Source organism: Micromonospora sp. NPDC047740, assembly GCF_043204735.1.
In the GTDB taxonomy this organism is placed as follows: Bacteria; Actinomycetota; Actinomycetes; order Mycobacteriales; family Micromonosporaceae; genus Micromonospora.
Map to the genome: position 1 here is coordinate 57,672 of NZ_JBIDCT010000024.1, position 52,630 is coordinate 110,301.

Annotated in this window: 40 protein-coding genes (1 of these 40 running past the window's edge); 28 read left to right on the top strand and 12 right to left on the bottom strand. The window is 68.4% G+C overall.

The features are described from left to right. From ACGF4F_RS32410 to ACGF4F_RS32445, 8 genes are all read left to right on the top strand, one after another. Positions 1-1,214: the 3' end of a glycoside hydrolase N-terminal domain-containing protein gene (locus tag ACGF4F_RS32410; protein ID WP_393083525.1), read on the top strand. The gene continues 1,975 nt to the left of window position 1, outside the view; only the last 1,214 of its 3,189 coding nucleotides appear in the window; its start codon lies beyond the left edge, outside the window; its stop codon occupies positions 1,212-1,214. A gap of 88 nt (positions 1,215-1,302) precedes the next feature. After that, entirely contained in the window at positions 1,303-4,704 is a 3,402-nt protein-coding gene (locus tag ACGF4F_RS32415; protein ID WP_393083528.1) for a glycoside hydrolase N-terminal domain-containing protein, read from the top strand. Between the two features lie 883 nt (positions 4,705-5,587). After that, positions 5,588-5,785, top strand: coding sequence for a hypothetical protein (locus ACGF4F_RS32420; RefSeq protein WP_393083531.1), 198 nt, complete (start codon positions 5,588-5,590; stop codon positions 5,783-5,785). Between the two features lie 49 nt (positions 5,786-5,834). After that, positions 5,835-7,490 (top strand): sugar ABC transporter ATP-binding protein, encoded by a 1,656-nt coding sequence (locus ACGF4F_RS32425; protein WP_393083534.1) that lies wholly within the window; start codon positions 5,835-5,837, stop codon positions 7,488-7,490. 47 nt (positions 7,491-7,537) lie between these two features. Next, a complete protein-coding gene (locus ACGF4F_RS32430; protein WP_357443836.1) occupies positions 7,538-8,521 on the top strand; it encodes an ABC transporter permease in 984 nt (327 codons plus the stop codon). A 57-nt stretch (positions 8,522-8,578) separates the two neighbouring features. Further along, on the top strand, positions 8,579-9,547 hold the full coding sequence (locus tag ACGF4F_RS32435) for an ABC transporter substrate-binding protein (protein ID WP_357443838.1): 969 nt from the start codon (positions 8,579-8,581) through the stop codon (positions 9,545-9,547). Positions 9,548-9,837: 290 nt separating this feature from the next. Then, positions 9,838-11,571, top strand: a complete 1,734-nt coding sequence (locus tag ACGF4F_RS32440) for a hypothetical protein (RefSeq protein WP_393083538.1) — start codon at positions 9,838-9,840, stop codon at positions 11,569-11,571. A gap of 86 nt (positions 11,572-11,657) precedes the next feature. Beyond that, positions 11,658-12,047 (top strand): HEAT repeat domain-containing protein, encoded by a 390-nt coding sequence (locus ACGF4F_RS32445; RefSeq protein ID WP_393083541.1) that lies wholly within the window; start codon positions 11,658-11,660, stop codon positions 12,045-12,047. Positions 12,048-12,308: 261 nt separating this feature from the next. Here ACGF4F_RS32445 and ACGF4F_RS32450 read toward each other — a convergent pair whose 3' ends face one another. The 4 genes from ACGF4F_RS32450 to ACGF4F_RS32465 all read right to left on the bottom strand — a co-directional run bounded on the left by ACGF4F_RS32450 (position 12,309) and on the right by ACGF4F_RS32465 (position 15,383). After that, positions 12,309-13,046, bottom strand: a complete 738-nt coding sequence (locus tag ACGF4F_RS32450) for a carbohydrate ABC transporter permease (RefSeq protein WP_357447126.1) — start codon at positions 13,044-13,046, stop codon at positions 12,309-12,311. Between the two features lie 86 nt (positions 13,047-13,132). Then, entirely contained in the window at positions 13,133-13,780 is a 648-nt protein-coding gene (locus tag ACGF4F_RS32455; protein ID WP_393083615.1) for a carbohydrate ABC transporter permease, read from the bottom strand. An 8-nt stretch (positions 13,781-13,788) separates the two neighbouring features. Continuing rightward, positions 13,789-13,866: a hypothetical protein gene (locus tag ACGF4F_RS32460; protein ID WP_393083618.1), complete on the bottom strand. Its 78-nt coding sequence runs from the start codon at positions 13,864-13,866 to the stop codon at positions 13,789-13,791. Between the two features lie 227 nt (positions 13,867-14,093). After that, the gene (locus ACGF4F_RS32465) at positions 14,094-15,383 is read right to left on the bottom strand and encodes an ABC transporter substrate-binding protein (protein ID WP_393083545.1); all 1,290 of its coding nucleotides are present in this window, start codon (positions 15,381-15,383) and stop codon (positions 14,094-14,096) included. A 278-nt stretch (positions 15,384-15,661) separates the two neighbouring features. Here ACGF4F_RS32465 and ACGF4F_RS32470 point away from each other — a divergent pair, with 278 nt between their 5' ends. The 6 genes from ACGF4F_RS32470 (at position 15,662) to ACGF4F_RS32495 (ending at position 26,747) form a co-directional block, all read left to right on the top strand. Beyond that, on the top strand, positions 15,662-16,690 hold the full coding sequence (locus ACGF4F_RS32470) for a LacI family DNA-binding transcriptional regulator (RefSeq protein WP_357447120.1): 1,029 nt from the start codon (positions 15,662-15,664) through the stop codon (positions 16,688-16,690). Continuing rightward, on the top strand, positions 16,687-18,855 hold the full coding sequence (locus tag ACGF4F_RS32475) for an alpha-galactosidase (protein WP_393083549.1): 2,169 nt from the start codon (positions 16,687-16,689) through the stop codon (positions 18,853-18,855). The genes ACGF4F_RS32470 and ACGF4F_RS32475 overlap by 4 nt, the downstream gene beginning before the upstream one ends. Before the next feature lie 165 nt (positions 18,856-19,020). After that, a complete protein-coding gene (locus tag ACGF4F_RS32480; RefSeq protein WP_393083552.1) occupies positions 19,021-23,532 on the top strand; it encodes an Ig-like domain-containing protein in 4,512 nt (1,503 codons plus the stop codon). A 269-nt stretch (positions 23,533-23,801) separates the two neighbouring features. Further along, positions 23,802-24,653: a fumarylacetoacetate hydrolase family protein gene (locus ACGF4F_RS32485; RefSeq protein WP_357447111.1), complete on the top strand. Its 852-nt coding sequence runs from the start codon at positions 23,802-23,804 to the stop codon at positions 24,651-24,653. Position 24,654: 1 nt separating this feature from the next. Beyond that, on the top strand, positions 24,655-25,992 hold the full coding sequence (locus tag ACGF4F_RS32490; protein WP_393083555.1) for an L-fuconate dehydratase: 1,338 nt from the start codon (positions 24,655-24,657) through the stop codon (positions 25,990-25,992). Then, entirely contained in the window at positions 25,989-26,747 is a 759-nt protein-coding gene (locus ACGF4F_RS32495; protein WP_393083558.1) for an SDR family NAD(P)-dependent oxidoreductase, read from the top strand. Before ACGF4F_RS32490 ends, ACGF4F_RS32495 begins: the two co-directional genes overlap by 4 nt. A gap of 84 nt (positions 26,748-26,831) precedes the next feature. Here the strand turns inward: ACGF4F_RS32495 and ACGF4F_RS32500 are convergent, their stop codons facing one another. Beyond that, positions 26,832-27,509 (bottom strand): FadR/GntR family transcriptional regulator, encoded by a 678-nt coding sequence (locus ACGF4F_RS32500; protein WP_357447102.1) that lies wholly within the window; start codon positions 27,507-27,509, stop codon positions 26,832-26,834. 326 nt (positions 27,510-27,835) lie between these two features. Here ACGF4F_RS32500 and ACGF4F_RS32505 point away from each other — a divergent pair, with 326 nt between their 5' ends. From ACGF4F_RS32505 to ACGF4F_RS32535, 7 genes are all read left to right on the top strand, one after another. After that, complete coding sequence (locus ACGF4F_RS32505; protein WP_357447099.1) at positions 27,836-28,147, top strand: L-rhamnose mutarotase; 312 nt, start codon at positions 27,836-27,838, stop codon at positions 28,145-28,147. Next, positions 28,144-29,112 carry an aldo/keto reductase gene (locus ACGF4F_RS32510; protein WP_393083561.1) on the top strand — a complete coding sequence of 323 codons (969 nt, stop codon included), beginning with the start codon at positions 28,144-28,146 and terminating at the stop codon, positions 29,110-29,112. Before ACGF4F_RS32505 ends, ACGF4F_RS32510 begins: the two co-directional genes overlap by 4 nt. After that, a complete protein-coding gene (locus ACGF4F_RS32515; RefSeq protein WP_393083564.1) occupies positions 29,109-29,939 on the top strand; it encodes an amidohydrolase family protein in 831 nt (276 codons plus the stop codon). Before ACGF4F_RS32510 ends, ACGF4F_RS32515 begins: the two co-directional genes overlap by 4 nt. Positions 29,940-30,026: 87 nt before the next feature. Then, the gene (locus ACGF4F_RS32520; RefSeq protein ID WP_393083567.1) at positions 30,027-30,761 is read left to right on the top strand and encodes a (Fe-S)-binding protein; all 735 of its coding nucleotides are present in this window, start codon (positions 30,027-30,029) and stop codon (positions 30,759-30,761) included. Beyond that, positions 30,758-32,212, top strand: a complete 1,455-nt coding sequence (locus tag ACGF4F_RS32525) for a LutB/LldF family L-lactate oxidation iron-sulfur protein (protein WP_393083570.1) — start codon at positions 30,758-30,760, stop codon at positions 32,210-32,212. Before ACGF4F_RS32520 ends, ACGF4F_RS32525 begins: the two co-directional genes overlap by 4 nt. Continuing rightward, positions 32,209-32,826 carry a lactate utilization protein C gene (locus ACGF4F_RS32530; RefSeq protein WP_393083573.1) on the top strand — a complete coding sequence of 206 codons (618 nt, stop codon included), beginning with the start codon at positions 32,209-32,211 and terminating at the stop codon, positions 32,824-32,826. The genes ACGF4F_RS32525 and ACGF4F_RS32530 overlap by 4 nt, the downstream gene beginning before the upstream one ends. Before the next feature lie 195 nt (positions 32,827-33,021). After that, entirely contained in the window at positions 33,022-33,930 is a 909-nt protein-coding gene (locus ACGF4F_RS32535; protein ID WP_393083576.1) for a methyltransferase domain-containing protein, read from the top strand. Between the two features lie 77 nt (positions 33,931-34,007). Here ACGF4F_RS32535 and ACGF4F_RS32540 read toward each other — a convergent pair whose 3' ends face one another. Then, complete coding sequence (locus ACGF4F_RS32540) at positions 34,008-34,337, bottom strand: hypothetical protein (RefSeq protein WP_393083579.1); 330 nt, start codon at positions 34,335-34,337, stop codon at positions 34,008-34,010. 286 nt (positions 34,338-34,623) lie between these two features. Here ACGF4F_RS32540 and ACGF4F_RS32545 point away from each other — a divergent pair, with 286 nt between their 5' ends. Continuing rightward, positions 34,624-36,918, top strand: a complete 2,295-nt coding sequence (locus tag ACGF4F_RS32545) for a TIM barrel protein (protein WP_393083581.1) — start codon at positions 34,624-34,626, stop codon at positions 36,916-36,918. Between the two features lie 295 nt (positions 36,919-37,213). Here ACGF4F_RS32545 and ACGF4F_RS32550 read toward each other — a convergent pair whose 3' ends face one another. Continuing rightward, the gene (locus ACGF4F_RS32550; RefSeq protein ID WP_393083584.1) at positions 37,214-38,803 is read right to left on the bottom strand and encodes a beta-1,3-glucanase family protein; all 1,590 of its coding nucleotides are present in this window, start codon (positions 38,801-38,803) and stop codon (positions 37,214-37,216) included. A 161-nt stretch (positions 38,804-38,964) separates the two neighbouring features. Continuing rightward, a complete protein-coding gene (locus ACGF4F_RS32555; protein ID WP_393083587.1) occupies positions 38,965-40,497 on the bottom strand; it encodes a ricin-type beta-trefoil lectin domain protein in 1,533 nt (510 codons plus the stop codon). 179 nt (positions 40,498-40,676) lie between these two features. Here ACGF4F_RS32555 and ACGF4F_RS32560 point away from each other — a divergent pair, with 179 nt between their 5' ends. Both ACGF4F_RS32560 and ACGF4F_RS32565 read left to right on the top strand, forming a co-directional pair. Next, the gene (locus ACGF4F_RS32560) at positions 40,677-40,895 is read left to right on the top strand and encodes a hypothetical protein (protein WP_393083590.1); all 219 of its coding nucleotides are present in this window, start codon (positions 40,677-40,679) and stop codon (positions 40,893-40,895) included. 305 nt (positions 40,896-41,200) lie between these two features. Continuing rightward, a complete protein-coding gene (locus tag ACGF4F_RS32565; RefSeq protein WP_393083593.1) occupies positions 41,201-42,595 on the top strand; it encodes an FAD-binding oxidoreductase in 1,395 nt (464 codons plus the stop codon). A gap of 39 nt (positions 42,596-42,634) precedes the next feature. Here the strand turns inward: ACGF4F_RS32565 and ACGF4F_RS32570 are convergent, their stop codons facing one another. The 3 genes from ACGF4F_RS32570 to ACGF4F_RS32580 all read right to left on the bottom strand — a co-directional run bounded on the left by ACGF4F_RS32570 (position 42,635) and on the right by ACGF4F_RS32580 (position 45,387). Next, positions 42,635-43,006: a hypothetical protein gene (locus ACGF4F_RS32570; RefSeq protein WP_393083596.1), complete on the bottom strand. Its 372-nt coding sequence runs from the start codon at positions 43,004-43,006 to the stop codon at positions 42,635-42,637. 314 nt (positions 43,007-43,320) lie between these two features. Further along, entirely contained in the window at positions 43,321-44,781 is a 1,461-nt protein-coding gene (locus ACGF4F_RS32575; protein ID WP_393083621.1) for an SDR family NAD(P)-dependent oxidoreductase, read from the bottom strand. Positions 44,782-45,141: 360 nt separating this feature from the next. Further along, a complete protein-coding gene (locus ACGF4F_RS32580) occupies positions 45,142-45,387 on the bottom strand; it encodes a hypothetical protein (RefSeq protein ID WP_393083599.1) in 246 nt (81 codons plus the stop codon). 553 nt (positions 45,388-45,940) lie between these two features. On the opposite strand from ACGF4F_RS32580, the gene ACGF4F_RS32585 reads away from it, so the two are divergent. From ACGF4F_RS32585 to ACGF4F_RS32595, 3 genes are all read left to right on the top strand, one after another. Then, positions 45,941-47,677 (top strand): sulfatase, encoded by a 1,737-nt coding sequence (locus tag ACGF4F_RS32585; RefSeq protein ID WP_393083624.1) that lies wholly within the window; start codon positions 45,941-45,943, stop codon positions 47,675-47,677. After that, the gene (locus ACGF4F_RS32590; protein WP_393083602.1) at positions 47,674-48,699 is read left to right on the top strand and encodes a formylglycine-generating enzyme family protein; all 1,026 of its coding nucleotides are present in this window, start codon (positions 47,674-47,676) and stop codon (positions 48,697-48,699) included. The genes ACGF4F_RS32585 and ACGF4F_RS32590 overlap by 4 nt, the downstream gene beginning before the upstream one ends. Positions 48,700-48,820: 121 nt before the next feature. Beyond that, on the top strand, positions 48,821-51,025 hold the full coding sequence (locus ACGF4F_RS32595) for a sulfatase-like hydrolase/transferase (RefSeq protein WP_393083605.1): 2,205 nt from the start codon (positions 48,821-48,823) through the stop codon (positions 51,023-51,025). 116 nt (positions 51,026-51,141) lie between these two features. Here the strand turns inward: ACGF4F_RS32595 and ACGF4F_RS32600 are convergent, their stop codons facing one another. Beyond that, on the bottom strand, positions 51,142-51,708 hold the full coding sequence (locus tag ACGF4F_RS32600) for a hypothetical protein (protein ID WP_357447713.1): 567 nt from the start codon (positions 51,706-51,708) through the stop codon (positions 51,142-51,144). A gap of 550 nt (positions 51,709-52,258) precedes the next feature. Between ACGF4F_RS32600 and ACGF4F_RS32605 the strand changes: the two genes are divergently transcribed. Then, positions 52,259-52,630: helix-turn-helix domain-containing protein (locus ACGF4F_RS32605; RefSeq protein WP_393083609.1), on the top strand; the 372-nt coding region annotated here is incomplete at its 3' end.

Genomic DNA, 52,630 nt, shown 5'->3' on the forward strand with positions numbered 1-52,630 from the left:
GGAGTAAAGCTTGGAAGATCAATTTCTGGGCCCGGCTGCTGGACGGGGATCGGGCTCACAAACTCCTCGCCGACCAGCTCAAGTCGAGCACGCTGCCCAATTTGTGGGACACCCACCCGCCGTTCCAGATCGACGGCAACTTCGGCGCGACCTCGGGGATCACCGAGATGCTGCTGCAGAGCCACCTGGGCACGATCGACGTGCTGCCCGCGCTTCCGAGCACGTGGCGCGATGGCCGGGTGGACGGGCTGCGTGCCCGCGGCGCCTTCACCCTCGGCACCACCTGGCGGTCGGGCATGCCGACCGAGATCCGGCTGACCTCGGACAAGGGCGGCCGTGCCACGCTGCGCAGCGACATGTTCCGGGGCAAGGTGTGGGTTTACAAAGCTGACGGCAAGCCCGCCGACTACCAGGTCGACGGCGACCTGCTGACGCTGCCGACCAGCGCGGGGGAGAGCTACCGCATCGCCGCGCAGGCGACGGTGGCGGTGGCGGCGTCCACGGATGCCCAGCGCCCGGGTGCCGAGTTGCCTGTCGCGGTGACGGTCGCGGCGTCCGACAGGCAGACGGTGCCCGCCACCCAGGCCCGCCTCGAACTGCCCGACGGCTGGTCGGCCACACCCGCCTCGGTGCGAAACCGGCCCATTCAGCCGGGCAACTCGGCGACTGCGGTGTTCACGGTGCGGATACCGAAGGCGGCAGCGGACGGCTCGTACCCCATCACCGCGATCGTTACCACCGACGAATGGAAGCTGACCGTGCCGGTACGGGTGACGGTGTCGCGGCCCAACCTGGCTCTGGGCAAGACCGCCACCCAGTCGAGCGTCAGCTCGGGCGGGATCCCGAGCCGGGCGGTGGACGGCAACACCAACGGGGTGTGGAGTGCCGGATCGGTCACCCACACCGCTGCCCAGCGCCAACCGTGGTGGCAGGTCGACCTCGGAGCGGTGCAGCAGATCGACGAGGTGGCGATCTGGAACCGGACGGACTGCTGCGCTGCCCGGCTGACCGACTACTACCTGCTGATCTCCGAGGAGCCGTTCCAGGCGGGATCGCTCGACGAGGCGCTCGCGCAACCCGGGGTGTGGGCCAACCACCATTCCGCGCAGGCAGGCTCACCCACAGTGACCGACGTTGGCCAAAAGGGGCGCTACGTGCGCATCCAACTCGCCGGCGAGAATCCCCTCTCCCTGGCCGAGGTCCAGGTCTTCTAGCCACCGCGCTGAGCTCGGCGCCGCCCCTGCCGAGCTCAGCGCGGACCACAAGTCGCGCACGTCACGCCTGACCAGCAAGGAGGACCGTGTGATTCACCGTGCTGACAACCGGCGGGCTGGCCTGGCCGGCCTGCTCGGCGCCGTCCTCTGCGCCGCGATCGGCCTAGCGGCCGTCCCGGCCAAGGCCGGCACCGCCGCGCTCGCCCCGGCAGCGCCCCAAGCGGCGCCGTCCCACTCCAACGGCATGACCCTCTGGTACGACAAGCCCGCGACCAACTGGGAGTCGCAGTCGCTGCCGATCGGCAACGGCGCCCTCGGCGCGGCCGTCTTCGGTGGTGTAGCCACCGAACAGCTGCAGTTCAACGAAAAGACACTGTGGACCGGAGGACCCGGATCCCAACAGGGCTACAACTACGGCAACTGGACCAGCCCCCGACCCGACGCCCTCGAGGAGGTGCAGCGGCGCATCGAGGCGGAGCAGCGGGTCAGCCCGTCGTGGGTGGCGAGCAAGCTCGGGCAGCCGAAGAGCGGCTTCGGCGCGTACCAGAGCTTCGGTGACGTACGCCTGTCGATGATCGACGCACCAACCAGCATCACCGGTTACCGCCGCTACCTCGACATCTCCGACGCCACCGCCGGGGTTACCTACACCGCCGGCGGCGTGCGCTACTCCCGGGAGTACTTCGCGTCCGCGGCGGACAGCGTGCTCGTCGCCCGGATCAGCGCCGACCAGCCCGGCGCGGTTGCCTTCACGACATCCGTGACTGCGCCAACCAACCGCTCGAAGAGCCTGTCCGCCAAGGACGGCCGGATCACCCTCTCGGGCCGGCTCAACGACAACGCGATGCGCTTCGAGTCGCAGCTCCAGGTCGTCAACATCGGCGGCCAGCGGGTGGACAACCCCGACGGCAGCATCACGGTGACCGGTGCCGACTCGGTGACCCTGATGCTGGCGGCGGGCACCGACTATGCCAACGCGTATCCGACATACCGTGGCCCGGATCCGCATGACGCCGTGACCGCGCGGGTGGACACCGCCGCGGCCAAGTCCTTCAGCGCCCTGCGCACGGCCCACGTGACCGACTACCGGGCGTTGTTCGACCGGGTCACGCTCGACGTCGGCCAGCAGATGCCGGCGATCCCGACCGACCAGCTGCTCAACAGCTACCGCGACGGCTCGGCAACCCCGGCCGCCCGCAAGGCCCTGGAGGTGTTGTTCTTCCAGTACGGCCGCTACCTGCTGGTCGCCTCGTCGCGCGGTGGCTCGCTGCCGGCAAACCTGCAGGGCGTCTGGAACAACTCCACCAGCCCACCCTGGTCGGCCGACTACCACGTCAACATCAACCTGCAGATGAACTACTGGCCGGCGGAGACGACGAACCTGGCGGAGACCACCGACCCGCTGTTCGACTACGTCGACGGCATGGTCGCACCGGGCCAGGTCACCGCCCGGGAGATGTTCGGCAACCGCGGCTGGGTGGTGCACAACGAGACCAACCCGTTCGGCTTCACCGGCGTACACGACTGGGCGACCGCGTTCTGGTTCCCGGAGGCAGCGGCCTGGCTGGCCCAGCACTACTACGAGCACTACCTGTTCACTCGGGACGAGGCATTCCTGCGTGACCGCGCGTACCCGGTCATGAAGCAGCTCGCGCAGTTCTGGATGGACGAGCTGGTCGTCGACCCACGCGACGGTAGGCTGGTGGTCAGCCCGAGCTATTCGCCGGAGCAGGGCGACTTCTCCGCCGGCGCCTCGATGTCCCAGCAGATCATCTGGGACCTGCTGACCAACGTATCCGAGGCCGCCGCTGCGCTCGGTGACGAGACGGACTTCCGCGCCGAGGTCGCGCAGACGCTTGATCGGCTCGACCCGGGCACCCGGATCGGCTCGTGGGGGCAGCTCCAGGAGTGGAAGGCGGACTGGGACGACCCGAAGAATGACCACCGACACGTGTCGCACCTGTTCGGGCTGCACCCGGGCCGGCAGATCTCGCCGCTGTCGACTCCGGAATACGCCAAGGCGGCGGCAGTCTCGCTGACCGCGCGTGGTGACGGCGGGACGGGCTGGAGCAAAGCGTGGAAGATCAACTTCTGGGCCCGGCTGCTCGACGGCAACCACTCGCACAAGATGCTCTCCGAGTTGCTGAAGAACAGCGTGCTGACGAACCTGTGGGATACCCACCCGCCGTTCCAGATCGACGGCAACTTCGGTGCCACCGCCGGTGTGGCGGAGATGCTGCTGCAGAGCCAGCACGGCGTGGTCGACGTGCTGCCGGCCGTACCCGACTTCTGGCCGGACGGCTCGGTCACCGGCCTGCGGGCCCGCGGTGACGTGACCGTCGACGCCGACTGGACCGGGGGAGCCGCGACCCGGATCGCGGTCCACGCGGGACAGGCCGGGCCGCTGCGGGTACGCAGCAGCCTCTTCAGCGGGCGCTTCCAGGTCGTTGACGCCACCACGGGAAAAAAGATCGACATCAACCGCGACGGCCAGGAAATCAGCTTCGACGCCGTAGCGGGCCACCGCTATGTCGCCGTATCCCTGGCCATCATGGATGTGCGGGCGCCGGCGAAGGTCGAGGACGGTCAGGAGTTCCCGGCCGACGTGACCGTGTCCGCGCCGGACAAGACCGTACCCGCCGGCGAACTGACGCTGCGGCTACCCGAGGGTTGGACCTACCAGCCGGCCCGGGTAAAGGTCCTGCCGATCCAGGCGGGCGAGTCGCGGACCTACACCTTCCAGGTCACCCCGATCGCTGGCAGCAGGACGAACGAGCCGGTGCGGGCCGTGCTGACCGGCGACGGATGGCAGGCGGCTGCCGTCACCCAGGTCGAGATCGACCTGCCGCCGCCCTGTGCGGTGCCCCCGGCGAACCAGCCGCTCGTCGCCTGGAACCCGACGTCCGGCTCTACCGTCGGCGACACGTCGACCTACCACCGCGACGCGACGGTCCAGGGCACGGCGACCTACGACAGCGCCGGCCCGACCGGCAGCGCGATGGTGTTCGACGGCAACACCTACTGGCGTACGTCGCCCACCTCGCTCGGATTCCTCAAGGAGGCGACGTTCGCCGCCGAGGTGAAGGTGACCACCTCCGGCTCCTACCGGCGGTTGTTCGACTTCCAGCCGTCCGGCAACCCGGGCACGGACGGGGTGCTGATCGACCTGACGCCGAGCAACCAGGTGCGGTTCATCGGGTCCGGCCGCAACGTGACGACGACCGCCACCGTGCCGACCGGGCGTTACCTGAACCTGGTGATCGTGATGGCCCGTACCGGCGTGATCACCGTGTACATCGACGGCGCGGTGGCCGGGTCCGCCCAGGTTCCCCAGGACGGCATCAACGGTTGCGCCACCCGGCAACTGCGCTTCGGCGCCGACCAGAACGGTGGCCAGCGACTGACCGGCGCGGTCGACCGAGCAGCGATCTTCCCCCGAGTCCTGACGGCGGACGAGGTCACCCGCTGGCAGGCGGGGGCCTTCGACTGATGCCCCCGCGGTCAAGGGAAACGGCCCAAGATGGTGCGGTGGTTCCACCAGGTGTTCGCCGCCGATCCAGGCAGGACTTTGGTCGCGGTGACCCTGCCGGTCCACACCAAGCTGCATGTTTTCGGGCTCAGCGTGGAGGCCCCCTGACGAGACGAGGCGGGTAGGGTGCCGAGCCGACGGCACCTACCCACCTCGCCCAACCGCCCTGTCGGCGGCCTACCCGTGACGTGGGGCGCATTCGCAGGCCGTGCAGGCCATCGTCGACGGCGAGGACTGTGCCGATGGTAGCTGCGGCCAGCGGGCTGGCCAGGTAGGCGATCGCGGCGGCGACCTCCCGACCCGTTGCCGTCCTTCACCGTAGCCCCGCGAAAATACATCCGATGTCTACCGGGCGCTCGCGCGAGGCAGAAGGCGGGCCGGCCGGCCGCGGGTGAGGCGGAGCATGCCGTTGATTGCGGCCCAGCGGATCATCCGTTTCGGAGGTGGCGGGGCCGAACCGTTTACGGCCGTCTTACCCGTGTCATGGCCGCGGGTACCCTGGCCGGCCGTCCCGGAGGCTATGCCGCCTTGGGAGTCGATGATGCCCGCCGTGGGTTCTGCGGCCCGGCCCTGGGCGGCGCGGGCCTTCGGCGTAGCACGACGAGGATCCGTTCGATGACCTGGTCTTCCTCCCAGCAGGTGCAGCTGGCCACTATGGACGAGCATCCGGTCACCGGCGCGCAGCACGCCACCCATCACGAAGACTTCCAAACACCCGCTGATGCGCCCGTCCGCTCACGGGCTCGGCTGGGGTCTTGCGGAGGCATCCATCGGGCTGATAGACATCCGATGTGTTGCCGTAGTGGACTTTCGCGTCGCCGGTCGGACCCAAAAGGAGGGCCGTATGGAGCGCATCATGCTACACACCCGGCTCAAGCCACGGATCTGCCGTGGCTTGACGCAGAAGGGGGCGGTGGCCAAGACCCGCGAGCAGCATGCCGTGACTCTGATTGCCAGCACGGCGCGGCAGCCGGAGGTTGCCCGATCATGGGCGACGGTCCATATCGCCAGCGTCGACGGCTGGCTGCGGCGTGCCCTCTGACCCGATGCCCTCTTCCGGGCCGTCCACTGACCTGCCACAGCCACCTAACGTGTCCGAAATCGACTTCCGAGGAGATCTCATGGTGCTGTCGGGGACACCTCCGACTGCGTCAACGCGCGCACCAGCGTCGGACGAGCCGCTGCTGCGACTCGAGGGCGTGAGTAAGAGCTTCCCGGGCGTCAAGGCGCTTTCCGGTGTCCACCTGGACCTGCGCCACAACGAGGTGCTGGCGCTGGTTGGCGAAAATGGTGCGGGCAAGTCGACTCTGATGAAACTGCTCTCCGGCATCTATGCCGCCGATGAGGGCGAGTTCTATCTCAACGGCGAGCGGTTCGAGGTCGCCGGACCGAAACAAGCCCAGGAGCAGGGCATCAGCATCATCCACCAGGAATTCAACCTGATGCCCGACCTCACGGTGGCGCAGAACATCTTCATCGGCCGCGAACCGCGCCTGGCCAACTTCTTCCTCGACGAGCGCAAGCTGAACGCCCGGGCCGCAGAGCTGATCGACCGGCTGCAGTTGCCGCTGGACCCGAAGCGGGTCGTCGGCCGACTGACCGTGGCCAAGCAGCAGATGGTCGAGATCGCCAAGGCGCTCTCCTATGACGCCAAGGTGCTCATCATGGACGAGCCGACCGCCGCCCTCAACGAAGCCGAGGTAGCGACGCTGCACGAGCTGATCGGCCGCTTCACCCGCCCGGACACCGGCGTGATCTACATCTCCCACCGGATGGCCGAAATCAAGGCCATCTCCGACCGAATCACCGTGCTGCGAGACGGCCAGTACGTCGACACCGTGCCAACGGCGACGACCACCATGAAAGAGGTCATCGCCCTGATGGTCGGTCGCGCCATTACCGTAAGCGCCAGACCCGAAGGGGTGCGCGAGGACCGCGAGGTGCTGCTGAAAGTCGAAGGGCTGAGCACCAAAGCGCTGCTGAACAACGTCAGCTTCGAGCTGCGCAAGGGCGAAATACTAGGATTTGCCGGGCTCATGGGCGCGGGGCGCACCGAGGTAGCAAGAGCCCTCGTCGGCGCGGACAGGACCACCTCCGGCACCATCACCCTGGCCGGCAAACACGTCGCGATACAGAACCCGGCCGATGCGGCCAGGCACCGCATCGGCTACCTGTCCGAGGACCGCAAACACCTCGGCCTGCTACTTGAGCAGGACGTCACCGCCAACATCGCCCTCAGTTCGCTGCGGGAGCTGTTCACTTCGTTCGGCTTCATGCGCGACAAGGCCATGCGGGCCCGAACCGCACAATACGTCGGCGCGCTGCGCATCAAGACGCCATCGGTGCGACAGACGACCAAGAACCTCTCCGGCGGCAACCAACAGAAGGTCGTCATCGCCAAGTGGCTGCTCAAAGACTGCGACATTCTGATCTTCGACGAGCCGACCCGGGGCATCGACGTCGGCGCCAAGGAAGAGATCTACCGACTGCTCAACGAGCTGGCACAGCAAGGTAAATCGATCATTATGATCTCCTCCGAGTTGCCCGAGGTCCTGCGTATGTCACACCGCATCGTCGTGATGAGCGAGGGTCGCATCACCGGGCTGCTCAGCGCCGCCGAAGCCACCCAGGAACGCGTCATGCACTACGCCACGCTGCGCCCCGACGAAAACCCGGCCGACGCGGCCCAACTTCTGCAGGCCGAGGACGCACCCACGCAGACCGCCCAGAAAGCAGGAGACCAATGACTACGCGCCCGGTATCAGCGGCCGCAACGGCCTCGCCGCCTGCGGCGATGTCATCACCGCAGCCAGCTACCGGTGGACTGAGCGCAACACTGCGCAGCCGGCTCCAACAGTTCCTCGCGTTCGCCAGCCTCATCGTCATCTTCACGGTCTTCGCGTTCGCCAGCCCCAGCTTCTTCACCTATCCCAACGTCACGAACATCCTGTTCTCTACGGTCGTGATCGGAACGCTCGCACTGGGCACAACCTTCGTGATCATCACAGGCGGCATCGACCTGTCGCTGGGTACCGGCATGGCGCTGAGCGCGGTGATGTCCGGCGTGTTCATCGTCAACCTGCACCTGCCGCTCGCGGTGGGCGTGCTCGGTGCCGTTCTGTTCGGTGGGCTCATCGGCCTCATCAATGGATTCAACGTCGCCATCCTGAGGATCCCGCCGTTCATCGCGACATTGGCGATGATGCTGGTCGCCCAGGGGCTTGCGCTCGTGGTCTCCCACAGCGCACCGATCTACTTCAACGACACCCCCGGCTACTTCGCCATTTCCACCGGCAGTCTCATCCCCGGCGTCGACTTCCCCAACGCGGTGCTCGTGCTGGTCGCGGCGGCGATCACGGCAGGGATCCTGCTGAACAAAACCGTCCTCGGGCGTTACACGTATTCGATCGGCAGCAACGAAGAGGCAACAGCGCTGTCCGGCGTCAGCGTACGCAAGTGGAAAATCATCGTCTACACGCTCGCCGGTCTGTTCATCGGCCTTGCCGGCGTCATGATCTCCGCACGCCTCGGCTCGGCTCAACCGGCCACCGGCGCGGGCTACGAACTGCAGGCCATCGCGGCAGTGGTCATCGGCGGCACCTCGCTCGCCGGCGGCAAGGGGTCCATCGTGGGCACCGCGATCGGCGCACTCATCATCTCTGTTCTGAACAATGGCCTGCAGATCCTGTCGATCCCGCAGGAATGGCAGAACGTGATCCTGGGCTGCGTCATTCTCGTGGCGGTGTACGCCGACATGATTCGCAAACGCGCAGCCTGAGATGTGGCTCGTGGGAACCGCACCAACATTACACATAGGTAGGAGAATGTGGTCGACATGAGAAGAAGGCGCCTTCTGGCCGGAGTTGCGGCCGCAACGCTGATGGTAGCCGTGCCCGGATGCACCTCTACATCGGACGGGGCCGGTGGCGATGGTGAGCAGCCGTACATCGCCATTGTCTCCAAGGGGTTCCAGCACCAGTTCTGGCAGGCGGTGAAGCAGGGGGCCGAGCAAGAGGCTGCCAAGCAGGGAGCCAGGATCACCTTCGAGGGACCGGCGACCGAGGCCGACATCGAGGCGCAGGTCACAATGCTGACCAATGCGATCGCCAAGAAGCCGGCGGCGATCGGCTTCGCCGCCTTGGACAGCAAGGCCGCGGCGCCACTCATGCAGCAGGCGAAGGCGGCCAACATCCCGGTCATCGCGTTTGACTCCGGCGTCGACAGCGACATCCCGGTGACCACGGCCGCCACGGACAACAAGGCCGCCGCCGCCGAGGCCGCCAAGCACATGTCCGAGCTGCTCGGCGGCAAGGGCAAGGTGGCCCTCGTCGTACACGACCAGACCAGCCGCTCGGGCATCGACCGCCGAGACGGGTTTGTCGAGTGGATGAGGGCAAACGCGCCGGGCATCACCCTGCTGGAGCCGCAGTACGGCGGTGGCGACCAGGCGAAGTCCGCGGATATCACCAAGTCGATCATTGCGGCGAATCCCGATATCGCCGGGATCTACGGCTCCAACGAGGGCTCGGCCATCGGCGCCATCAAGGGCGTCGAGGAGAGCGGCAAGAAGGGCATCAAGATCGTCGGATTCGACTCCGGGAAGGCCCAGATTGATGCCATCAAGAGCGGTGTCATGGCGGGGGCCATCACCCAGAATCCGATCGGGATGGGTGAGCAGCTGGTGAGCGCGGCCATGAAGTCGATCAAGGGCGAGAGCATGCCCAAGGTGATCGACACCGGCTACTACTGGTACGACATGACGAACGTCGACAAGCCGGAGATCGCGGCCGTGCTGTATCAATAAGCCGGACCACTGATCCGAGCAGCCGTCACACGAACGCTGGGGAGCTTGGCCGGATCATCAACGTGGCCAAGCCCCCCGGGCCACCATCAGCTCGTTCGGTCAAGCGTGACCTGGGTAGGCGCGCTGAACTGGGCGTAGCACCACACGACCGAATTGGCCGACGTCAGCGCCGATGGAGCCATTACGGAGGCACCGCGCGGGGGAGAAAGGGTGCCCCGAACCTTCCAGACAGTAGTGGCTGCAATCAGAAGGACTGTCCTGGGAGATGGTCACGCCGCGGGAGGAAAGACATGAGCAACTATACAGCTCGAGGGACATTCGGGAGACGTTCCCTCTTTAAGGCGGCCGCCGCGGGGGCTGCTGGCACGGCAGCGTTTACCACCGGCACGTCGTCGTTGGCCGAAGCTGCCGCCGCGTCAGCCCGGAGCAAGGCAGGCTTCGGTAGCCTTCCGACCGACCTCCACGCGATCTTAGACGCGTGGTCGGAGGCGCCGTCGAGCTACCACAACCTCGGGGACTGGCGACGGGTGGGATACCGGCGCGGAGCCATCCAGCCATCGCCGGTGGTCGACAGCGTCACGCCTGCCCAGAGCTTGGGCATCCGGCCCGACACAGGTGTCGACGTCAGTAGCGCTCTTCAGACAGCGCTGGACCGACTCGGTGCGGCCGGTGGGGGCGTTCTCAAGCTGGAGCCCGGGCGATACGTTCTCGACCGGCCCCTGTTCGTTAGCGACTCCAACGTGGTCCTGAGAGGGGCAGGCAAGGGAAAGACCATCCTGTACTTCTCGCGTCCCCTGCGTGAGTCTCTCGACGCGGGTGGCAACAACTGGTCATGGACGGGCGGCCAAATTTTCTTCATCGCCCGCGAGCGGCTGGCCAAGTCGTTCGCCAACGACTTTGCGGCCGAACTCAGCGAGTGCTTCCTGTGGGGTTCTACCCTGGCCGCAGTCGCGCCGGCGACCCGCGGCGCCGACGTCCTTTTCGTCGACTCCACCGCCGATCTCACGGCTGGCGAAATGGTGGCTCTCGAGGTAGATAACCCAACGAACTACCGGCTGCTCAAGGAGATGGCTGGCAACATCGCCGGAGCGAACACGTACGATTGGGCCAGGTACGGTGCTCGCATCGCGACACCGACTGCCTTCGAAGATCTCCAGGCCTGGCGGTGGCCGGTCAAGGTCATCGAGATTCTTTCTCCCCGGTCAGTGCGGATCGAGCAGCCCCTGAGGATTTCCATCCACCGAGAGACGCCCGCTCGGCTGCGCGAACTCGGGCCGACCATCCATGACAGCGGGGTGGAAGGGCTGACGATCGAGAACAAGCTCATCCCGCAGACGGCACACAATCTGCACCCCGGCTCGAACGGGGTATGTTTCCAAGCGGTCTACGACTGTTGGGCCAAGGATGTCCACGTCCTCAATGCCGATGTGGCCTTCGGACTGACGGGTGCCAAGTCCTGCACCATGTCCGGGATCTCCGCCGGTGGCCGCTCACTCCACCACTTCGTCGCATGCCGGATCCTCGCTCATGACAACCTGATCGAGGACTTCCACCTGGAGGACTTCACCGTCCCTGCGGTGCGCGGCAGCGTCCTTCACGGCCTCAACCTCGAGGGGCTTTCGAGCGGCAACGTATACCGACGGGGTCTCATGGAGACGGGCCTCTTCGATACGCATCGACAACTGCCCTTCGAGAACCTCCGCACCGACATCACCGTCACCAACAAGGATGCGGGCGTCGGAGGCGCAGGCGACGCTGGGCCCTACTTCGGATGCCGCATCGTCCACTGGGGCATCCGTGTCACCAACGACAAAAACTTGGGCATGGAGGTTTCCGACGTGGCACCAGCCTCCCTCACCGCAGGGATTACCGGCCTCACCAGCCCTGGTTCGGGTGGGCTCGACAAACCGTCTGCTCACGGATCATTCACCGGAGACATCGAATCCGAGAGCCTCGACTTCGGCACGGACCTTGGCCAGGGGAGTGACCTCCTTGACCTCCAGCGTGCCATTGCAGCCGTGTAGTCGTTACGACTTGGCGCGCGATAGCTGAGCGGCTCCGGTTCGGTGATGGAAGCGGCCGTGCGGGGCGATCTTGATGTGTCGTCAGGATGGGCCCGCACGGCCGTGTCGCATCGCATCTTCACCGGGATCCTGCACCGCAGACCGACCAAGCTGATCACCGAGTGGGCCGCAGCAGTGCGGCGCGTTCTCCAAGACCCCGACCGGCACGTCCGCGAGCGGCCAGCGACGCCCTCGGCTCGGCCGGCGGGCCGGCGGCGGTCGACGCGCTGCTGGCGTTGGCTGCCGACGAGGACCCGCAATTGCGGGTCCAGGCCGCCGACGCGCTCCCGAAAGTGGTCGACTCGGACTCCCGCACGACGCCGCTGCCGGCAACGCTGGCGCGAGACGACGAAGCCGCGGTCCGGCGGCCACCATCAGCGGACTGGCCAGCACCGGTCGCAGTCCATCACACGAGGAACAGCTCCTGCTCGAGTTGACGAGACCCGGCCCCGATAGTCCGCCGGCGGATCGCGGCAGGGCGCGACGTCTCGCGCCCTGCCGCCGCCCCGACCGAGCCTCGCATGATGGGTTGGCGAAACCGCGTCGGATCCTTGACGCCATGGTCGTCCCTCCACGTGTCGTCTAACGAGCCCGTGGGTCGGTCGAGATGTTGGCCGTGGGGCGCACGTGGCACAGCTCGGCGAGGCCGGTCGGGTAGGCGGCGCGGAGTCTGACCCGCCGCCTACCCGACGCCCTACCTAGCCCTTGGTGGCGCCGCCGGTGAGCCCTTTGACAAAGTGCTTCTGCAGCGCGAGATAGAACGCGAGTACCGGGAGCGTCGCCAGGAACATCAGCGCGAAGACCGAGCCGAAGTCGGACTGGTATTGGCCGATTGAGCGGTAGACACCGGTCGTCACGGTCGTGCCGCGCCCGGGGCCAAGGATGATCAACGGGTCGATGAAGTCGTTCCAGATCCACACTCCCAGGAAGATCATCACGCTGGCGCTGGCTGGCCGCAGCAGTGGGAACACCACGCGCCAGAACACCTGGGCGCGGCGCGCCCCGTCGACCTTTGCGGCCTCCTCGAGTTCGATGGGTATGCCGCGGATGAAGCCGGCGAAGACGAACATCCCGAAAGGCAGGTAGTAGCCGACGTTGAACAGCACCAGCCCCTGCACCGTGGCCATCAGGTGGCCGGCTCGCAGAACATCGGTGATGGGGATGAGGATCACCTGCGGCGGGATCATCAGCCCGGCGAGCAGAACCAGGGTCAGCGCCCTCGCCCACCGGCTGCGGCTGCGGGCGAGGTAATGGCCCAGCATCGCCGACAGCACGATCAGGACGACCACGGAGACGGTCGTGACGATGACGCTGTTGGTGAGGCTGACCCAGAACAGGTGGTCCGGTCGGGTCAGCACGGCCTTGATGTTGTCCACCGTCGGCGGCCAGGGCAGTGACGCCGGGGAGCCGGAGATCCGGTCGCCGCGCTTGAACACGTTCGTCAGGACAAGGTACAGCGGCACGAAGAACAGCGCGGTGAGGGTGAGTGCCGTCGCCGGGCGTATCCAGGGGATTCGGTCTTTCACAGGTCGATCTCCCTTCTTCGCAGGATCCAGAGGGCGACCGCCGTTGTGACGCCGACGATCACGAGCATGGCGACGGCCATCGCGGAGGCGTAGCCGACGTGGTTCGCGTCGAAGCCGGTCTGCAACACGTCGAACGCGATGGTCGCGGTGGTACCGGCACCCGGACCGCCGTTGGTGATCACCTTGATGTAGTCGTAGGTCTTGAATGCCGAGATCAGCAGGACAACGGTGTTGATCGTCAGCGCGGGCGCGAGCAGCGGCCAGGTCACCGCCCGGAACCGGCGTATCGGCCCGGCGCCGTCGATGGAGGACGCTTCCTGCAATTCCACCGGTACGCCCTGCAGCCCCGCCAGGTACACCACGACGCAGAAGCCGAGCATCTGCCAGGAGATGATCGACGCTACCGAGTACAGCGCGTAGTCGGGATCCGACAACCAGGCGGGCGGTTGGTGGACGCCGAGCGCCCGCAACGCCTGGTTCACCAGCCCGTCGGTGTCGAGGAGGCGAGTCCAGATGACGCTGACGACGACCGAGCTGAGGATCATCGGCGTGAAGAACACGCTACGCATCGCGTTGTAGAACCGGCCGGGCTTGTCCAACAGCAGCGCGACCAGCAGCCCCAGTACGTTAGGAACGATCACCACAATCAGCGTCAGGATCGTGGTGACCCGCAGCGCCGTGTGGAATTGCTCGTCGTGCAGCAGCATCCAGTAGTTGCGCAGTCCGACATAGCGTCGCGGCGGGTTGAACGGGTTCGCGTTGGTCAGGCTGTATGCGAAGCTCATCGCGATCGGTGCCAGCACGAAGCAGGCGTACACCAGGACACCGGGGGCGCCGAAGACCGCGAAGTGCGCGAGCTTTTCCCAGACCGCTCCGCGTCGGTGCCGGGTCGCCGGGCCGCCCGCCTGCTTGCGGGCGGCCGGCGGGCCGGTCGGTATCTCCGTGTGCTGGACCACCTCAGCTCGCCTTGGCCCATTCGGTGTCGAGGTACGTGGCCGCCTCTGCGGCGGTCTTCCGGCCGGTGATCAGGTCCTGTGCCGCCGCGTCGACCTTGTTGGCCATGCCCGGGAGCAGGCCATCGTCAGCGGTCTCCCACCGGAAGGCGTGCACGACCGCGTTCTGCGAGACGGCCTGCTGGTAGAGGTCGTAGCCCGCCTTGTAGACGGCGCCCGTGTCGGCCGGCGGTGTGTAGCCCTTGATGGCCGGGATCAGACCGTCGGCCTTCACCGAGGCGTCCAGCTGGGCCTTGTCGAGCTGGAAGGCCAGCGCGAAGCGCTTGGCGGCGTCAAGGTTCTGCGCCTTCGCGCTCACGATCATGCCGCCACCGGTATAGGCCGGGACGACCAGGCGCCCGTCGGCGGTCGGGAAGTTGAAGACGTCGATGTCGAACGGGTGCTTGGCATCGGCGTTGGCGGCAAACCAGTTGCCCATCGGGTACATCGCGCCCTTGCCGTCCAGAAACGCCTGCTCGGTCGCGGCGTAGTCGCGGGACACGTCGGACTTTGCGATGTAGCCCTTCTGCGCCAGCTCCGCGAACTTGGCCAGGGCCGCGGTGAAGTCCGGGTCGCTGAACTTCACCTTGTCGGCCCGGCGCTGGGTCAGCCAGTCCGGGGTCTTGCCGTAGACGTCGACACTGACGATTCCGGACAGGATCATCGACGAGGCGAAGGTGTCCTTGCCGCCACCCGCCACGAACGGTGTGACACCGGACGCCTTCAGCTTCGCGCAGGCGTCGAGGAGCTCGCTCCAGTTCGTCGGCGGCGCGGTGATGCCGGCGTCGGCGAACATCTTCTTGTTGTAGTAGACCGGCGGGATCGTCTGGGTGTTGGCCGGAAGCTGGAAGTACTTGCCCTTGATCGGGTTGGCGGTCGGGTAGACGAAATCCTTCAGTTCCTCGGGCTGCCATGCGTAGAGGTTGCCCGCCTCGGCGAACCCGGCCGGCGAGACCGCGATCATGACGTCCGGGAACTGCCCGGACTGCAGCAGTTGCTTGGCGTAGTCGGTGCGCCCGTCGGCAGTGGGCGCCACGAGCTTGGTCACCTTGATGTCCGGGTTCTTGTCGGTGACGCGCTTGATCGCGGCGTCCCAGTAGGCAGGGGTGAGGTTGGGCGTCTCGAAGGTCAGGAACGTGATGGCCTTCGTCCCCGATCCGTTGTCTGTGCTGGTGGTGCTGCAGCCTTGCAGCGCAGCGCCGGCGATGAGCGTTGCCGCGACAGAGAGCGCCTGTCGTCTTGTCAGCGATGTCATGGGGGTGTCCTTCCAAGCGCCGAGGGTGGTGGGACGGGCCGGGATGGGGGCGGGGCCCGCCGTGAACGCGCGTACATTGCTGAGCGACGGGGACGTTACGCCGCACGTACTGCGGCGTCAACGGGTTGAAGAGGTAACAGTCCGCGACTGTTGACGGGCTTCGTTCGACGGCCTGATACTGACGTCCGATCTGATGTACGCGCGTTCAAGCACGACGGAACGCGCGCTCGCCGCGTCTGCCAGGGCGGCGGTTGACGAGCCGAATCGGAAGGTGGGCGATGGCCACGAGCGAAGAGGTGGCACGCCTCGCGGGAGTCTCGCGGGCGACGGTTTCGCGCGTCCTCTCAGGCACGGCGAAGGTCAGGGACGCCACCCGGATCCGCGTGGAGGCTGCCGCAGCAAGCCTCGGGTACCAGCCGGACGTGGCGGCGCAGAGCCTGTCCGGCGCCCGCTCGAAGGTGATCGCTTTGGGCTTCTTCGCCAACGACATCTGGACGCTGTCCGAGCTGACCCGGCCGCAGTACCACTTCTACCTCAACGTCCTGCACCACATTGAGGCGGCGACCGCCGAAGCCGGCTACGACCTGCTCGTGCCCTCGCGCCCGACCAGTGCGGCCAGCGACAGCTATGTCCGGCTGCTGCGCTCCCGGCGGGTGGCCGGCACCATCATGGTCGCCTGCCCGCCGGGCGACGTACGGATCCAGGCATTGGTCGAGTCCCGGCTGCCGACGGTCTTCGTCGACGCGGTCGGCACGGGGCTGCGCGCCACCTCGGTGGCATCGGACAACGCTGACGGGGCCCGACAGGTCACCGAGCACCTGCTGGGGCTGGGCCACCGCCGGATCGCCCGGATCACCGGCACCGAGACCGACCCCGCCGGCCGCGATCGGCTGGCCGGGATCCGCGCAGCGCTCGCGGCGGCCGGCGTCCCCGAAGACCCAGGTCTCGCCCGCAAGTCAGACTGGTCCACGGAGGGCGCCTACCGCGCCGCACTCGACCTGTTGGCGACCCGGCGGGACTTCACGGCGGTCGTCGCCGAGAGCGACATGATGGCGATCGGCATCCTGCGCGCGTTGAACGAGCACGGCCTGCGCGTGCCCGATGACGTATCGGTGACCGGGTTCGACGACATCGACCTGTCCGCGTACATCCTGCCGCCGCTGACCACGGTGCGGCAGGACACCCAGGCCATGGGCTCCGCGGCCGTCACGGCGCTGCTGGACATCATGCAGGGCGCGACGCCGCCGCCGATCGTGCTGCCCACCGAGGTAGTCGTCCGCCACTCGACCGCCGCCCCGCGCCCATGACGGCCGTAGGGAGCGGTGGCGACACCTCGCGACAGAGCCCCGACGTCGTCGTGCTGACCGCCGCAGGCACAGCGCTGATCCTGGATATCACCGGCCACCGGGTACCCCGCGTCCTGCATTGGGGCGCCGACCCAGGGGCCGTGGACAGCTTCGACGAGCTGGTCCTCGGCAGCTTGCCATCGCCCCCGGTGGCGTCCGTCGAGGTTCCGGTGCTGCTGCGGCTGATACCTCAGCAGTCCGACGGCTGGGTCGGGCGGCCAGGTATCGCAGGACACCGGGACGGTCGCTTCCCGCATCTGCGCCTGGAGCTGGTACGGCCGGTCACCGTCGAGACCGTCGACGAAGGCGGCGGCGTACGGATCGAGGCGCGCGACGCGGAGGCCGCCGTATCGGTCCGCACCGAGGTCCGGATGGACAGATCCGGCGTCGTGCGAATCCGCCATGAGGTGGTCAACGACGGCCCGGAGGTGTTCGCGCTTGGATCCGTAGTCTGTCTGCTCCCGGCCGGGAACCATGCGACCGAAGTGCTCGACTTCAGCGGGCGCTGGTCTCGGGAACGTGCTCCCCAGCGCGGTCCTCTGCGACACGGACTGGCCGCCCGCGAGTCCCGCCGCGGCCGCACCGGCCACGACGCTACCGGCCTCATGGTGGCCGGTGAGTCCGGCTTCGGGTTTGGCCACGGCGAAGTTTGGGCGGTGCACGCCGGATGGAGCGGCGACCACGTTCACTACACCGAACGGCTACCCGAGCACGGACCGGTCCTCGGTGCCGGGGAGCTGCTCGCCGCGGGCGAGATCAGGTTGGCCCGCGGCGAGTCTTATCAGAGCCCGTGGATCTACTTCGCCTGGTCGGGCGAAGGGCTCGACGGGCTCGCCGACCGCATGCACCAGCACCTGCGCGACCGGCCGAGTCATCCCCGCACGCCCAGGCCGGTGATGCTCAACACCTGGGAGGCGGTCTACTTCGACCACCAGCTTGACAAGCTCAGCGAGCTCACCGAGCGCGCGGCCCGCGTCGGGGTGGAACGGCTCGTCCTGGACGACGGCTGGTTCGCCGGGCGCCGCGACGACACGGCCGGCCTCGGCGACTGGACGGTCGACCGGTCGGTGTGGCCTGAAGGGCTGCACCCGCTGGTGAAGCAAGCCAAGGCCTTGGGCATGCAGGTGGGTCTTTGGGTCGAGCCGGAAATGGTGAACCCCGACTCCGACCTCGCTCGAGCCCATCCGGACTGGCTGCTGTCGGCGCCTGGCCGCGCCGCCCTTCCGCACCGCTCGCAGCAGGTGCTCGACCTGGCCAGGCCCGAGGCGTACGCCCACATCCTGGCCTGCTTGGACGCGCTGGTTGACGAATACGAACTCGACTACTTGAAGTGGGATCACAACCGCGATCTGTTGGAGGCGGTCCACGCCGGGACCGCTGGCGTTCATGCGCAGACCCTCGCCGTGTACCGGCTCCTGGACGAGCTCCGGGACCGGCATCCCAGGCTGGAAATCGAGTCGTGCTCCTCCGGCGGCGCGCGGATCGACTACGGCATCCTTGAGCGCACCGACCGAGTGTGGGCCTCCGACACCATCGACCCGCTGGAACGGCAGGCGATCCAGCGTTGGACCGGACTGCTGCTACCGCCCGAACTGGTCGGCTGCCACGTCGGCGCGGCCACCGCCCACACCACAGGGCGCACCACCGAACTCGCCTTCCGGCTGGCGACCGCGTTGTTCGGGCACGTAGGCATTGAATGGGACCTCACCGCCTGCACCGACGCCGAACTCGACGAGCTGGCCGCCTGGGTCCGTCTGCACAAGCGACTCAGGCCCCTGCTGCACACCGGACGGACCGTCCACGCCGACCATCCGGATCCGAGCGTCTGGCTGCACGGCGTCGTCGCGGCCGACCGACGGCACGCCGTGTTCAGCCTGGTCCAGCTGACCACTTCGACCGATTCCGTCCCGGCCCGGCTCCGATTCCCGGGCCTGAATCCGGACTTCCGCTATACCGTCAGGATTTGCCCGGAGATCGGCGTGCCCACTGGTTTCCCCGCGCGTCCCGTCCCCTGGCTCGTACGGGGATCGATCCGCCTTCCGGGATCTGCGTTGTCCACCGTCGGGCTGGCCGCGCCATTGCTCGATCCGGCCCAGGCTGTGGTCCTGGAGCTCAGAGCGGAGTGAGGCACATACATCGGATCAATGATCGGATCTGGCCTCCGCTTTGCGATGATGACGGTTCTTGTCATTGACAGACATCGGATCTCCTCTGCATACTGCCGGCTTGGAGGCCCCGGGCCTGACGTCGGTGGTCGCCGCTCAAGGAGTTCGGATGGCCAAGGAGTTGATGTGAGACGTTACGTAATCGGGGTGGTGTCCACGCTCGCGATGGTGGCCGCCCCCACGGCCGTTCCCGCGCACGGCGCGGCCGGCAATTTCAAGGTGCCGCAGGCGGTGCTCGACCATCTCGGCCAGGACGACTGGGCCAAGCTCCAGCAGATCCTGCCCGGCATCGCCGGCTCGGTGACGTCCCCGCTCAAGATCAGCGACGTCAACAAGGGCAGTTACACGACGGGGCAGTTGATGGGCAACGGCGACATCGGCGCCGTCGCGGCCGGGGTGTCCACCACCTCCCAGCAGTTCTACTTCGGCAAGAACGACTTCTGGGGCACGCTGCACGCCCAAGGCAACGCGGTCAAGGACAACCAGGGCATTCTCTCCGGCGGCGGGCTGGACGTCTGGCCGACGACCGGGGCGGGCACCAACGCGGCGAGCGCGTTCAAGATGAAGCAGGACATCCTCAACGCCGAGGTCACCACGAGCCTGGAGCTCAAGGACGACCAAGGTGCCGATGCTCCGATCCAGCTGACCTCCTGGACCGCCGACACCGCGAACGTCTTCGTCACCGAGATCCGCAACAGCGGCACCGGGCCGGTGACGCTGCGGACCAAGCAGTGGGTCCCGGCGATGGCGTACGCGAGCGCGAGCGCGACCGACCTGACCGATGCGCAGAAGACCTACCCGTACACCGGGGGAGTTGACTCCTCGTCGTCCAGTCCCGTCCTCTGGACGACGCGGGACAGCACCACCACCAACACGAGCGGCTACCGCAGCCGGATGGCGACCGCGACGACCCTCGTCGGTGCCGCGCTCGTGAACCCCCGCCAGGAAATCGAAGCGAACGACTACTACGACAGCAACAAGGGCAAGTACTACAACTCGCTGGGCGAGTCCGGGAACTTCACCGTCGCGCCGGGCGCTACCGCGTCCCTGGTCACCTACCTGACCAGCAGCAGCGGTGACTACAACGCGATCAAGAGCGTCGCGGACGTGCAGCAGGACGCCGTGGACGGGGTCCGCGGGTACGCGTCGCAGAGCACCATCGACCAGCTCAAGGCCGAGCACCAGGCCTGGTGGAAGAACTACTGGCTCCGCAGCTACGTCCAGTTCCCCGATCCCGAGGTGGCCCAGTACTACTACGGGTCGCTGTACGTGCTCGGCAGCTCGAACCGGCCGACGAGCGCGAACGGGAAGGTGAACCCGCAGAACCTGCCGGGCTCGATGTACGGCGAGTGGGTTCTCGCGGACAACGTCGGCTGGGGCGGCCGGTACTTCCTCAACTACAACCAGCAGGCCCAGTACTACGCGTCAGGCTCAATCAACCGCATCGAAACCGAAGTGCCGTTCAACCGGGTCATCGCCTACGACCTGCCATGGCAGCAGAACAACGCCGCCGCACAGGGACATGACGGCGCGGTGCACGTCCGGACGCTGTCCCCGTTCCACCTCATGGCGAGCGCCCAGCCGGCACTGAGCCCGAAGGCGTCCGTGCCGGTGTACGGGTTCAACGCATCGTCCACGGACCAGAAGTCGAACGGCTACTTCGCCGCGATCAACATGGTCTCCTACTACGAATACACGCTGGACGACCAGTACCTGCGCACGGTGCTCTATCCGCACCTGAAGCAGCTGCTCACGTTCTACAGCTCCTACGTACTGAAGCAGGACGACGGGAACGGGCAGTACCACTACTCGGTGATCGGTTCGTCGATCCACGAGGGCGACGCCGCCGACATCAATCCCGACCTCGACATGGGTGCGATCAAGTTCCTGTCCAAGTTCCTGTCCGCACACGCCACGGCGATGGGCGAGGCCCCAGCCACCGTCGCGCGCTGGAAGGACCTGGCAGACCACACGGCGTTCCCGGAAGCCATGCTGCCCAAGGGCATCTTCTCCGCGAACACCAACGACAACTTCGTCCCGACGCTGCTGGCCACGGATTACCAGTCGCCGAACCAGGCGCACGTCGACATGATCGAGCCGGGCGACCAGCCGGTCGAGCTCGAGGGCGTGGTGTTCCCCTTCGAGAACGTGCAGCAGCTCGACGGCGACCCGGAACTGCTCGGCAAGGTCCGGAACACGCTGGAGTACATGAACTCCTGGGCCGCCACCGGGTTCGCCGGCTGGAGCAGCCAGAACAACGGCTTCCCCAAGGTGTACCCGATCGCGGCGCGGGCCGGCTGGCCGGCCGCGGACCTGCTGGCTAAGTTCAAGACCGCCCTCAAGGCCAAGCTGCGCACCAGCAACCTGACCTACTACGGCAGCGGTGGCGCGGTCGAGACCGTCGGCGCGATGGAGGGCGTCAACTCGATGCTGCTGCAGAGCAGCACCACGCCCGATGTCCCGGCGACCCTGTCGGTGTTCCCGAACTGGGACCGGACCCAGTCGCTGAGCTACGAGCGGCTGGGCGCCAAGGGCAACGTCGAGGTGTCGAGCGCGTACGACGCGACCACGGGCTCGGTGTCCTACGTGGACCTGACCAGCAAGCGGGACGGGAAGATCTCGCTGGTCAACCCGTGGGCCACCGGCCGCCCGGTCATCCAGGTGGTCAACGCTAACAAGACGCTGGGTGAGCGCGTCGAGTACGACGTGCACAGCGGCAAGCTCGTGTTCAACGCCAAGCAGGGCCGGCGGTACATGGTCATGGTCGACACCACCGACCGGGCCCACACCGTCAGCGGCATCTCGCTGTCCAAGTACTCGACGACGTTGGTGTACGACAGCACGAAGCGCAACGCCCCGGCGGGCACCGACACCATCACGGCCACGCTCGAGGGTGGCATCCCCGGCGACACGGTGGAGTGGAAGTCCTCGAACAACCAGGTCGTGAAGGTGACCGGGTCCGGGAAGACGGCGACCATCCAGGCGGTCGGCACCGGCGGGGGCAAGGTCGCGAACGTGACGATCACGGCCCGCAGCATCGAACAAGGCGGATTGTCCGAGGACGGGGTGACCCAGACGATCAAGGTCCAGGTCGCCGACGTGTCCACGGTCCCGACGGGGCTGCAGCTGCTCAGCCCGTCGGACGCGACGATCTACGGCCCGGCGGCCACCAGTGCCAGCACCGGCAAGGTGACGGGCACGAACCGGCTGCAGCTCACGGCTTCGGTGTCCCCGGCCAACGCCTACGACCGGCGGATCGCCTGGCGGTCGAGCGACCAGAACGTGGCGATGGTCGACAAGAACGGGCTGGTGATCGCGCGCGGTGCGGGCACGGCGACGATCACCGGCACCAGCATGGGCAACCCGAGCCTGCCACCGGTCACGACCAGCGTGACGGTGACCGCACCGGGAGCGGACTCCAGCGGATACAACGGGCTGGCCTCGGTGCTCGCCGCGGCGAAGCAGATCTCGGCGTACGCGGGCGACCGCACCAGCGGTGGCGGCTTCAAGCGGGTCTCGACCAGCCCGAACTGGGAAGGACTGCAGGAACGCTTCCAGATCGCGCACATCAACGCCCTCGGCGTGAAGGCGCGTTACTCCGGCTACTCGGCGGTGAACATCAGCAAGGACACCGCGTACTTCGCGGCCCTCGCACTGAACGAGGCCATCAAGGCGATCGACCCAGCCCTCGCGGTCACCCTGCCGGACCGGACCCTGGCGGACAAGACCGATCTGGCCTCGGCGATCACCACCGCGTCGCAGCTGACCGCGGACGACTTCGGGACCCCGCAGGCGTGGAGCAATCTGCAGGCGGCGCTGGCCGAAGCCCAGAAGGTCAACGACGACCCGAAGGCGACCCAGCCGGACGTCGACGCGGCCTTTGCCGCACTGGCGTTGGCAATGGCCGCCACGGCCGCCGGAGACGTGCCAACGGTCGACCTGTCCGGCGTGGGCGCGGTGACGGTGCGCAACGGGCACCTGGTCCAGCTGCTCGCCGGGACCGGGCGGACGTGGACGGTGACTCCGGCCGACGAGTCGGCCGCGCCGGGCGCGACCATCGATCCGAGCGGTGGCCTGCTGTGGGTGATGGGCGACGGCACCTACCAGGTGACGGCGAAGGCCTCGGGTGCCGCGGACGTGGTGGTCACGGTGACCTTCACCGACGTACCGCCACCGCTGCTCAACCTGAGCCGGAACGGCAACGGCAACGGCACCGCGTTCGGTTCGACGAGTTCGGGTTCGTACCCGCCGCCGAACGCCTTCGACGACAACCCGGCGACGTTCTACGACCACAGCTCGACGACGCCATACGTGGGCTGGGACTTCGGCAGCCCGACGGCCGTCAACGTGCTCCGGTTCCTGCCGCGCTCGGGCACGAACGCGGCCCGGATCGCGGGGGCGAAGCTTCAGGGCTCGAACACGTCGCCGACTGACGGCTTCGTCGACCTTGTCACCATCAACGACAGCCCGACCACGGCGAACTCGTCGTCCTGGTACGTGAAGGCGCTCAACAGCAGTACGCCCTACCGGTACTACCGCTGGCTGGGCACGAGCACCTCGCACGCGAACGTGGCCTCGATCGAGCTGTACGCGGCCAACGACCGCCAGGTCACGGTGACCACGACCCCGGCGAGCTGACGGCAATGCCGGAAGCGGCACTTCCCGGAGGGAAGTGCCGCTTCCGCATGCCGCCGGCCGCGTGGAACGGCGGCGCGAGGGGCGACTAGCCATCCGATCTATCCTGGTGTTGGGTCGGCCGGGAGGCGTTGCTCTACGGGAAATCCTCCACTGGCGGCCCATCATGCCCGCCTGCTAATGTCAAAGCATCCCGCAGACATCAGATGACTCGCCCAGCCGCACTGGGCATCGGGTGGGCGTACCCACTAGCTAAGTGTTCGGAGATTAGCGTGAAGTTGTTGCGTGTCGGCCCGCGCGGCGAGGAAAGCCCGGCAGTCATGACTGAGGACGGGCGGCTGCTCGACCTCTCTCCGATCACGACGGACATCGACGGCGTGTTCCTCGCTGACGGGTTGACGCTGGCCACTGCGGCGATTGCTTCCGGTGACCTGCCGAGCATCGACGGCGCTGGCATGCGGATCGGCGCCCCCCTCGCGCGCCCTGGCAAGGTTGTCTGCATCGGCCTGAACTATCGGGCCCACGCCGAGGAGAGCGACGCGGCGCCGCCGACCGAGCCGGTGGTCTTCCTCAAGACGCCGTACACCGTGATCGGGCCGAACGACACGGTCCTCATTCCACGAGGGAGCACCAAGACGGACTACGAGATCGAACTCGGCGTCGTCATCGGACGCACGGCCCGCTATCTCGACACGGCCGAGGACGGGCTGGCCTGCGTGGGCGGCTACGCCGTGTCGCACGACGTGTCCGAGCGTGAGTTCCAACTTGAGCGCGGCGGCACCTGGGACAAGGGCAAGAACTGCGAGACGTTCAACCCGCTCGGGCCTTGGCTGGTGACTGCGGACGAGGTGCCGGATCCACAGGCGCTCGACCTCCGACTGTGGGTCAACGGGAACATCCGGCAGAACGGCTCGACCAAGGACATGATCTTCCAGGTCGGCGAGATCATCCACTACCTGAGCCAGTTCATGGTGCTCGAACCGGGTGACATCATCAACACCGGTACACCCGCCGGTGTCGCCCTCGGCCATCCCGATCCCAAGCCGTACCTGCGCCCGGGCGACGTCGTCGAGCTTGAGATCTCCGGCCTGGGCCGGCAGCGCCAGGCGATGGGGCAGGCCTGACATGGCGCACCGCATCACGTCGCTCGCCACGTACGACGTACGCTTTCCGACCTCGCACGAGCTGGACGGCTCGGACGCCATGAACCCCGACCCCGACTACTCAGCCGCGTACGTCGTGATCCGTACCGACGCGCCCGACGGCCTGGAGGGGCACGGCTTCGCCTTCACCATCGGTCGCGGCAACGACGTCCAAGTAGCGGCGATCCGGGCACTCGAACCGCTCGTCGTCGGGCTGCCGCTCGAATACACCCTCGCGAACATGGGTGGCCTGTGGCGCCGCCTTGTCCACGATTCGCAGCTGCGCTGGCTCGGCCCGGAGAAGGGCGTCATGCACATGGCGATCTCCGCCGTGATCAACGCGATGTGGGACCTCAAGGCCAAGGCCGCCGGCAAGCCGGTCTGGAAGCTCCTCGCCGACATGAGCCCGGCGGAGATCGTCGAACTGGTGGACTTCCGCTACCTGACCGACGCGCTTACGCCCGATGAGGCGTTGGAGATCCTGCGTAAGGCCGAGCCCGGCAAGGCCGAGCGCGAGGCCCGGCTGCGCGAGCAGGGCTACCCCGCGTACACGACCTCCCCGGGCTGGCTCGGGTACGACGACGCCAAGCTGACCCGCCTCGCACGGGAGGCGGTGGCGGACGGCTTCAGCCAGATCAAGCTCAAGGTCGGCGCGAACCTCGCGGAGGACGTACGGCGGTTTCGCATCGCCCGCGAGGCCGTCGGCCCGGGCGTGCGGATCGCCGTCGACGCCAACCAGCGGTGGGACGTCCCGGCCGCGATCGACTGGGTGCGGGCCCTGGCGCCCGGCGACCCCTGGTGGGTCGAGGAACCCACCAGCCCGGACGACATCCTCGGGCACGCCGCCATCCGCAGGGCGGTCGCCCCCATCAAGGTGGCGACCGGCGAGCACGTGCCCAACCGGATCGTGTTCAAGCAACTACTGCAGGCCGAGGCGATCGACATCCTCCAACTCGACGCCGCCCGGGTGGCCGGCCTCAACGAGAACGTCGCCATCCTGCTGCTGGCCGCGAAGTTCGGGGTGCCCGTCTGCCCGCATGCCGGCGGCGTCGGGCTTTGCGAGCTCGTGCAACACCTGTCGATGTTCGACTACGTGGCGGTCAGCGGGTCACTCGACGACCGGGTCATCGAGTATGTCGACCACCTGCACGAACACTTCGTCGATCCGGTGATCGTGACCAAGGGGTGCTACGCCGCCCCCACAACTCCCGGCTTCTCGGCACAGATGCACGAGGCCTCCCTCACGGCTCATCTCTTCCCAGACGGGCCGGTGTGGGCGACCGAACGGACGCTTGACGGGGAAACGGTGGGCGGAGCATGAGCGACAGGGAATTCGACGGACTGACGGCTGCCGTCACGGGCGCGGGCTCGGGCATCGGCCTCGCGGTGGCACGGATGCTCGCCGCCCGGGGTGCCCGGGTCGCCTGCCTCGACCTCGAACCGTCGATCGGTGACGCGAACGTCGTACCGATTCGGTGCGACGTCAGCAGCGACACGCTCGTCGCCTCGGCCGTCGAGGCGGCGGCCACCGCCCTGGGTGGCATCGACATCCTTGTCAACAACGCCGGCATCGGGGCCCAGGGCACGGTCGAGGGCAACGACCTCGACCAGTGGCGGCGGGTGTTCGACGTGAACGTCCTCGGCCTGGTGCGGACCACCCGCGCCGCGCTGCCCTGGTTGCGCCGGTCGTCGGCCGCGGCCATCGTCAACACCTGCTCGATCGCCGCGACCGCCGGACTGCCCGATCGGGCCCTGTACAGCGCGTCCAAAGGTGCGGTTCTGTCGCTGACCCTGGCCATGGCCGCCGACCACGTTCGCGAGGGCATCCGCGTCAATTGCGTCAATCCGGGCACCGTGGACACGCCGTGGGTGCAGCGGCTGCTCGCCGCCGCCGAGGACCCGGACGCGGAACGCGCCGCGCTACAGGCGCGGCAGCCCTCGGGACGGCTGGTGTCGGCGGACGAGGTGGCCGCCGCCATCTGCTACCTCGCGAGCCCGCGCGCCGGCGCCACCACCGGCATGGCGCTCGCCGTCGACGGGGGCATGCAGGGACTGCGCCTGCGCCCGGTCACCTGAGGAACTGGCCGTGCCGATCGACGCGAAATCCACCCCTGGAACGCCGGACGCCCTCGGACGTGTGAGAGATCGGCCCGACACGTCCTACTCCGCCAGCGCCTGGCGCAGCCACTGCTCGACGGCTGCGACGTGGACCGTGGCCCACGCGTGGGCGATCTCCGGCTGGCGGCTGGCGATGGCATCGCAGATGAGCCGGTGTTCGTCGACGGTGCGGGCGACCGCGTTCTTCTGGGTCAGACCCCGCCAGATCCGTGCCCGCTGGGTTGGTCCGGACAGCCCCTCGATCAGCGAGCACAGCACCTGGTTGCCGGATCCCGCGGCAATTCGGCGGTGGAACTCGACGTCGTTGGCCACGAGCTCCTCAACCGTCGGCGTCGGTCCGATTTGGTCAAGCAGCTCGCGCAGGCTCCCGATGTCCTCGTCGCTCATAGCCGACGCGGCCATTGCCGCTGCCGCAGGCTCGAGGATGCGCCGTACCTCGAAGAACTGCAGCACCGTGTCGTCGCGGTGAAAGTCGACGACGAAAGCCATCGCGTCCAGGAGCAGCGACGGCTCGAGGCTTGTGACGTACGTGCCGTCGCCCTGGCGCACGTCGAGCACGTGGATCAGCGACAGCGCTCGTACAGCCTCCCGCAGCGAGCTGCGGGACAGCCCTAGGTGCTCGGCGAGATCGGCCTCCCGTGGCAACCGGTCGCCGGGTCGCAGTTCGCCGCCCGTGATCATTTGCTTGATCTTGTTGATCGCGACGTCAGTCAGCGACATAAGTGGCGAACCTCCTGCTGAAACATCGGATGAGCCTGCATCATACGGTGTTCAGACAGCGGGATTCCTTCGCCACGGCGGCCAGCGTTTGGCCAGCTGCCTTCACGTGTGGTCGTCCTCGCCGGGCCCAGCCCGTGACGTCTCAGGATTGACGGGATAGACATCAGATGTCTAGGCTCTCGTTGCGTTCATCGATCAGCCCCAAGCGGTCAACGGACTGGTCATCATCGTCGCGCTCGTCCCGGCCAGGCCCACCAGCGGCAAGGCCCAGGACTGACTTCCCTTGCGTAGGCAGCCGTCGCAGGCCCAGGCAATGAGGAGAACACGTGGAGACCATCGCCCTGCACACGAGGCTCAAACCGGGCCGTGAGGCGGAGTACGACCGGGTGCACGCGGTGATCCCGCCCCCGCTGGAAGCCGCGCTGCGCGTGGCAGGGGTACACAGCTGGCGGATCTGGCGGGACGGTCAGGACCTGTTCCATCTGGTCGAGGTCGCCGACTACCAAGCGATGCGGCGGGCCCTGGCTGAGCACCCGGTCAACGTGGCGTGGCAGGCCAGGATGGCCGAGCTGCTGGAGATCACCGACGACTACTCGGGAAACGATCGCGGCATCGCGAAGGTGTGGGAGTTGGCGTGAAGGTCACGCGACTCGGCGGGTCACGCGTACGGGTGAGCCGGCTCGGGTTCGGTGCGGCCGGGATCGGCAACCTGTACCGGGCCTTGGACGACGAGACGGCGTACCGCGCGGTCGAGGCCGCGTGGGAGGCGGGGATCCGCTACTACGACACCGCGCCGCATTACGGTCTTGGCCTGTCCGAGCGCAGGCTGGGAGCCGCGCTCGCCGGCCGCCCGCGCGACGAGTTCACTGTCTCCACGAAGGTCGGCCGGGTGCTGGTGCCTTCGCCGGAAACCGCGCACCTACGGGACGACGCCGGCGGCTTCGACGTGCCGGCCGACCACGTCCGGCGGTGGGACTTCAGCGGAGACGGGGTACGCCGGTCGATGGAGTCCAGTCTCGGCCGCCTGGGACTCGACCGGATCGACGTCGTGCTGCTCCACGATCCCGACGACCACTGGCGGCAGGCCGTCGACGAGGCGTACCCGGTGTTGCACGAGCTGCGCGATCAGGGTGTGGTGGGCGCGATCGGCGTCGGCATGAACCAGTGGCAGATGTTGGAACGGTTCGTCGTCGAAACCGACATCGACACCGTCATGCTGGCCGGGCGGTACACGCTGCTGGACCAGTCGGCGGGGGAGCGGCTGCTGCCACGCTGCCGGGAACGCGGGGTGTCCGTCCTCGCCGCTGGTGTCTTCAACAGCGGTGTGCTCGCCACCGCTGAGCCAGGCAGGATGTACGACTACCGCCCGGTGCCGGACGCGGTGTACGCCAGGGCCGTCCGGATCGCCAAGATGTGCCGCGCGCACGGGGTGGCGCTGCCGCAGGCGGCGATGGCCTTCGTGGCGCGACATCCGGCCGTCGCATCGGTGGTCGTCGGCATGAAGACCATCGAGCAGGTCACCAACAACGCGGAACTCGCCGCCACGCGCGTGCCCGACGGGTTGTGGGACGACCTTGTCGCCGAGGGGTTGATCCACCCGTGATCGTTGACGCTCACCACCACCTGTGGGATCCCGCGGTACGGACGTACCCGTGGATGGCGGGCGATGCCCTCGCCCCGATCCGGCGCGCATACACCCTGGCGGACCTGCGCGTCGCGGCCGGTGACCGGGTCGGTGCGACCGTGCTCGTGCAGACCGTGTCGTCGCTGACCGAGACCGAGGAATTCCTCGCCACCGCGGAGGCGAGCGAGGGCCTGGTCGCGGGCGTCGTCGGCTGGCTCGATCTGACCCGTCCCGATGTCGACGTCGAGCTTGACCGCCTGCGTGCTGGTCCACTCGTCGGGGTGCGTCATCAGGTGGAGGACGAGCCGGACCCGGACTGGCTGCTGCGCGACGAGGTGACCAGAGGACTCGCCGCCCTCGGCGCGCGCGGGCTGGCGTACGACATCCTCGTGCGCGCCCCGCAACGAGCTGCCGCCCTCGCCACCGTCCGGCGGTGCAACGACGTCCGGTTCGTGATCGACCACGCGGGCAAGCCGGCCATCGGGTCGGGGGAGTGGGAGCCGTGGGCGTCCTGGATCGTGGCGATGGCCCGATGCGAGGGCGTCGTCTGCAAGCTGTCCGGGCTGATCACCGAGGCGGACTGGGACGACTGGGACGCCGCGCGAATCCGGCCGTACGCCGAACACGTGCTGTCCGCCTTCGGCGCCGACCGGGTGATGTTCGGATCGGACTGGCCGGTGTGTGAACTGGCAGGCCGCTACCGGGACGTGCTCGCGCTCACCGATGAGCTGCTGGCCGGCTGCACCGCGATCGAGCGGGCGGCTGTCCTGGGCGGCACCGCCCGCCGGGTCTACGCCCTGCCGTGAACGCGCCCGGTTCGCGGCCACGAACGGCCTTCAGCGGCGCTACCGCAGCACCCGACCTCTCGCCACCCGCTCCGGAAGGGGCCGACCATGCGGATCGCCCTGTTCATCACCTGCGTGAACGACACCATGTTCCCTGACACCGGACGGGCCGTGCTGCGCGTCCTCCAACGGCTCGGCCACGAGGTGATCTTCCCCGCCGCCCAGACATGCTGCGGTCAGCTGCACTTCAACACCGGTTACCAACGCGAGGCCGTGCCGCTGGCGCGTAAGTTCGTCGACGTCTTCGCCGACGCCGACGTGGTCGTCTCCCCGTCGGCGTCCTGCGTGGCCATGGTGCGAGAGTCCTACCGGCGGGTCGCCGAGGTCTCCGGCGACCGGGGCCTCTTGGACGCCGTGGCACAGGTGACGCCCACCGTGTACGAGTTCAGCGAACTCCTCGTCGACGTGCTCGGTGTGACCGACGTCGGCGCTCGGTTCGCGCACCGGGTCACCTATCACCCGACCTGCCACGGGCTGCGCGCGCTCGGCCTCGGCGACCGGCCATTGGCACTGCTCAAGGCCGTACGCGGGATCGAACTGGTGGAACTCGGCGGTGCGTCGGAATGCTGCGGATTCGGCGGCACGTTCGCCCTGAAGAACTCGGATGTCTCGGTCGCGATGGGCTTGGACAAGCTCAGCCAGGTGCTCGCGACGGGAGCCGAGGTGCTCACCGCGGCCGACAACTCCTGCCTCCTGCACATCGGCGGACTCCTGTCACGCGCCCGCTCCGACGTGCGGGTCATGCACTACGCCGAGATCCTCGCGGAAGGAGACGATTCATGAGCGGAGCCGTGTGGATGGGCATGCCAGCCTTCCCGGTCGCGGCCCGCGACGCGTTGGCCGACCGTCAATTGCGTGCCAACCTGCGCACGGCGACCGGGACCATCCGCGCCAAGCGGGAGGCCGTCGTCGCGGAGCGGGCGGACTGGGAGCAGCTCCGCGTCGCCGGGGCGGCGATCAAGGACCGGACGCTGCGGAACCTGGACAGCTACCTGCTGCGGTTCGAGGAGCACGTCACCGCCGCCGGGGGAGTCGTGCACTGGGCGCGGGACGCGGCGGAGGCCAACCGGATCATCGTCGACCTGGTACGCGCCGCCGGCGCCGACGAGGTGATCAAGGTCAAGTCCATGGTGACCCAGGAGATCGAGCTGAACGCCGCGCTCACTACGGCCGGTATCGCCGCCTACGAGACCGACCTCGCGGAGCTGATCGTGCAGTTGGGCGACGACCTGCCGTCGCACATCCTGGTGCCGGCAATCCATCGGAACCGGGAACAGATCAGGGATATCTTCCTTCGCGAGATGCCGGACGCTCCGGCCGACCTGACCGATGAGCCGGTCGCTCTCGCCGCCGCAGCGCGGAAACACCTGCGGCGCAAGTTCCTCTCCGCGAAGGTGGCCGTGTCCGGAGCGAACTTCGCAGTCGCCGATTCGGGAACGCTCGTGGTAGTGGAGTCTGAGGGCAACGGGCGGATGTGCCTCACGCTGCCCGAGGTCCTGATCAGCGTGGTCGGTATCGAGAAACTGGTCCCGACCTGGGCCGACCTGGAGGTGATGCTGCAACTGCTACCGAGATCGTCCACCGGCGAGCGGATGAACCCGTACACCTCGACCTGGCGGGGTGTGCACCCGAGCGACGGCCCCCGGGAGTTCCACGTGGTCCTCCTGGACAACGGCCGTACCAGCGTGCTCGCCGATGACATCGGCCGGCAGGCGCTGCGGTGCATCCGCTGTTCGGCCTGCCTGAACGTGTGCCCGGTCTACGAGCGCACCGGTGGGCACGCCTACGGATCGCCGTACCCAGGTCCGATCGGGGCGATCCTCACCCCCCAGCTACGCGGCGTGCGGGGCGACCCGGTCGCGGCCAGCCTGCCGTACGCGTCGTCGCTCTGCGGGGCCTGCTACGAGGCATGCCCGGTGCGGATCGACATCCCTGCCGCGCTCGTACACCTGCGGGCCAAAGTCGTCGACGCCAAGCGCCGCCGGCCATCGGCGGAGCGCGCGGTGATGCGTGCCGCGTCCTGGATGTTCGCCAGCCCTCGCCGGCTCGCCGCCACCCAGCGGCTCGGAGCGTTCGCCGGCGCTCTGGCCGGCGCGCTCACCGGTCGTTCTGGTCGGATCGGCAGGCTGCCCGGCCCGCTGTCCGGCTGGACCCGCGCGCGCGACATCCCCGTACCCCCACGGCAGTCCTTCCGTTCGTGGTGGCTGAGCAACCAGGATGGGGGACGGCGGTGAACGCACGGGACGAAATCCTGGCGCGGGTACGGACCGCCCTCGCCGGAGTGCCCGACACCGAGGTCGAGGTGCCCCGCGGGTACTCGACGTCAGCCGAGGGCGTGGACGTCGTGGAGTTGTTCGCCGAGCGGGCCGACGACTACCGGGCGACGGTCCGGATCGTGGAGCGCTCAGCGGTGGCCGGTGTCGTGGCGGCGGAGCTGCGCGAGGCGGGAGTCGACATCCTCGCCGTGCCACCGGACCTGCCGCCGGAGTGGCTGTCCGAGACGACCGCCCGGATCCTGCCCGACGCACCCGCGCTGTCCGTCGAGGATCTGGACGGCTGCGGCGGCGTCCTGACGGGCTGCGCGGTGGCGATCGCCGAGACCGGCACCATCGTGCTTGACGCCGGGCCTGCGCAGGGAAGACGTGCCTTGACCCTGGTCCCGGACGTGCATGTATGCGTCGTGCCCGCGACGGCGATCGTCGGCACCGTGCCCGAGGCCATCGCCCGACTGGACGGTACCCGGCCGCTCACCTGGATCAGCGGGCCGTCTGCGACGAGCGACATCGAGCTCAACCGCGTCGAGGGCGTCCACGGCCCACGGACCCTCATCGTCCTGATCACCAGATAGACGCTACCGAGCGCTGCCGGCGTGATCCATCTGCTGTTCACGGCCGCGCACAGTGCACTGCCCGGCGGGGTCGCTGGTCCCGTTCCTGCAAGGACCGAGGGTGAGGCGTCGGCCTGGTTGGCTGGAGCCGGGCTGTGTCTGGTTGCATCCTGTGTCGCGCTGACACAGCACGCGGTCGGGCGTGAGGATGTGGGCATGAGTGCATCGCAGCCCGTCGTCGACCCCGGGCCCGAGCCGGACACGACCGCGGGCGGGCCGGTGAATACTGCTGGCGCGCGGTCCAGGCCCCCATCGCCGGACGCCCCCGAGTCTTCCCCGGATCACCGCTACCTGCTCGACAACGCCCGGGTGGAGGCGGGCGAGCGGTTCACCTGGCTGGCCGAGCTGTTCGACGGTGTCACGCGTGGGCACTTCGACCGGCTGGGCGTGAGGGCGGGCTGGCGCTGCTGGGAAGTTGGTGCCGGCGGCCCCAGCATTCCCGAGGCACTCGCCACGGCCGTCGGACCAACCGGTTACGTGCTGGCCACGGACATCAATCCGGCCTGGTTGGACCCGCACGGCGGGTACGAGGTGCTCCGGCACGACATCGTCGGGGACCCGCCGCCGCAGCCAGGCACGTTTGACCTGGTACACGCGCGGCTCGTGCTCGTTCACGTGCCCGACCGTGCCCGGGCGTTGGCGACGATGGTGGCGGCGCTGCGGCCCGGCGGTTGGCTATTGGTAGAGGATGCCGACACCGAGCTGCAGCCGCTGGCCTGCCTCGATGAGGTTGGCCCGGCGCAGCGGCGCGCCAACCGGCTGCGGCGCGCCGTCCGGGAGTTGATGACCCGCCGCGGCGCCGATCTGCGCTACGGCCGTACGCTACCGCGGGCGTTGCGTGCGGCGGGCCTGGTCGATGTCACGGCGGCCGGCTGCTTCCCGGTCGGCGCGGTAGCCTGCGACCGGCTGGAGACCGCGACGGTGCGCATGGTCCGCGCCGAGTTGCTCGCCGCAGGGCTGGCCAACGACGTCGAGATCGACGCGCACCTGACCGCCGTCGATGCCGGCGAGCTCGACCTCACCCTCGCGCCGCTGATCTCGGCATGGGGACGCCGCCCGGGCTAAGCAGTCTGCCTGAAGTTCTGCATGTAACTGGGTGGCAGCATGGAGCGGCCGACCGGCCGGCCTCCACACCACCGTGATCACAACTCCAGACGGGACCTAGTCTCGGCTCGGCTCGGCCCGGCGTCGACGCCGGCCCGGGTGCGGCTTCCGGCTGCGGCCGCGATGGCGCCGGCCACCGCGATGAAGGCGTTGAGACGCAGTCCGATTCCGTAGCTCGACGCCAAAAGCTCCGGCCGGGTCGAGTTGACGGCGGTGGCGCTGACGAGCACCGCGATCCCGACGGCGATCCCGAGCTGCTGGGCGGTGTTCAGAACGCCGGACGCCGGCGAGCTCGGCACGCAGCTCACGCTGGTTGCGGCCGGGCCCGGGGTGGCCCTGGTGCAGGAGTCCAGCAGGGTGTTGCGCACCGAGGGCCTCGACTACATCCCCATCCGAGACGCCGCCCGGCCGGTGATCTCCGCGGCAATGTGGCGGGCGACGGGTGCTCACCCGGTTCCTGGACCTGTTGCCCGCAACCGGTGCAGTCGACGACTTCCTCGGGAGTGCCGGTGGGTTGACCGGTGCGGACATCTGGCGCACCGGCCTGCTCACGCCCAGGCAGACCAGGTCGGCGGTCATCTAGACGGCCATGAGGTTCTGGGATACCTTGGGTCGACCCGGCGCCGGAAAGCGCTTTCACGGAGGTAGGACGCGATGAAACGCCTCAGGAAAGTTCTCACCTGCTTGGCCGCCGCAGGCTTGCTGTCCCTGGCTGTTCCGGCCACCGCTCAAGCCGAGCCGGTCGCCGAAACGGGCACGTTGACGCTGAGCGTCTCGGACGCTGGCGGAGGGCTGCAGGCCGCGATCGACGCGGCTGGCGCCGCCTACGCCGATGTTCATGGCCTGGTAATCAACGGCGGCATGCTGAACAGCACCGACAGCCGGTTCATCAACCAAAGTCTCACGGGGCTCACCGATCTCACGGTCGGCGGGACGGCGGACTTCGTTGGCTCCCAAGTGCCGACGAGCGCGTTCAGCGGCAACACCTCGCTCAGGCATGTGAGGCTGGACAACACCACCGTGATCGGGTCGAGGGCGTTCTACGATGTTGCCACGCTCGTCACCGTCGAGATGCCGAATGTGACCATACTGAACGGGCTCGCGTTCAACAACAATGCGGCGCTAAAGAGCGCGTACCTGCCACAGTTGAGGTCGATCGACAACCGGGCCTTCTACGGCGCCGTGTCGATGTCGTCGCTGACACTTGGTGAGGAACCGCCCGTACTTTTGGGTCAGGGGAACTGGTTCCTTTATGTGACCGGCTTGACCATCTACGTCCCGGTGGAATCGGCGCTCGAAGTCTATCGGAACCACATCTTCTTCCAGCAGTTCAGGATCAGGGTGATCGGTGATGACGGCACCGGCAATCCTGACGATCCCGCTCCGCCCAACACGCCGGAGCTCTGCGCCCAGTATTGCGGTCGGATTGGCGGATCCGATAGCGTCAGGTACCGCGATCGTGAATACTTCAGAGGCGACTACAAGGTCAGCCTCAACCTCTACAGCTTCAATGTCAACATCAACGCGTGGTTGAACAACCGACAAGACACACCGCAGCTCGACACGCTGGCGGCGATTCGGTGGGCGGCCGAGGCAGGATTCGATGCGGTCGACGTCACGGCCTACTACATTCCTGGGTACAGCAACACCACGATGCCAACGTTGCCGGACGGTGAGATCAAGGCATTCGCCCGACAGATCCGGGACCTGACCAAGGAGTTGGGCATCGAGATCAGCGGCACTGGTTACCAGAACGACTTCGCCAACCCTAGCGCTGACAGGCGCGCGCTCGATGTCGAACGGGGCAAGTACTGGATCGACGTCGCGGCCGAGATGGACGCTCCGGTCATCCGCGTTTTCTCTGGACCGGTGCCGACAGACATCAACCGGCTCGGGTGGGAGACCGTCACCCGAGAGCGCGTCGTCCCGGCGCTGCGACAGCTGGCGGAGTACGGCGCTGCCAAGGGGGTCCAGATCGGTCTCCAGAACCATGGGGATATGACCGCGACGGCAGGCCAGACCATTCAACTCCTGAAGTGGGTCGACCACGACAACATTGGCATCGTGAATGACACCGGCTATTTCCGGCCGTTCCGCTACACAACCGGCCTAAATTATGACTGGTACGCCGACATTGCCGATGTCCTTCCGTACTCAAACAACTTCCAGGTGAAGAAGCGGCCGGGGGGAGCTGAGACGGATACCACGATGGATCTGAACAAGCTGTTCACGGACGTCCGATACAGCGACTACCGCGGCTACATTCCCCTGGAGTTGCTGTGGGCCCGGGATGAGCCGGGATACCCGCGTGATCTTCCGGAACCCCCTTACGAGCAGATCAGCGGGTTCCTCGATGCCGTGAAAGCCTCGTTGAAGCACACGAAGGATCAGACCGAGATCTCGGGATTCACTGACCTGACGTACGTCGACGGCAGGTTGTCGGGAACGGCATTTACGGATGTGGCCGACCCAGACGCCAAGATCCGCCTGTACGCCCCTGACGGTGAGGTCATTGGATCCCTTAGCGCCACCCTCGTCGGAGATAAATCGCCGGAGGGAAGGTACCAGTACAAGTTCGATGGCATCATCGGGGACCGTGGACAAATCAGGGTGCTCGGGCCGGTAGGGCCGTCCATCATGGAGTCCGTTTATCGCTCGATCGAGATTACTCGAACTGACGGTGGCAACGGCACAGCCGCCGTCTACCAGATGCTGGACTTCTATGTGTCAGCGGGGGAGGTCCGTGGTCCGCTGGTGCCCCAACTGTCAAACACCCTGAGCAGTGCGAGTCATCATCTGGCCAAGGGCTCGAAAGACCAAGCGGCCAAGCAACTGCGGAACTTCCTGCAACATCTTGACAATCCCGACATGGACAGCCACGTCACGGCGACGGCTAGGCATGACCTGAAGGGTGCCGCTCAAGCACGTATCGAGGCGTGGACGAAATAACCTCAGACGCGGTCCTTCCCCATGTCGCTTGATCCGTGGGACGGGGGAAGGACTGCGATCCGGGAAACGATCGCGGTCGCGGTCGACCTGTGCAGCCAGGGCGACGGCGCTGCGGCCGCGAGTGCATCGAACCCGGCGGCGAGCAACCCGTCGGGGAAGCAGGGCGTCACGCAGCCGGTTGGCACTGGTCACCGGAGACGTCGTCACCCTGACGACCCGTCCCGGCGCCGATCACCCGGCGATCAGCCCTCGCCCCGACCGGACCGGCCGCCGGGCGGCGGTGGCCGCTCCGTCGTCAGCCCTTGTGCCACTTCTGGTTGGCCGTGCCCGCGCAGTCCCAGATCTGGAGCTTCGCGCCGTCGCTGCCGTTCCAGTCCTTGATGTCGACACACTTGTTGGCCTGGAGGTTGACCAGGTCCCCGGCCGCGTTGAGGGTGAACTGCTGGGCGCCGGTGCCGTTGCAGGTATAGAGCTGGACGACCGCGCCGTTGGCGGTGGACCCGGCGTCGACGTCCATGCACTTGTTGTTCTGGCTCTGCAGGGCCGTGCCGGTGAACGTCCACTTCTGCGCGTTGGTGCCGTTGCAGGGCCACATCTGCAGCTGGGCGCGGTCGACGAAGTTCGAACTCGGCACGTCGATGCACTTGTTGTTCCAGTTGCTCACCACGGCCACCCCGGCGCCGGGGCTGCCACCGCCGCCGCCGAACGGGCTCAGGATCAGCCCGGCCGCGCGCGGGTCGCCGTCGTGGACCAGGGACTCGAAGCCGCCGACGTCGTCGAAGGCGAACGCGTACGCCTTGCCGTCGGCCATGTTGGCGTGGATCAGCCGGGCGTACTGGTTGGTCGGGTTGCTCCGGTAGAAGTCGGCGGCGTTGGTGCTGGGCTGGGTGTCGATCGTGCCGAGCGTGCCCCGGTTCAGCGCGGCGCAGAGCGTACGTGAGATCGGCCCGACCACCTGGTCGTTCGGCGCGGGCAGGTCGCCGTCACAGCCCCAGACGCTCGCGGAGGAGGGCCGGTTGAAGGAGGCGACCGCCTGACCGCTGCCGTTGGTGAAGGTCATGGTGCTGCCCGAGGTCCGCCCGTAGTACCGGATGCTTGGCTGGTCGGCGAACGGCACCACGGTCAGTGTCTTCGTGGTGTATGCGTTCCACGCGGCGGCGATGTAGGAGTCCAGGTAGGTGGCGCTGAGCAGGCCGGCGCCGGCGGCCTTGCCGGGGGCCAGGACGCGGAGCACGGTCCCGTCCGACCGGGTGTGCACGGTGTTGGCCCAGCCCGGCTGGGCGCGGATCCCGTCGATGACGGCGTTGCGTCCGTTGGCCACCGGGTCGCCGGTCCGCTTGGTGACGCCGTTGGCGCCGGTCACGGTAACCGCGTGCGGCACCGCGAACATGTCCACCTGGGAGCTGTTCAGCCACAGCCCGGCATCGTTGTAGGTGAACTCGCTCCAGTCGAAGAGGATGTCCCGGTTGGCGTCGCCGGCCGCCCACGGGGCGGGCTGCACCAGCCCGTCCGGGGTGAGGAAGAACTTCAGCTTCTGCCCGAGGGCGAAGTAGACCCGCCCGGAGAAGCCGCGCGGGAACTGGATCGTGGTGCTGCCGCCGGTGCCGGGACCCGGGATGGAGGCGTCCGGCGCGGGTGACGGCGGGATCTGCCCACCGGTCCACGGAACGAAGGCGCCGCCGGAGGTGACGTAGCCGAGCCGGCCGGTGGCCAGCTGGGTGCCGATGACGTACAGGTAGACCGGGTCCGCGCGGCCGGTGGTGTTGGTGACGGTGACGGGCAGCAGCGCCGGACCGACCGCGCGGGCCGGGGTGGCGGCGACGGTGCCGGCGAGGCCGGCGAGCAGAGCGGACGCGACGGCTAGCAGCTTGCTTCGGAGACCCATGGATACCACCTCGGGGGAACGGGGACGGGACAGAGCGATCTCGGCGTGATCGACTCGGATTGCGGCAGCTGGCGGAGGGTTCCGCTCGCCTGCGGAGGCCGGCGGGCACGATCGCGGCCGGACCGGCGGCGAGCGCCGCCGCGCCGGTCCGCGACCCGGCCTCAGCCGGTGCGCCACTTCTGGTTGGCCGTGCCCGCGCAGTCCCAGAGTTGCAGGCGGGCGCCGTCGGAGTTGTTCCAGTCCTTGATGTCGACGCACTTGTTGGCCTGCGGGTTGACCAGGTCTCCGGCGGCGGAGAGGACGAACTGCTGGGCTCCGGTGCCGTTGCACCAGGCGATCTGGATGACCGCGCCATTGTCCCGGGAGCCCCAGGCGACGTCCATGCACAGGTTGTTCTGGGTACGCAGCGTGCCGCCGGTGAACGTCCAGCTCTGCGCCAGCGTGCCGTTGCAGGTCCAGGTCTGCAACGGCACGCCGTCGGAGAAGTTGGAGAACGGCACGTCGATGCACCGGTTGTTCCAGTTGCTGATGATCCGCGTCCCGCCGCCGGTCGTGGTCAGCGACAGCCCGTAGACACCGAGGATCTCGTTGACCGGCTGGAACCACATGGTGCCGCCGGTCGTGCAGTTGCCGGTGCCGCCGGAGGTGACGCCCTGGGCCTGGTCGCCGGAGAGCCAGGAGCCGCCGGAGTCGCCCGGTTCGGCGCAGGCGTTGCTGCGGGTCAGCCCGTAGACCGCGCCCTGGGCGTAGTTGACGGTCTCGTCCCGGCCGAGGATTGTGCCGCACCTCCAGCCCGTGGTCCGGCCCGAGCGGCACACCGAACTGCCGATCACCGCGTCCCGCGAGCCGGCCACGGGCGCGTTGCCGCCAGCGTGGTTGTTGACCCACGGTCGCGGGGTCCAGTTGCTGTTCGTGCGTACCCACGCGTAGTCGTTGCCGGGGAAGGACGAGCCGGCGAAGGTGCCCTGGGCCACGTTGTTGTAGCCGAGGGTGGAACTGCCCGCGCCGCCGCAGTGTCCGGCGGTGACGAATCCGCCCGCGACGGCGAAGCCCACCGAGCAGAGCACGTTTCCGTTGATCACGAACTGGTCGCCGCCGCGGATGTCGTACACGGGTCGGGGCACGTTCGCCTCGGTCACGTAGCGGACCAGGGCGCGGGGTGCTCCGCTGGCCGTCACGAAGGACGCGGCCGCCGCCGTGTGGCCCGGCTCGACCAGCACGACGACGGAGTTGCCGACGGTGTCGGCGTACCAGCCACGTACGGCGGTGGCCGGCCGGTGGCGCGCCGCGTACCGGTCGAGGGTGGCCCGGGCGGCAGCGAGTGTGGTCAGGCTGTGGTTGACCAGCCGGGGCTCGGCGCCTTCGCCGCGGACGGTGGCGGCGGCCGCCGGGTCGGTGACCGCGACCGTCAGCCGGCGGCCGTCGGTCAGCCAGGAGCCGGCGTACCGCGCGCCCAGCCGGGCCCGCAGCCGCCGGTCGATCACCGTCGCCCCGGCCTCGACCCGGAGCCGGGCGGCCACCTCGCGGTCGGTGAGCCCGAGATCCCGGCGCATGGCCTCGGCCATGCCGGGGGTGAGACCGGTCGCGTCGGCGGGGCCGGCGGTGCGTGGTGGTTGCGCCGTCGCGGCGGTGGGTGGGGCGGTCAGGCTGGCGGCGAGGATCCCGGTGGCGAGCAGCCCGAGGAGCTTGTTCATCGATCTCCTTCTGGCCGGGCCCGAGGGGTGCGGGACCGGCATGAGACGGGAAGAGAGCGCTCTCTCATAGAAGGGTGCCTATTGGTTAACTTTCTTGTCAAGTCACGTCGCTGCCGCTGGACGCCGCCAACCACCCGATCGGCGGTACGGCGGGCTTCACCGTGCACCAGGCGCACGGCGTGACGAATCAGCGGGTCACCGCGTTCGAGCTGTGGACCTCCACCGACGACGGCACCACCTGGCGGCCGGCGACCGTACGGGCCGGCGACGACGGCGACTTCACCGCCGCGCTGCCGAAGCCGGCCGCCGGGCAGGCGGTGTCGCTGCGGATCAAGGTGACCGCCGACGGCGGCAGCGGGATCGACCAGACGATCATCCGGGCCTACCGGGCCGGCTGACGCGCGACCGGCGCCCCGGTGCGGTACGGCCGCACCGGGGCGGCCGGGTCAAGGCCCCCGCCGGGGCGCTGGAGCAGGGCATCGAGTGAGGTGAGACGGCACGGCCCCGGAAGCCCAGCCCGCGTCGCCGCCGGTCGGCCGTATCCCGGGCGGCGCGGCGAGCTGGGCGGCCGAACTCCACGCTAAGGGTCCGGTTCCAGACAGCGGCATCCGCGTGGCGATGTTAGCGTCGCCGCCACCCCCGGATCCCCGCCAACCGTCACACCTGCGGTACGGCGGGGGCCGCTGCCTCGTCGGGAGCCGCAATGACCTCGATCAACGCCAGCACCGACGTGGCTCGGGCCACCGAGCAGCTGCGCCCCGTGTTCGGTGACCGGCTACTGCTGCCCACACACGAGGGGTTCGCGTCGGCTAGCCGGATCTGGAACTGTGCGGTCACGCACCGGCCTGTCGCGATCGTCCGGTGCCTCGACAACGACGACGTACGCGCCGCCGTGCTGACCGCCCGCGAGTATGACGTGCCGCTCTCCGTACGCGGCGGGGGCCACGACTGGGCAGGGCGGGCGCTGCGCGACGGCGGGTTGGTGCTTGACCTGTCCGGCATGCGGCAGGTGGCGGTGGATACCGGGGCGGGTACGGCCACGGTCGGGGGCGGGGCGCACATCGGCGATGTTTCCGGCGCTGGGCAGCAGCACGGCTTGGTCACGCCCACAGGGACCGTACGGACGGTCGGGATGGCCGGTCTGACCCTCGCCGGCGGTTACGGTCCACTCTGCGGGCGGTACGGGTTGGCGGTGGACAACCTGCTGCGCGCCGATGTCGTACTGGCCGACGGCCGCCTCGTGACCGCCAGCCCAGACGGCGACGCCGAACTGTTCTGGGCCTTGCGCGGCGGCGGCGGCAACTTCGGTGTCGTCACCAGCCTGATGTACCGGCTGCACGAGCTGCCGACCGTGCTGTCCGGGATGATGCTGTTCCCGTTCGCCCAGGCGGCCACCGTGTTGACGGGGTACCGCGAGATCGTGGCGACCGCCGCCGACGAGGCGACGATCATGGCGGGGTTCCTGCCCAACCCGGACGGGCCGCCCCTGGTGTTTCTCTGTCCCATGTGGAGCGGAGTGGACCTCGCTGAGGGCGAGCGGCTCATCGCGGGGCTGGAGCGGCTGGGCAACCCGGTCATGAGCCAGATCGCCGCAACGCCGTACCACGACGCGCTGAGCATGTTCGACGGCGCTATGCGTGAGGGCAACCACTACCGGCTGCGTACCCGTTGGCTGTCTCACCTGTCCGAGGCCGCCGCCGAGGAGCTGACCGACGCCGCCGCGCAGATCGCCTCACCGTACTCGGCCATCTCCATGCACCACTTCCACGGCGCCGCCGCCCGAGTGGGCCAGGCCGAGACCGCCTTCGGGCTGCGCACGGACCACCTGCTTGTCGAGATCGTCGGGGCGTGGGCGCCGGAGGACGCCGAAGCGGGGTACGGCGACTGGGCCGACCAAACGTCGCAACGGTTGGCGCCGCTGGCGTTGCCCGGCGGTTACCCGAACCTGCTCGGCGCGGACGAGCCCGAGCGGGTCCCGCCGAGTTACGGCCCCAACTACGTGCGGCTGGTCGGCGCCAAATTCCGCTACGACCCGGACAACGTCTTTGCCTCCGCCGTACCGACCCTCGCGGCTGGATCCTTGGGTTCGAGAATCTGAAAACCTGACCCATGTGTTCAGATTCTCGAACCCAAGGATCTAGCCGGCATATCCCGGCCGATGCAGCCAGGGCGCGGCCCTGGGCGCCGCCGCGATCAGGGCGACAGCGAGCGCCGTGACTACCGCCTGCCCGATCCGGCCGGGCGTGATCCCCGGCGCGCTGTCCAGCACGTAGTTGGCATACCCGTTCGCCGCCGCGTCGCTGGCGAGCACGACGCAGCCGAGCAGCAGCCCTTCGATCCGGCGCAGCGCTAGCAACAGCGCCGCGAGCGGGTCGAATACGGTCAGTGAGGTGAAGTACAACATCAGCCAGATGGGGATGGACGGGCTTGGACCATCCGGCCGGACGCCGAGCAGGTCGCCCAGGTGGACGATCCCGCCGTACGCGAGGACGCAGACGGCGGCGATCACGACAACCCGAACCCACCGGGGCACGCCGGCCCACCGCCGGAGCGATGTCCGTCTCACCGCCACTGGCCCCCCTTCCGGTCGGGCAGTGGCCCGCCCGCGCCGCATCGATGCTAATGCGGCGTCCAGGGACGTTTGCCGCGCCGGGTCCGGACGACGACCAGCGGCATTGGAGCCATGCCGGATGGCCGCCTGGACCTCGCTGTGACACTGGCAACGTTTGTGGTCACGGCACCAGCCCTCTCGATCAGGCCGCCCCGCTGACTTGCCGATGCGCTCTTGAGGCTGGGCGGCCGGTGGCGAGGTAGGCGTGCCGATCACCAGGCGCAGGGCGCGTAGTCCTTCAGGAAGCAGCCGTACAGGTCTTCGCCCTGTTCGCCGCGGACGATCGGGTCGTAGACCCGGGCCGCGCCGTCGATCAAGTCCAGCGGGGCGTGGAAGCCGGCGTCCGCGAGCCGCATCTTCGTCGGGTGGGGCCGCTCGTCGGTGATCCAGCCGGTGTCGACGCTGGTCATGAGGATGCCATCGGTCAGCATCTCCTGGGCGCTGGTGCGGGTCAGCATGTTCAGCGCAGCCTTGGCCATGTTGGTGTGCGGGTGCCCTGGCCCCTTGTAGCCGCGGGCGAACTGGCCCTCCATCGCCGACACGTTCACCACGTACTTGCGGCGGGCGGCCGCTGCGGCCATCGCCGATCGCAGCCGACTGACCAGCACGAACGGCGCGGTCACGTTGCACAGCTGCACTTCAAGCAGCTCGATTGGGTCCACGTCGTGCACCCGCTGGACCCAGCTGTTGACCGGGTCGAGGTCCGGCACCAGGCCGCCGGCGTCGATGGCGGTGGCTGCCGCGATCCGTTCCGGCGAGGCGGAGCCGCTGGTCAGCGCCAACGCGGTGAGCGCGTGCGGGGGGATCGCAGCCGCCTGCGGCGAGGCGATCAGGCTGCCCGCCAAGTCGCCCTGGCCGGCTGGTTTGGCGAACGTGATCATCTCCGGCAGCGGGCCGTCCGGCAGGGCCGCCGCCTCCGCAGCGACGAGCTGCGCGTACGCCCCGGGTGTGCGGCGGACGGTCTGTGCTGCGTTGTTGATCAGGATGTCGAGTGGTCCCTGGCCGCTGACCGAGTCAGCGAGGGCGATCACCTGGGCGGGGTCGCGCAGGTCGATCCCGACGATCCGCAGGCGGTGCAACCAGTCCCCGCTGTCGGGCATCGCGGCGAATCGGCGGACCGCGTCGTGCGGAAACCGTGTGGTGATTGTGGTGTGCGCGCCGTCGCGCAGCAGCCGCAGCGCGATGTACATGCCGATCTTCGCCCGGCCGCCGGTAAGCAGCGCGCGCCGGCCGGTAAGGTCGGTGCGGGCGTTGCGGCGCTCCCGGTTGAGCGCGGCGCAGGGCGGGCAGAGCTGATGGTAGAAGGCGTCCACCTCGCGGTAGCGCTGCTTACAGACGTAGCAGGCGCGCGGATTGTGCAGGAAGCCGGCCGTGGCACCCACTGTGGGGGAGGCGAGCGGGATGCCCTGGGTCTCGTCGTCGATCCGGCCCGGGGCGCCGGTGGCGGTGGCCGCCGTCACCGCGCGGTCGGCCGCCGTGATGGCATTCCGCCGTTCCTCGCGTCGCCGCTGCTTGATCATCTTGTAGAGCCTCGCGGTGGCCCGTTGCACCCGCACGACGTCGGGGTGATCGGGAGGGAGATCCTCCAACGCCTCAAAGACGCTGAAACAGGTTTCCAGCCGGCTCGGGTCAATGCCGTATTGACCGGTTTCGGTAATGTTGTCCGCCGTCATGCGTCGCTGTCTCGTCCCGTTCCCTGCGCCGGATCTACCCGGCCCGCCCCAAGTTCGACCCGGAACTGTACGCGCACCGGGGGTCGAAGGTGCTTCGAGGTGCAGCCGCAGGGCGCCCCACGCCGCCGAGGTGAGGAGCCGGACCGTGGACGAGGAGCATCGTCGGTTCGGCGAGCACAGCTCCATCCTGGTACAGCCGGATGATGCTCCGGATCGCCTGGACAGATGAGCGGTCCGCATCTGGTCGGCAACAGGCCGACGGTCGGCAGGGGAGTGGTGTGAGACGTCGAGAGGCGTTTCCACTGCCAGTACGGCAGCCGCCGTTCGTGGTCTTCGGTTGAGTGGTGTGTCTGGTGGTCCTTACGAGTTCGCAGCTTCGAGGATGGCGGTGAGACCGTCGATGGTCTGCTGCTCCTCGGCTTGGTCCGTCTCGGCCGTCCATCCTTGATGCCATGGCCCGCCGGGACCGGCCAGGAAGTGCAGCGCTTCGAGCGCGGGCGTGGCAAGGTCCGGCACTGGCTCGGGCCGTATCACCGCGCTTGGCTCTTCGGACGCTTGCGTAAGGCGGTGCTGTAGGTGCTCGCCGCCGGGAAGGGTGGCGGCCACGAGGGCTGCCGCCGCGCACTGACGCCGATTTCGAGATCGTCGATCTCGCGGGCCACCCGCTGCCGCACCTCGACGAACCCGTGCCGGCCTCCGGCGGCCGCTAGGCCAACGAGTACACCAAGGGGTGGTCGCGGCTCATCGACGGGTTCGTATTCGTCACCCCGGAGTACAACCACTCGACCATGGGGTGCTGAAGAGCGCGCTCGAACACCTCTACGCCGAGTGGAACAACAAGGCCGACGTCCCAGCACGTAGAATACCTATTTTCCAGGTAGGCAAAGTGGGTTAACGTCGCAACCGTGACTCGCCAGGATGCCCTGCTCGACCGCACCGCGCTCGCGGTGTCGCGGGGATGTTGCCGTGGCTGGACCACCGCGTGCGGCTGCTGCCGCTGAACGCGCATCCCCGACTTCTCAACCGCCGCCGGCTTGAAGACGACCGGCAAAGTTTCCGCGAGCCGATCAACGGCCGCTCGCTGCGCCGCGGTAACGAAGGCGCTGCGATTCGTCACATTCGATTCGCTTTACTCACTTGCTGGGAGGGACGTCCCCCGATGCCACAGTTGACCCTGAGACTGGGCGCAGTTGCTGCCACCGCCGCCCTGGGTTGTACTGCTCTCACTGCTCCAGGCGCCGCCGCTGCTCCGCACCGGGCCGCGGCCACGACGGCTGGCCCTGGGCAGCCGAACATTGTGTTCGTGCTGGCCGACGACCTGGGGTGGGCCGATGTCAGCACCGGTCTCACGAACAAGGGGTCGGGCAACACCTACAACGAAACTCCCACCGTCGACCGTCTCGCTGAGGAGGGCGTTGCCTTCGACAACGCCTATGGCGGTCCCAACTGCGTGCCGACCCGAGCCGCCCTCCTCACCGGGCTCTACGCGCCTCGGCCGACGAACAACCTCTACCTGGTCGGCGACCTCAACCGCGGCGGGGACAACACGCTGCTGGACGGTGCGTCGCAGGGGCTCCCAGACGGCGACGACGCGTTGCCGGGCGAGGCCTACACCGTGGGCGAGGCGCTGCGTGACGTCGGCTACGCGACCGGGTACGTCGGCAAGTTCCACGTGACCAAGACCGCTGATCAGATCACGACCGACTTCGGGTTCGAGGAGAACCTGGGCGGCTCGAACTCGGGACATGCCAGCCAGTACCACGCCATCAACGGGAAGTTCAACAACAGCATCGGCCCGGCGCTGGACGCGTTCGCGGCCGACTACACCCAGGAGTACGTCGACGAGAACATCAAGCCGCACTCCCACGGCGTGGACGAAGCGACCCTGGACGCCCTCGTCGGCACCGACAAGCACGTGACCGACGCGGTGGCGGACGCGACCATCGACTTCATCGACCGCCACACCGACGAGCCGTTCTTCACCTGGGTCAGCGACTACGCGGTGCACGAGCCGATCGGCGACAAGCAGCCACGCGCCGACCTGCTCGCGAAGTACCGGGCCAAGGCGGCCGTTGCCGGACACCCGGCTGACGCGTCGTACTCCGCGCTGCTGGAGGGCCTCGACCAGGGGCTGGCCCGCATCGTGGACCACCTCGAGACCACCCCGGATCCCCGCAACCCGGGGCACCCGCTGGCGGACAACACCATCGTGGTGTTCACCTCCGACAACGGTGGGACCGCGAACGCCGACAACGGCTGGCTCAGCGGCTACAAGGGTGAACTGCGGGAAGGGGGGCTGCGGGTCCCGGCCATCGTGTGGAGCAGGAACGAGCGCCTGGTCGACGGTGGCGTGGTCGACTCGACGCCGATCCACGCGGTCGACTACCTGCCGACGTTTGCGTCGCTGGCCGGTGCGCACCTGCCCAAGGGCCCGCGCCCCGACGGTGTGGACCTCAGCGGAATCTGGAGGAACGAGAGCGCTGAGCTCGGCGTGCGGCCCCTCTTCTGGCACCTGCCCGGATACCTGATCGCCGGGGTGCGGGACCAGCGCCCCGAGACGGTGATCCGGTCGGGGCCGTGGAAGCTCAGCTACCGTTACGAGACCCAGGACTGGAGCTTGTACAACCTGACCAGCGACATCGGTGAGACCACCGATCTGGCCGCGGCGTACCCAGACGTCACCCAGCGGCTCGGCAGCCGGCTGATCCGCTGGCTCAACGACGTCGACGCCCCGCTGGCCACGCTGCGCGAGGGCAAGGCCCCGATCACCGTCACCTTCCAGGGCACGGCGTACTCCAACGGGAAGATCACCCACTACGACAAGCCGACACAGCTGACGTTCCCGCCGGGCGACGAGGTGCCGGCACTGCTGCCCAGCGCGGTCACCGACCGATGACCTCCGACCATCGCCACGGCACCGCCGGGACCACCACCACCACCACGCCGAGCTGTTGCGCACCCGGCGGCCTGCAGCAGACCGCCGGCGGGCTGCTCCAGATCGCCCGCCGGCCGCAGCAGCTGGACCCCGTCGTCCGGGCGGCTGGTCGGTCGCGCTCCACGCGCGGCCAGGTCAGCCTCCCCGGCGGGAGCTTCGCCATGGGCGACGCCTTCGATGAGGGCTACCCGGGCGATGGGGAAGGACCGGTGCACGAGGTCGCACTCAGCGCCTTCACCATCGACGTCACGACGGTCACCAACGCCGCCTTCGCGACCTTCGTCAAGGCCACCGGCTACGTCACCGAGGCCGAGGTGCTCGGCCTCTCCGCCGTCTTCCACCTGCAGGTGAACGCCGAACGATCCGACATCCTGGGGGCCGCCGCCGGTACCCCGTGGTGGCTCGTGGTCCGCGGCGCCGACTGGCGCCACCCCTACGGGCCGGCCTCCTCGATCGCGGACCTCCAAAACCACCCGGTGGTCCAGGTGACCTGGAACGACGCCCGCGCGTATGCCACGTGGGCGGGCAAGCGTCTGCCCACCGAGGCAGAGTGGGAGTACGCCGCGCGTGGTGGGCTCCACGGGGCGCGGTTTCCCTGGGGCGACGAGCTGCGCCCGCGCGGTCGGTGGAACTGCAACATTTGGCAGGGCGAGTTCCCCCACCTCAATACCACGGAAGACGGCTTCATCGGCACCGCACCCGTCAAGCAGTACGCGCCTAACGGCTACGGCCTCTTCAACATGGTCGGAAACGTGTGGGAGTGGTGCGAGGACTTGTTCGCCATCGACACCTACGCCCTGCGCGCCGGCACCCGCGTCGTCGACCCCCGCGGGCCAGCGGAACCGGACGTCACCGGCCGGCGCGTGATGCGCGGCGGATCGTTCCTGTGCCACGACTCCTACTGCTACCGGTACCGGGTCGCGGCCCGCTCCGGGAACACCCCTGACTCCGCAGCCTCCAACGTCGGCTTCCGCTGCGCCTGAACGTCCCGCCCGCATCATCCACGTCTTTGAAACGCCCCGTGCCAGCCCGTCGGCAGCTCATCACCCGAGCCCGAGATCTGCTGCGCCGTTTCCCTGCAATCTCTTGTAACGGAGCCAAGCCATGATCAGTCGTCGTCAACTCCTTGCCGGCACCGCGCTCGGCCTAGGCGTCGCAGCGGTCCCGTCCGTCGCGGCAGCCGAGCCGAAGACCACCGGGCGACCCCGGCCCAACATCGTGCTCGTGCTGGCCGACGACCTGGGGTACGGCGAGCTCGGCGCCTACGGGCAGCGCACCATCGCGACGCCGCGCCTGGACCAGCTCGCCGCCGAGGGGCTGCGCTTCACCGACGCCTACTCCGCCGCGGCCGTCTGCGCGCCCTCACGCTCGGCCCTGCTGACCGGCCTGCACGCCGGTCACGGGCCGGTGCGCAACAACCCTGCCGGCGACCCCGACTCGATCGCCTTCTCCGACGGTGACACCACGTTCGCCGAGGTGCTGCGCGCCCGGGGCTACCGCACGGGATTGTTCGGCAAGTGGGGCTTCGGTCCCGAGCGTAGCGACCAGCCGAGCCACCCCAACGCCCGAGGGTTCGACGAGTTCCTCGGATACATCACGCACAGTCACGCACACGACTACTACCCGTCGTACCTGTGGCAGAACGGAGAGCGGCTCGAGCTGCCCGAGAACGAGTCCACCAAGACCACCTTTGCCCCCGACCTCTTCCAAGACCGGGCTCTCAACTTCATCCGGGCCCACCGCTCCGAGCCGTTCCTGCTCGTGGTCACCCCGAACCTTCCCCACGCCCCGAGCGATGTCCCCAACCAGCAGCCGTACGCCGCCGAGGACTGGCCCTCGGCGGACCGAGGCCACGCGGCCCAGGTCACCCGAATCGACACGTACGTCGGTGAGCTGGTCGACGAACTCGCCGCGCAGGGACTGCTCGAGTCCACGGTGGTCCTTTTCACCAGCGACAACGGCCCGCACGAGGAAGGTGGCTTCGACCCCGACCGGTTCGACGCGAACGGCCCCCTCACCGGCTACAAGCGCAACCTGTACGAGGGTGGCATCCGGATCCCGTTCATAGCGTGGGCCCCGGGCCGGATCCAGCCCGGCGTGACCGACCGGCTCACCCAGCAGACCGACCTGCTCCCCACCCTGGCCGATCTGGCCGGCGTCCCCGGACCGCGCGACATCGACGGCCGGTCGTTCAGCTCGCTGCTCGAGCCGCGTCCCACCGTGGCCGCCGAGCAGCCGTACCTCTACTTCTGGCGGCTCGACAACGGCAACACCAAGCGTGCCCGCGCCGTCGATGACGGCCGCTTGCAGCGGCCAGCCGAGGCCGTCCGCGAAGGCAACTGGAAGGCGATCCGTTGGGCGCCGGGCAAGGATCGGACCGTCCCGGACGACCAGTGGCAGGTCGAACTCTACGACCTTGCCCATGACCTCGGCGAGACGACCGACCTGGCAGCCGCCCACCCCGAGGTCGCAGCCCGGCTGGTCGGCCTCTTGCGGCAGTCCTGGATCGACGAGGTCACCCGCGAAGGCTACGGCCTCGAACTCGACACCCCGGACCTGCTGCTCCCCGGCGTGACCTACGACCTCACGGCCACCCTCGCGAACGGGTCGGCGGTGCCCTGGACCGGCGCTCGGCTGGCGCTCTCCGCGCCCCGCGGTTGGACCGCCGAGCCGGCGACCAGCCAAGGCCTTGGGCGCCTCGCCCCCGCCACCCGAGTGAGCACCACCTGGCGGGTCCGGGTGCCTGAGGAGACCACGGCGAAGGAGTGGCCGCTGACCGTGTCGGGTTACGCCGTCGCCCGCGACGCGCCGCTCACCTTCCGCGCCGAGCGCCGCGTCACCCCGCCGCCACCACCGCCAACCACCGACTCGTACCTGAGCGATCTGCCCTGGATCACCGCAGTCAACGGCTGGGGCCCGGTGGAACTGGACACCAGTAACGGCAGGCAGGCCGCCGGAGACGGCACGCCGATCTCCTTCAGCGGCACCGTCTACGCCAAGGGCCTCGGTGTCCACTCCTACTCCGAGGTCGCCTACCACCTCGGAGGCCGGGCGGCCCGATTCACCTCGATCGTGGGGATCGACGACTTCAGCGCCCGGCAGAGCTCGCGTGGCAACACGATCGCCGAGGTGTGGGCCGACGACCGACTCGTCCACACGAGCGGTGTGCTGCGGGCGTCCACCGGACCCGAACCGGTGGACGTCGATGTTCGAGGGGCCCGGCTCCTGCGCCTGATCGTGCGCGCTGCCGACTCCGGCAACAGCTTCAACCACACGTCGTGGGCAGACGCTCTCGTCCGGCTGGGCTAACACGCCGCCCCCGCGAGCCCGCCCGCGCCGTACCGACGTTGACCCATGGGGGTGGCCCGTAGGCCACCCCCATGGTCAAGTGAGACCGGGAGCCCGGTGTCTATGTGATCGCCGCTCTACTTCATGGAGCTGAGCAGACCGAGGTTTGGCTGCAGCGCGCCGTCCTGGCCCAGCGACAGAAAGTCGGCCTCGACCGCAGCCCGCTCAAGCACTCCCGCCCGCACCGCGTGATAGCGCACGACGGACCAGAGAAAGACGTCAAGGTTGTCGAAACGCGTCCCGCCCTCGACGACCTCCTCCTCGTGGAACCAGAGGCCGACCTGCCCGTCGGTGAGCACCACGTAGAGGTTGCCGCCGCCGTCGGCACCGATCGCGTAGACGTCGTCGTCAGTGAGTTCGGTCTGGTAGTCGGCGTCCAGGATCCCGCAGTCGTTTGCAGCGAAGTCGAACCCGTAGGACCAGTCGTACACATCCAGGAACTGCGGCATGCGCCCTGACCGCACGCGCCGGTCGAATGCCGCCAGCGCCGCAGCGGACGCCGGCGGTAGGCGGTCGAGCATCGGTGCCACCGGCCGGGTCTCCCGAGGAACGGTGATGGGAGAACGGCCGGGAAACCACCGTGCGAGGTCGGCGTCGAGGTCGCGCTCGACGTAACCGGTCAGGTCATCAGGCGTGAGCGTCACTCGCGGATACTAACCGCAACCTCCGACACGCCTATGGCAGCAGGGAACGGCCAAGGCATCCGCCTTGAGGGGAACGGCACCGCGAAAGCACTGTGTCCGGGAAGAGGTGGAACCGTCCACGGCGGAGAAGGGTGTGCCACGGCGTGCAGTGGTGATCGACGGGTTGCCCCGGAGAACTTGCCGCGCGTACCGCTCGTCACGGCTGTGAGCGCCCGCCGGCCACCGGTGGCGGCGGGGGATCCGACGAGCCGCTGCGGCCGCCCGACCGGTGTGGAGGGCTTCCTTGGCGATCGCGGAGGCGGTGGAGTAGCCGATGCGCGGGTTCGGGGCCGTGACCAAGCCGATGGAGCGTTCGAGGGTCAGACGGAGACGCTCGGCGTCGGCGGTGATGCCCGAGACGCACGGGCTGGCCAGGACGTGGCAGGCGGCGGTCAGGTGGGTGGTGCTCTTCATCGGATTTGCGGCGTGGAAACCCGGCCGTTTACGGCCGGGAGGAAACGCCGCCCCTCCCTTGCGATGAGTGTCTTACATGGACGGTAAAATGTGAGGCGTGGGGGATGTGGTGAAGCGGGCGTACAAGTACCGCTTCTATCCGTCCACTGAACAGGCCGAACAGCTGGGCCGCACCTTCGGGTGCGTGCGTCTGGTGTACAACCGGGCGCTGGAAGCACGCACTCGGGCGTGGGCGGTGGACCGCCGGCGCACCACGTACGTGCAGTCGTCGGCGTGGCTGACCGAGTGGAAACGCACGCAGGAGTTGGCGTTCCTGAACGAGGTGTCCTCGGTGCCGTTGCAGCAGACGCTGCGGCACTTGCAGGCCGGGTTTATGGCGTTCTGGGACAAGCGGGCCCGGTATCCGCGGTTCAAGTCCAAGCGCAAGTCGCGGGCGTCGGCCGAATACACCCGTTCCGCGTTTCGTTGG

Excerpts from the sequence above, each read along its gene's own strand:
- ACGF4F_RS32445 (WP_393083541.1), top strand. The coding sequence starts at position 11,658 with ATGGGCCCGCACGGCCGTGTCGCATCGCATCTTCACCGGGATCCTGCA.
- ACGF4F_RS32520 (WP_393083567.1), top strand. The coding sequence starts at position 30,027 with ATGCGGATCGCCCTGTTCATCACCTGCGTGAACGACACCATGTTCCCT.
- ACGF4F_RS32475 (WP_393083549.1), top strand. The coding sequence starts at position 16,687 with ATGACGGCCGTAGGGAGCGGTGGCGACACCTCGCGACAGAGCCCCGAC.
- ACGF4F_RS32470 (WP_357447120.1), top strand. The coding sequence starts at position 15,662 with ATGGCCACGAGCGAAGAGGTGGCACGCCTCGCGGGAGTCTCGCGGGCG.
- ACGF4F_RS32500 (WP_357447102.1), bottom strand. The coding sequence starts at position 27,509 with ATGTCGCTGACTGACGTCGCGATCAACAAGATCAAGCAAATGATCACG.
- ACGF4F_RS32435 (WP_357443838.1), top strand. The coding sequence starts at position 8,579 with ATGAGAAGAAGGCGCCTTCTGGCCGGAGTTGCGGCCGCAACGCTGATG.
- ACGF4F_RS32430 (WP_357443836.1), top strand. The coding sequence starts at position 7,538 with ATGTCATCACCGCAGCCAGCTACCGGTGGACTGAGCGCAACACTGCGC.
- ACGF4F_RS32495 (WP_393083558.1), top strand. The coding sequence starts at position 25,989 with ATGAGCGACAGGGAATTCGACGGACTGACGGCTGCCGTCACGGGCGCG.
- ACGF4F_RS32585 (WP_393083624.1), top strand. The coding sequence starts at position 45,941 with ATGCCACAGTTGACCCTGAGACTGGGCGCAGTTGCTGCCACCGCCGCC.
- ACGF4F_RS32525 (WP_393083570.1), top strand. The coding sequence starts at position 30,758 with ATGAGCGGAGCCGTGTGGATGGGCATGCCAGCCTTCCCGGTCGCGGCC.
- ACGF4F_RS32535 (WP_393083576.1), top strand. The coding sequence starts at position 33,022 with ATGAGTGCATCGCAGCCCGTCGTCGACCCCGGGCCCGAGCCGGACACG.
- ACGF4F_RS32595 (WP_393083605.1), top strand. The coding sequence starts at position 48,821 with ATGATCAGTCGTCGTCAACTCCTTGCCGGCACCGCGCTCGGCCTAGGC.
- ACGF4F_RS32545 (WP_393083581.1), top strand. The coding sequence starts at position 34,624 with ATGAAACGCCTCAGGAAAGTTCTCACCTGCTTGGCCGCCGCAGGCTTG.
- ACGF4F_RS32575 (WP_393083621.1), bottom strand. The coding sequence starts at position 44,781 with ATGACGGCGGACAACATTACCGAAACCGGTCAATACGGCATTGACCCG.
- ACGF4F_RS32465 (WP_393083545.1), bottom strand. The coding sequence starts at position 15,383 with ATGACATCGCTGACAAGACGACAGGCGCTCTCTGTCGCGGCAACGCTC.
- ACGF4F_RS32550 (WP_393083584.1), bottom strand. The coding sequence starts at position 38,803 with ATGGGTCTCCGAAGCAAGCTGCTAGCCGTCGCGTCCGCTCTGCTCGCC.
- ACGF4F_RS32460 (WP_393083618.1), bottom strand. The coding sequence starts at position 13,866 with ATGTCGGACTGCGCAACTACTGGATGCTGCTGCACGACGAGCAATTCC.
- ACGF4F_RS32590 (WP_393083602.1), top strand. The coding sequence starts at position 47,674 with ATGACCTCCGACCATCGCCACGGCACCGCCGGGACCACCACCACCACC.
- ACGF4F_RS32440 (WP_393083538.1), top strand. The coding sequence starts at position 9,838 with ATGAGCAACTATACAGCTCGAGGGACATTCGGGAGACGTTCCCTCTTT.
- ACGF4F_RS32420 (WP_393083531.1), top strand. The coding sequence starts at position 5,588 with ATGGAGCGCATCATGCTACACACCCGGCTCAAGCCACGGATCTGCCGT.
- ACGF4F_RS32565 (WP_393083593.1), top strand. The coding sequence starts at position 41,201 with ATGACCTCGATCAACGCCAGCACCGACGTGGCTCGGGCCACCGAGCAG.
- ACGF4F_RS32490 (WP_393083555.1), top strand. The coding sequence starts at position 24,655 with ATGGCGCACCGCATCACGTCGCTCGCCACGTACGACGTACGCTTTCCG.
- ACGF4F_RS32555 (WP_393083587.1), bottom strand. The coding sequence starts at position 40,497 with ATGAACAAGCTCCTCGGGCTGCTCGCCACCGGGATCCTCGCCGCCAGC.